This window comes from Sphaerisporangium fuscum (genome assembly GCF_018531465.1).
Taxonomy (GTDB): domain Bacteria; phylum Actinomycetota; class Actinomycetes; order Streptosporangiales; family Streptosporangiaceae; genus Sphaerisporangium; species Sphaerisporangium fuscum.
Genome location: NZ_JAHDTF010000032.1, coordinates 1 through 56,922 on the forward strand (window position 1 = coordinate 1; position 56,922 = coordinate 56,922).

Consider the following 56,922-nt stretch of genomic DNA (forward strand, 5'->3'; position numbering starts at 1 on the left):
CAGCGTTCGTCCTGAGCCAGGATCAAACTCTCCAAACAATGTCTGAAGAAAATCCCGACAGACACCACACACCGTGGTGCCAATCAAAGGAACCATCCCCACACCCCACAGGGCGTGGAAGACGGAGATAATGCATATTCATGCACTGGCTTTTAACACACTGTTGAGTTCTCAAGAAACGGACGCGTACACCATCACCCAGACCAGCAGGCCCAAGCTCCGGGGCTTCCATCTCGTTCGCTTATGTCCTCTACTTTAGCGGATCCGCTTGACCGGGAGCAAATCGCGCCGTTACCGGCACTTGACTTCCAGCCACCCGAACCCACTAGCATTCGGACCGCCCCGTCTCCAGGGCAACCCCGCTAACTTACCTCATGTCAGCGGCCGAGTCAACACTCAACGCGGCAACCCTCAAGAGAGCACGTTTTCAGGGGTACAGAGAGGTTAGCACCTCCCGGGAACCGGTTGATCCCCGGAGCCTTCGCTCGGATCGAGCGAGGCGCGGTGTCCGCCCTGCGAGACAGAACTCTAGCATCGACGGCGCAGTGGCATGACCAACTTGGCGTAGCAACTGGTTATTCCCGCGCCATGGAACCTCAAACCTTCGGCGGCGCGGAAGCGGTGCCGAAGGGCGAGAGCCCGCGACCAGGTACGGTCGCGGGCTCGCCTTCCTCGGTCCCTCAGCTCGCCGGCAGGGCCGCGAGCTGCGCCTCCAGGCGTGCGATGTCGGCATCGGCCTGGGCCGCCCGTGCCCGGACCTTCACCACGACGTCCTCGGGGGCCTTCGACATGAACTGCTGGTTCGCCAGCTTGGCCTCGGCCTGGGCCGCCTCCTTGCGCGCGGCGGCGAGATCCTTCTCCATGCGCCTGCGCTCCGCGGCGACGTCGATGGCCCCCGCAGTGTCGATCTCGACGACGGACGAGCCCACGGCGAGCCTGGCGGTGGCGGAGAAGGACTCTGCGGGCTCGTCGAGCCGCAGCAGAGCCCGGATCGCCGTCTCGTGAGCCGCCATGGAGGCCCCGTCGAGCGTGAGCCTGGCAGCGACCCGCTGGCCGGGCTTCAGCCCCTGGTCGGAGCGGAAACGGCGCACCTCGGTGATGAGGTGTTGCAAGGCGAGGATCTCCTCCTCGGCCGCCCGGTCGACGTACTCCCCCACGGCGGACGGCCAGGCCGCCACCGTGATCGACGGACCTCCCGTGAGCGCCCGCCAGAGCTCTTCGGTCACGAACGGCACCAGCGGGTGCAGCAGCCGCAACAGGGCCTCAAGGACGTGCCCGAGCACGAGTCGGGTGCGCTCGGCCGCCTCACCGCCCGAGGCGATCTGGATCTTGGCCAGCTCGACGTACCAGTCGCAGACCTCGTCCCAGGCGAAGTGGTAGAGCTGATCGGAGATCTTGGCGAACTCGAAGTCGTCGTAGGCGTCGTCGACCGCCGCCAGGACCTCCTGCAACCGGCTCAGGATCCACCGGTCGGCGACCGAGAGCTCGCTCGGCGCCGGCAGCGGCGCCGAGACGTTGGCGCCGTTCATGAGCGCGAACCTGGTGGCGTTCCAGATCTTGTTGCAGAAGTTGCGCGAGCCGGCCGCCCAGTCTTCACTGATCGCCACGTCGGAACCCGGGCTGGCGCCGCGCAGCAGGGTGAAGCGCGTGGCGTCCGCGCCGTACCGGGAGATCCAGTCGAGCGGGTCGACGACGTTGCCGAACGACTTCGACATCTTCTTGCCGTACTGGTCCCGAACCATGCCGTGCAGGGCCACCGTCTGGAACGGCGGGGTGCCGTCCATGGCGTACAACCCGAACATCATCATGCGGGCGACCCAGAAGAACAGGATGTCGTAGCCCGTGACCAGGACCGTCGTCGGGTAGAAGCGCTCCAGCTCCGGCGTGCGCTCGGGCCAGCCGAGGGTGGAGAAGGGCCAGAGGCCTGAGGAGAACCAGGTGTCGAGGACGTCGGAGTCCTGGACGTAGCCGGCGGGCGGCTCCTCGTCGGGTCCGACGCACACCACCTCGCCGTCCGGCCCGTACCAGACGGGGATGCGGTGGCCCCACCACAGCTGGCGCGAGATGCACCAGTCGTGCATGTCGTCGACCCAGTCGAAGTAGCGCTTGGCGAGCTCAGGCGGGTGGATCCGGGTGCGGCCGTCGCGCACGGCGTCGCCGGCGGCCTTGGCCAGCGGCTGGACGTTGACGAACCACTGCAGGGACAGCCGTGGCTCGACGACGGTCTTGCAGCGCGAGCAGTGGCCGACGGCGTGGACGTACGGGCGCTTCTCGGTGACGATGCGTCCCTCGGCGCGCAACGCCGCGACCACGGCGGGCCTGGCCTCGAAGCGGTCGAGCCCCTGGAAGGGGCCGTGGGCGGTGATGACGCCGCGCTCGTCCATGATCGACAGGGACGGCAGCCCGTGGCGCCGGCCGATCTCGAAGTCGTTGGGGTCGTGCGCCGGGGTGACCTTGACCGCTCCGGTGCCGAACGCCGGGTCGACGTGCTCGTCGGCCACGATCGGGATCATCCGCCCGGTGAGCGGCACCTCCACCGACGTGCCGACCAGGTGCGCGTAGCGCTCGTCGGCGGGGTGCACGGCAACCGCCGTGTCGCCCAGCATGGTCTCGGCCCGGGTCGTGGCGACCACGATGGACGCCTCGCCCTCGCCGTAGCGGATCGAGACGAGCTCGCCCTCGTCGTCGGAGTGGTCGACCTCGATGTCGGAGAGCGCCGTGAGGCATCGGGGGCACCAGTTGATGATGCGCTCGGCGCGGTAGATCAGGCCGTCGTCGAAGAGCCGCTTGAAGATCGTCTGGACGGCGCGGGACAGGCCCTCGTCCATGGTGAACCGCTCACGGGACCAGTCGACGCCGTCACCCAGCTTGGCCATCTGGCCGAGGATGCGGCCACCGGACTCTTCCTTCCACTGCCAGACCCGCTGGACGAACGCCTCCCGGCCGAGGTCGTGGCGGGAGAGGCCCTCCTTGGCGAGCTCCCGCTCGACGACGTTCTGGGTGGCGATGCCGGCGTGGTCCATGCCGGGGAGCCACAGTGTCTCCAGGCCGCGCATGCGGGCCCGGCGGGTCAGGGCGTCCTGGATGGAGTGGTCGAGGGCGTGGCCGATGTGGAGCACCCCTGTGACGTTGGGCGGGGGCAGCACGATGCTGTACGGCTCTCGCTGGCTGCCTACGTCAGCCGTGAAGTAGCCCTCCGCCACCCAGCGCTGATAGCTCTGGGGCTCGACGTCGGCGGGTGCGTACTGGGTTGGCAGCTCAGGCGTTGTCACAGTCACCAATTGTAGGGACGCCGCCACCTTGCCCGCGTCCTAACGAGGTCCCGGGCGTAACCGAAATACGACTATCTATCACCGAAAAACACCATTCGGCATGACTATAAGTGCGACCTCGCTACAAATAGTGACCGAACCGGACCCGTAAAACAGCGTACGAGCGGCCGGTTCGGCCGCTCGTACGTGGGTCGGGACGCCGCCGGGTCAGGCGGACTTCTCCCTGGGGGTCCGCTGCTGCTTGACACCGAGCTGGTCGCGCGGCACCAGGGTCGGGTTGACGTGCTCGAGCACGGACTCCCTGGTGATGACGACACGCGCGACATCCTGGCGGGAGGGCACTTCGTACATCACCGAGAGGAGGACCTCCTCCATGATGGCGCGCAGGCCGCGGGCGCCGGTGCCGCGGAGGATGGCCTGGTCGGCGATCGCCTCGAGGGCGTCGTCGGTGAACTCGAGCTCGACGTTGTCGAGCTCGAACAGCCGGCGGTACTGCTTGACCAGGGCGTTCCTCGGCTCGGTGAGGATCTGGATCAGCGCCTCGCGGTCGAGGTTGTGCACGCTCGTGATGACCGGGAGACGGCCGACGAACTCGGGGATCATGCCGAACTTCAGGAGGTCCTCGGGCATGACGTCGCCGAAGATGTCGGAGGCGTCGATGTCGTCCTTGGAGTGGATGATCGCGTTGAAGCCGATGCCCTTCTTGCCGACCCGGGACTCGATGATCTTCTCGAGCCCGGCGAAGGCCCCACCGCAGATGAACAGCACGTTGGTGGTGTCGATCTGGATGAACTCCTGGTGGGGGTGCTTACGCCCGCCCTGCGGGGGGACGGAGGCGGTGGTGCCCTCCAGGATCTTCAGCAGTGCCTGCTGAACGCCCTCGCCCGAGACGTCGCGGGTGATCGAGGGATTCTCGCTCTTGCGGGCTATCTTGTCGACCTCGTCGATGTAGATGATGCCCGTCTCGGCCTTCTTGACGTCGTAGTCGGCGGCCTGGATCAGCTTCAGCAGGATGTTCTCGACGTCCTCGCCGACGTAACCGGCCTCGGTGAGCGCCGTGGCGTCCGCGATGGCGAACGGCACGTTGAGCATCTTCGCGAGAGTCTGCGCGAGCAGGGTCTTGCCCGAACCCGTCGGGCCTAGCAGAAGAATGTTCGACTTCGCCAGCTCCAGACCGTCGTCCCGGCCGCGTTCGCCGGACTGCACCCGCTTGTAGTGGTTGTACACCGCTACCGAGAGGGCTTTCTTCGCCTTGTCCTGGCCGATGACGTAGGCGTCCAGGAACTCGTAGATCTCTCTCGGCTTGGGGAGACTGTCCCACTTGAGCTCGGAGGACTCGGAGAGCTCCTCCTCGATGATCTCGTTGCAGAGATCGATGCACTCATCGCAGATGTAGACGCCTGGTCCGGCGATGAGCTTCTTGACTTGCTTCTGGCTCTTCCCGCAGAACGAGCACTTCAGCAGGTCTCCGCCGTCGCCGATGCGTGCCACCCCAGATACTCCTTTGCGTGGGACCGCCTGCTCCGCGATCCGAATCTTGCGGACTCGGTCCGAAAAGTCATCCCGCTCAGGTTTCGACGTTACCGTCTTCTGGGCCCTCAGTGCGCCCCCTAGCGGTGAGTCGCACCGGAACGTGCCCAATTGGGCACCGTTCCGGTGCGATCCGCGTCCTCAGGAAGCAACCGCTTGAGCGCGCTTCTTCCGTGAGGGGATGATGTCGTCGATCAGGCCGTACGCCTTGGCCTCGTCGGCGTTGAGGATCTTGTCGCGCTCGATGTCGCGACGGACCTCTTCCTGCGACTTGCCGGAGTGCTTGGCGACGATCTCCTCCAGCAGCGAACGCATGCGCAGGATCTCGCGGGCCTGGATCTCGATGTCGCTACCCTGGCCACCGCCCTCGGTGGACGGCTGGTGGATCAGGACCCGGGCGTTCGGCAGCGCGAAGCGCTTGCCCGGAGTGCCGCCGGCCAGCAGCACGGCCGCCGCGGAGGCGGCCTGGCCGAGGCAGACGGTCTGGATCTCCGGACGGACGAACTGCATCGTGTCGTAGATCGCCGTCATCGCGGTGAACGACCCGCCGGGCGAGTTGATGTAGATGCTGATGTCGCGGTCGGGGTCGAGAGACTCGAGCGTCAGCAGCTGCGCCATCACGTCGTTGGCCGACGCGTCGTCGATCTGCACTCCGAGGAAGATGATGCGGTCCTCGAAGAGCTTGTTGTACGGATTCATCTCCTTCACGCCGTACGTGGTGCGTTCGACGAAAGAAGGGATGATGTAACGGCCGTTGATGTCTCCCGGCCGGATCAGGTCACTCACGGATTACCCCTTCAGGAGACGGCGCCCTCGGAGGGCACCTGCCGCGCACTGCGCACGACGTGGTCGATGAAGCCGTAGTCCAGGGCCTCCTCGGCAGTGAACCAGCGGTCCCGGTCGGAGTCCTTCTCGATCTGGTCGAGCGGCTGGCCGGTGTGGTAGGCGATGCGCTCGGCCAAGGTCTTCTTGACGTAGAGCATCTGCTCGGCCTGGATCGCGATGTCCGCGGCGGTACCGCCGATGCCGCCGGAGGGCTGGTGCATCATGATGCGGGCGTGCGGCAGTGCGTAACGCTTGCCCGGCGCGCCGGCGCACAGCAGGAACTGCCCCATCGAGGCGGCGAGGCCCATGGCCACCGTGCAGACGTTGTTCGGCACGTACTCCATCATGTCGTAAATGGCCATGCCAGCCGTTACCGAACCGCCAGGAGAGTTGATGTAAAGCCAGATGTCGCGCTCGCCATCGTCGGCGGCGAGGAGCAGCAGCTCAGCGCAGATCCGGTTGGCGACCTCGTCGTCCACCTGGCTGCCGAGCACCACGATGCGCTCACGCAGCAGACGGTTGTATAGCTGGTCCTCAAGCCGGAACGAGCCGTTCTCACGGCCACGCGACTCCGGCCCGAAGCTGGTGGGCTGGTAAGAGGTCGGCGGGCTGGTCACAGCGTCACCTTCCGATGCTCGTAATCGATGGGCTTTGATTGTGACCTTAACGCGCGGCACAGACCGGTCATGCCCGGTCTTCGTGCTGTTCGCTGACGGCGCAGGTGTGCCGGGGTCAGTTGGCCCCCGAGGCACGCCCGCGCGCCTCCAGGTCGAGTTCGTGGATGAGGCGGCGCTGCGTGGCGGCGCTGATCTTGCCTTTTGAGTAAAGCTCGTCCAACTTCTCACGCTGGGCGCGGGCGAGCTGCTTGCGCAGCCACCGGGTGTCGGACTCGCGAGGTGCCTCGTCCCCGTTGTCATCCAGTATGGCGCGTACTCGGTCCAGCCGTAGCTGGAGCAGTTGCCGGAACACGTCCGCGGTGTGCTCGTCGACCTGTTCGTCGGAGTCGAGCCGGTCGAGCCGTGCGAGGGCCGCCTCCATGGTCGCCTGCCTGGCCTTGGCCTCCTCGACGACCGACTTTCTCGACTCGCCGAAGCCGATACGGCGCAGCAGCGGAGCCAGGGTGGTGGCCTGCCCGATGAGAGTGACGAGGACCACCACCGCGGCGAGGAAGATCAGCAGCGGCCGGTGCGGCACGGACAGGGGGATCGACAGGGCCACCGCGAGGGTGATCGCGCCCCGCATTCCCGCCCATCCCATCACGAGCCGGCCCGGCCTCCCCACGCGGTTGAACGACAGGTGCCGGCCCGGCAGCAACTTGGCCAGCGGGAACACCGCCATCGTCCACACCAGGCGCAGCAGGATGACGACGGCGACCACGATCACCGCCGTCCCGGCGAGGGTGGCGGGCGAGTAGTCCGCCACGCCGGCGATCACCTGGCGGATCTCGAGGCCCAGCAGGACGAAAAGGCTGGACTCCAGCAGGAAGACCAGAACCTCCCAGAACGCGTTGCCGGTGAGCCGCGAGGCCGGCTGGAGCAGGCCGTGGGCGCGTACGCCGAGGTAGAAGCCGGCGGTGATGGTGGCGAGCACTCCGGAGAAGCCGAAATGCTCTGCCGGGAGATACGCGACGAACGGCGTGATCAGCGACACCACGATCTGGGAGCCGCTGTCGGTGATCCGGACGCGCACCCGCGCCACGACCCACCCGAGGGCGAGGCCGTACAGCACGCCGCCCGCCACCACTCGTAGCAGCAGCAACACGCCGTCGGCCGCCGTGACCGGGTGGTCGAACGCGGTCAGGGCCAAGCCGAACAGGGTGAGCGCCACCGCGTCGTTGACCAGGCTCTCGCCCTCGAGGATCGTCACCAGACGGCGTGGAGTGCCCAGACGCTGCATGATGGAGGTCGCGGCGACCGGGTCCGTCGGAGCCACGGCCGCGCCCAGCGCGAGCGCCACCGCCCAGCCGACCTGCGGTACGACCAGGTGGACCGCGACCATCACGGCCAGGGCGGTCACGCAGGTGAGGCCGAACGCCATGACCGAGATCGGGACGGCGTCCTCCTTGGTCTCCCGCGGCGCCGTCAGGAAGGCGGCGTAGTACACCAGCACCGGCAGATAGAGGTTGAGAACCGCCTCCGGCGCCACCACGACCTTCGAGAAGCCCGGCAGCAGGCTGACGGCGACGCCGAGGAGCACGAGGAGGATCGCCTGCGGGACGCCGGACCGCCGCGCGACGATCCGGCCGACCAGCATGGTGACGGCGATGACCACGCCGACAATGAGGTAATCCTCGATCACCGGCACCCCCCGTTTCGCCTGGCTTACAGTCGAGAGTTGCCCGGGACGCGCTAACAATCACCCCAATTTTCGTTAACGTGCCTGCACGTACAGATTCACGGGCAAACGCACCCGTCGTCCCCGTCGTCACGTCTCCCCAACGGACGATGCCCCCGCCGCGGCAAGCGCGACGGGGGCATCGTCAACGTCTCTCGGCGCCGCGGCGGCGGCGCGAGGATCACTCGGCGGACGCGGCGGCGGCCTCGTCGTCGGCGCCAGGAGCGCCCTCGGCGCCCTCCTGGCCCTCGTTCAGCTCGGCGTAGATCGCCTTGAGGTCGACCTCGTTGCCGGCCTCGTCGACCACCTTGACGGCGTCGCCGATGACGGTCTTGGCCTTGTCGCGGACGATCTCGACCATGGCCAGCGTCAGCTGGTCGTTGTCGGCGAGGTGCTGCGCGAGGGTGTTCGGGGCGACACCGAGCTGCATGGCGCGGCGGACCACGAAGTTCGTGAGCTCCTGCTCGCTGACGCCGAGCTCCTCACGCTTGACGATCTTGTCGAGCAGGAAGCCGGTCTTGATCGCCTTGCGGGCGTTCTCCTCGAACTCGGCGAAACGCTCTTCCTCGGTGGTCTGGTAGAGACGGAAGAACGCCTCGCGGCTCAGGCCGCTCTCGGCGACCTGGTGCTCGAGGTTGTGCTTGCGGGCGTCGAGCTCGGCCTTCAGCGCGCTCTCGGGCAGCGGGATGTCGATCTGGTCGAGGAGGGCGTTGAGGGCCGCCTCGCGGGCCTGCACGACCTGGTCGACGAGCTTGTTGCGGTGAGCCTGCTCGCGGATGCTCTGGCGAAGCTCCTCGAGCGTGTCGAACTCGCTGGCGAGGCCCGCGAACTCGTCGTCGAGCTCGGGGAGGACCTTCTCCTTGACGCTCTTGACCTTGATGGTGACGTCGGCCTCCTCGCCGGCGTTCTCACCGCCGACCAGGGTCGTGCTGAAGGTCTTCTCGTCGCCCGCGGCCATGCCGACCAGGGCGTCGTCGAGGCCCTGCAGGACCGAGCCGGCGCCCACCTCGTAGGAGACGTCGGAGGCCTGCTGCTCCTCGATGTTCTTGCCGTCGATGGTGGCGGCGAGGTCCATCACGACGAAGTCGCCGTTGCCGGCGGGACGCTCGACACCCGTCAGGGTGGCGAAACGCTGGCGCAGCGCGTCGATCTGGGTGTCGATGTCCTCGTCGGAGACCTCGGCCGAGGGGACGGTGACCTCGAGGCCCTCGTAGTCGGGAATGTCGAACGCCGGGCGGACGTCCACCTCCGCGGTGAACTCCACCTCCTTGCCATCGTCGATCTTGGTGACCTCGATCTCCGGCTGGCTCACCGGGAAGACGTCGCTCTCGTCGACGGCCTGGCCGTACAGCTTGGGCAGCGCGTCGTTGAGGGTCTCCTCGAGGACCACCGCGCGGCCGAAGCGCTGCTCGATGATGCGGGCGGGAACCTTGCCGGGACGGAACCCGGGGACGCGCACCTGCTGCGCGACCTTCTTGTACGCCGCCTGCATGCTCGTCTCGAGCTCCTCGAACGGCACCTCGACGGTGAGCTTGACCCGGGTCGGGCTGAGCTCCTCGACAGCGGTCTTCACGGGGTGGTCTCCTTGATCAAGCTACTGGTGATCGCGGGCGCGTCATGCCGTACGGCTACCGCGACATGCTCGCGCGCCGCGCCCACATGGGCGGCTCAGGTGCACGGGCCGAGTGGCACAATCTATCTTGGGCGTGCTCAACTGTGGCGGGTGTCCAGCGCCGCATGCCAGTCTAGGGCAGGCGGGCACCTTCGGCGTCATCGACAGGCGTCAGAATCTCTCCGCGATGATCTTTTGCAGCAGGTCGACGGTCGCCTCAGGGGTGGTGCTCACGGCGCACAGCCGCTCCATCACCTCGCTGTAACGGTCCACTTCTTCGCGTTTGTCCAGGTAGAGAGCACTGGCCAGTTGCTCGACGTATACCACGTCCGGGAGCTCGCTGTCGTTGAAGCGGAGGATGCTGAACGCCCCGCCCTCCGCGCTGTGCCCACCGAAACTGAACGGCATGATCTGAATCGTGATGTTGGGCCGGCGCATCAGTTCGAGCAGATGCTCCAGCTGGCCGCGCATCACCTCGGCACCGCCGATGGGACGCCGGAGCGCGGCCTCGTCGATCACCGCCCAGAAGATCGGCCCGTCGTCGCCGTCGAGCACTCGCTGGCGCTCCATGCGCAGGTCGACGCGGCGCGAGATCTCGGCCGCGCCGATGCCGGCCGCGCCCGCGGTGATCACCGCGCGGGCGTACTCCTTGGTCTGCAGCAGGCCGGGGATGAACTGGACCTCGTAGGTGCGGATGCGCGAGGCGGCCTCTTCGAGGCCGACGTAGGCCTGGAACCAGGAGGGCAGCAGGTCGTTGAACCGGTGCCACCAGCCGGGCTCGTTGGCCTTCTCGAGAAGGTTCATCACCGAGGCGCGCGCCTCGACGTCGGAGACGCCGTACAGGCCGAGCAGGTCTTCGACGTCGCGCTCCTTGAAGCCGACCCGCCCGAGCTCCATCCTGCTGATCTTGGATTCGGAGCCGCGGATGTGCTGACCGGCCTCTTCTCGCGAAATGCCCTTCTGCTCGCGCAGGCGGCGCAATTGCGACCCCAGGAGGATGCGGAGGGCCGTCGGACCGGATCCATGCTGGAACGGAGTCATTCGCCCTCCTTCTCTACTCGGGCCAGCCAACACAGTGTCACCACTTCCGGCCCTCGTGACAAGGGTTGAACCGCGCGTCCCTTTCACGGATCGCCGCCGGGTGACTCACCCGGCGTATGCAGAACAGCGCGTGCGCCTGCACGAAGCACTTGCACGTGCATTTGGGTCTTGCACGGAACCGGGATACGTCCCATGATGGCCTAGTGCATATTGGGTTAAACGTGCACTAACTCGCCAAACAGACGATTGGCTGCGGAGACCGACAATGACAGCGGGAGGAATCAGCAGGATGCTGGAGCCCGTATCCGCGGCCCACCGCCTCCAAGCGCCCCGTGAGATGGGATTCCAGCGCCTGTTGCGCGAGACCGGCCGCAGGGACGCCACCACCTGCCCGCTGCGCCCCCAGGCCGATTCGGTGAAAAGGGCCCGTGACGTCACCCGTTCCACACTGAGGGAATGGGGCCTGGCCGAACTCGGCGACGACGCCGCGCTGGTGGTCTCGGAGCTGGTCACCAACGCCGTGCGCTACACGAGGTACTCCGCGCGGCGCTTCGACGACCACCCCATCACCCTGATGCTCCTCCGCCTTGCGCCACATGTGCTGCTGGCGGTCTCGGACCCCAGCGACGAAGCGCCCACGCCGAAGGAACCGGACTTCATTTCCGAACACGGGCGCGGCCTGTACATCGTGGAGACCTACAGCGAGCGCTGGGGCTGGGACGCGCTGGAGGAGGGCGGCAAAGCCGTCTGGGCGTTGTTCGCGACCGGCCGCTGAGCCGTTTTCCCGCAGAACACCGGCTGTCGCACCCTCAGAACAAAGACGCAGGCCCGCCTCCGCTTCCCTATGCACGGAGCCGGACCGTCACTGTCGGGGTGACCGGATTTGAACCGATGATCTCCTGCACCCAAAGCAGGCGCGCTACCAAGCTGCGCTACACCCCGGAACATCAGGGTCGCTCACGCACTCGGAATCTCCGGTACGCTTACGTCCTGACGACCGGAAGAAGTCTAGACCAGACTGCGACCGGCTCGCGCGGACGTAGCTCAATGGTAGAGCCCCAGTCTTCCAAACTGGCTACGCGGGTTCGATTCCCGTCGTCCGCTCTCATGACTAAGGCCCAGGTCAGGGAGATCTCCCGGCCCGGGCCTTAGTTGTTCCGGCCTGCTTCGAGTCCCGGGAACGAATTCGCCCGCCCGTTCGCGGAGGTGCCGGTGGGAACGGAGATCAGGACAGGGTGTCCTTGATCACGATCTGGCCGTCTTCGATCACGAACTTCTGGTTGGTGTTGTTGAAGTCGCACTGCCACAGGTACACCTGGGTGCCGTTGCCGCGGCCGTTGGTGACGTCCAGGCACAGGCGGGTGCCTGAGTTGAGGGTGGACTTCAGGATGATCAGGCCTCGCTGGACGACCCAGAGCTGGTTGGCGTTACCCACGCACTGCCACTGGTAGACCCGGGTGCCGTTGGTGCGGCCGTTGGAGGAGTCGAGACACATCACCTGGCTCTTGCCGATGGTGTCCTGCACCTTGATGAGGCCGTCCTCGATGACGAACTTCTGGTTGGTGTTGTTGCCGTCGCACTGCCACTGGTAGATCAGGGTGCCGTTGCCACGGTTGCTGCTGACGTCCACGCACAGCGGGGCCCCGACCAGGGCGGTGCCGCCGGGAGGCTCGTGGGTTGAGGCGACCGCAGGCAGCGGGGTGACCGCGCCCATGGCGGCGGAGATAACGGCGGCGGTCAGCAGACGGCGAGCAAGCATGGTTGCCTCCCAGAAGAGTTGATCAAGACGGAAGCACCATGTCATACACACAGTCATTGATCAATTACTCTGCGCACGCGACTTCGTGCGCCGTCAGACGTACCGGACCGGGCGGCCGATCCACGTCGAAGGCCAGGTCATCCCCGCGCGGAATGCCTGGCCTTCGTGTGCCGGGGGTCAGATGAGGCCGAGGGCCATCATCGCGTCCGCGACCCTCTTGAAGCCGCCGATGTTGGCGCCGGCCACGTAGTCGCCGGGCATGCCGTACTCGTCCGCGGTCTCCAGGCAGCGGGCATGGATGTCGCTCATGATCTCCTGGAGACGCCGCTCGGAGAACTCGAACGTCCACGAGTCGCGGCTGGCGTTCTGCTGCATCTCCAGGGCGCTGGTGGCCACACCGCCGGCGTTGACGGCCTTGCCGGGGCCGAAGGCGACACCGGCCTCCCGGAACACCCGGACGCCCTCCGGCATGGTGGGCATGTTGGCGCCCTCGCCGACGGCGATGCACCCGCCGCGCACCAGCGCCTCGGCGTCCCGGCCGGTGATCTCGTTCTGCGTCGCCGACGGGAGCGCGACCTCGCAGGGGACCTCCCACACGTTGCCGCCCGGCACGTACGTGGCGACGTCGGTGCCCCGGCGCTCGGCGTAGGCGCTGAGACGGCGCCGTTCGACCTCCTTGATCTGCTTGAGGAGGTCGAGGTCGATGCCCTTCTCGTCCACCACGTAGCCGGAGGAATCGGAGCAGGCGACGACGACACCCCCGAGTTCGCGCACCTTCGCGATGGCGTAGATGGCGACGTTCCCCGAGCCCGAGACGACCACGCGCCTGCCGTCGAAGGAGCTCCCCCGCGCCTTGAGCATCTCCTCGACGAAGAACGCGCAGCCGTACCCGGTGGCCTCCGTGCGGACCTGGGCGCCGCCGTAGCTCAGCCCCTTGCCGGTGATCACCCCGGACTCGTACCGGTTGGTGATGCGCTTGTACTGGCCGAAGAGGTAGCCGATCTCCCGCTGCCCGACGCCGATGTCCCCCGCGGGCACGTCGGTGTACTCGCCGAGGTGCCGGTACAGCTCGGTCATGAAGCTCTGGCAGAAACGCATGACCTCGCGGTCGGAACGTCCCTTCGGGTCGAAGTCCGAGCCGCCCTTGCCGCCGCCGATCGGCAGGCCCGTCAGGCCGTTCTTGAAGATCTGCTCGAACCCCAGGAACTTGACGATGCCGAGATAGACCGACGGGTGGAAGCGCAGACCCCCCTTGTAGGGGCCGAGCACGCTGTTGAACTCGACCCGGAAGCCGCGGTTGATGTGCACCTCGCCCCTGTCGTCCTCCCAGGGCACGCGGAAGATGATTTGCCGCTCAGGCTCGAAGACACGCTCGATGATCTTGTTCTCGACGTACTCCGGATGCTTCGCCAGGACCGGCCCGATGGTCTCCAGCACCTCGCGTGCCGCCTGATGGAACTCCGTCTCGCCCGGATTGCGGCGTAGGACGTCGTCGTAGACCGACGCGAACATCTCATGCACTATCCACCACTCCCCTTATGTCGGATTCATCCATATTTCACTGCAGGTCGAGGCCGTCGTGAAGAACGATCTCAGAGGGCGGGACCGCGGCCGGTGATCTCGGCCGAGCCCGTGTGGCGTCCTACGTCGTGGGCAGACAACAGCCATGGCCGCGCAAGCTGAGGAATTCGATGTCGTCGTGGTGGGTCTCGGGCCCGGCGGTGAGGAGGTCGCCGGGCGGCTGGCGGAGGCCGGCATGGCCGTCGCCGGCGTGGAGGCCAACCTCGTGGGCGGGGAGTGCCCCTACTGGGGCTGCATCCCGTCGAAGATGATGGTCCGGGCCGCCGAGCTGCTGGCGGAGGGCCGCCGCGTGCCGGGGATGGCCGGGGAATCGACCGTGGTCGCCGACTGGTCCCCCGTGGCCGGGCGCATCCGCGAGGAGGCGACCGACCACTGGAACGACAAGGTCGCCGCCGACAGGTTCACCGGCAAGGGCGGCACGCTCGTCCGCGGGCGCGGGAAGATCACCGGGCCCGGCGAGGTCACGGTCGACGGCAAGCGCGTGCTGCGGGCCCGGCGCGGCATCGTCATCGCCACGGGAACACGCCCCGCCGTACCGCCCGTCCCCGGACTCGCCGGCACGCCGTACTGGACCAACCACGAGGCGATCGAGGCCGAGCACGTGCCCGAGTCGCTGATCGTGCTCGGTGGCGGCGCGATCGGCGTCGAACTCGCCCAGGCGTTCGCCCGTTTCGGCGCGAAGGTCACCGTACTGGAGGCCGCGGACCGGCTGGTCCCCCAGGAGGAGCCGGAGGCCGGCGAGCTGCTGGCGAAGGTCTTCGCCGAGGAGGGCATCACCGTCCGCACGGGTGCCGAGGTGACGCGGGTCGACCACCACGGGGCCGCGTTCACCGTGATGACCGAGGACGGCAGCCACCGGGGCGAGAGGCTCCTGGTCGCCACCGGGCGTCGCGTCGACCTCGCGGCCCTCGGGGTGGCGGCGGTGGGCCTGGACGAGACGGCACGCGCGATCACCACCGACGAGCGCATGCGCGCGGCCGACGGCCTGTGGGCGGTGGGCGACGTCACCGGCAAGGGCCTTTTCACCCACATGGCGATGTACCAGGCCAGGATCGCGCTCGCCGACATCCTCGGTGAGGCGGCGCCTCCGGCCGAGTACCACGCGGTTCCGCGGGTGACCTTCACCGACCCCGAGATCGGGGCCGTGGGGATGACCGAACGGCAGGCCCGTGACAAGGGGCGTGCGGTGCGCACGGCGACGACGTCGATCTCGGCCTCGTCGCGCGGCTGGATCCACAGGGCCCAGGGCTTCGTCAAACTGGTCGCCGACGAGCGGGTGCTCCTCGGCGCCACCTGCGCGGGTCCGTACGGCGGCGAGGTGCTCGGCCTGCTCAGCCTGGCCGTGCACGCCAAGGTGCCCCTCGAGCGGCTCACCTCGATGATCTACGCGTTCCCGACGTTCCACCGGGCGATCGAGGACACGCTGGCCGAACTGCGCTGACCCCTCGCGCCCCCCTCACCTCCTGACGAGACCTGCCCGGCGAGTTACCGTCAGGGCGACGACACGGGGAGGGGCGCGATGACGATGGACATCAGGAACGCCTACCGGCGATCGCTCGGCCACTTCGGCGTGCACGTGCACAAGGTGCGAGGCGGCCAGTGGACCCTGCCGACGCCGTGCGCCGACTGGGACGTCCACACCCTGGTCAACCACCTGGTCGGCGAGAGCCTGCTGCTGCCCGAGCTGCTGGCGGGCAGGACGGTCGCCGAGGTCGGCGACGCCTTCGAGGGCGACCTGCTGGGCGAGGACCCCGTGAAGGCGTTCGACGTGGCCTCGGCGGCGGCCGCACGGGCCGTGGAGCCGGACGACGTGCTCACGCGAACCGTCCGTCTCTCGTTCGGGGATGTGCCGGCCGAGGAGTACATCAGCGAGCTCTTCGTCGACACGCTCATCCACACCTGGGACCTGGCCACCGCGATCGGGGGCGACGACCGGCTCGATCCGGAGCTGGTGGAGGTGTGCGCCGAGTTGTTCGCCGAAGCCGAGGAGGGCTACCGGCAGACGGGGGTCATTGGGGAGCGCCCGCCGCTGCCGGAGGACGCCGACGCGCAGACGCGGCTGCTCGCCGCCTGGGGGCGCGACGCCTGACGCCCCCCGGCTCAGCGGGAGGTCGGCCGCTTGCCGTGGTTGGCCTTCTTCTTCTTGCGGGCCCGGCTCTTGCGCGCGCGTCTGGCCATCTCGTCGTCCTTCCCTCGCGGCTCGTGCACCCACACTCCCTCGCCTGCGGGGGCGGTACAAGGCCCAAAGCTCAAAGCGGGGGGCAAGAGATCACTCGCCTGTGAGCAGGAAAATCACCATGTTCAAACACGCAGAGTGGCCAGAGAATGTGGTAATTTGATGAAATCTGGTGAAGAGGAGAGGCAATGCTGGCGCAGCAACGGCAGCAGGCGATTCTCGAGCGCGTCCGCAGGGACGGCGCCGCACGGGTCTCCGACCTCGTGCGCGAGCTCGGGGTCTCTGATATGACGATACGTCGCGACCTGGAGGTCCTGGCCGAACGCGGGCTGATCGAGAAGGTACACGGCGGCGCCACCGCGACCGGCCCCGGATCCACCGAGGAGCCCGGCTTCGCCGCCAAGTCGGTGCGCCAGCAGCCCGAGAAGGAAGCCATCGCGCGCCACGCCGCGTCCCTGGTCCATCCCGGGACGGCCGTGGCGCTGTCGGCCGGCACCACCACCTGGACCCTCGCCCACCACCTTCTCGACATTCCCGGACTCACGGTCATCACCAACTCCCTGCCGGTGGCCGACGTCTTCCACCGGGCCGGCCGCGGCGACCAGACCGTGGTCCTCACCGGAGGGGTACGCACCCCCTCGGACGCGCTGGTCGGGCCCGTCGCGGTCGCGGCCATCCGCGAACTGAACGTCGACACCCTCATGCTGGGCGTGCACGGCATGAACGCCAGGGCCGGGTTCACCACCCCCAACCTGCTGGAGGCGGAGACCAACCGCCAGATGGTCGCGGCGGCGCAGCAACTCGTGGTCATCGCCGACCACACCAAGTGGGGCACCGTGGGCATCAGCACGATCGCGAAACTGGAGGAGGCCCACGTGGTCATCAGCGATGTCGGACTCCCGGAGGAGGCGCGCTCGATCCTGTCCGAACGGACCGGCGCGCTCGTCCTCGCCGACCCGGCCGAGCCGGCACAGGCGGCGGGCCAGTGAAGCGCACGGTGACCCGCCTGGCCGACGGCCGGGAGCTGATCTACTTCGACCGCCACGACGACGCCGACCGCGGCGCCGTCGACACCCGCGAGCTGCCCCCGCGTCCGCACGCCAGCGAGCTGCGGCACGATCCGGTCATGGACGAGTGGGTGGCCGTCGCCGGGCACCGGCAGACCCGTACGTTCCTGCCGCCCGCCGACGAGTGCCCCCTGTGCCCCTCGGCGCCCGGCCGCCAGAGCGAGATCCCCTCGCCCGAGTACGACGTGGTGGTCTTCGAGAACCGCTTCCCGTCCTTCAGCTTCGACCTCGGCCGGTACGAGCAGGCAGGCGGCCTCAGCGAGGTACGGCCGGGCGTGGGCCGCTGCGAGGTGGTGTGCTTCACCTCCGAGCACGACTCGTCGTTCTCGGCCCTGTCCCCCGATCAGGTCGAGCTCGTCCTGACGGCCTGGGCCGACCGCACCGCGAAGCTCGGCGAGCTGCCCGGTGTCGAGCAGGTCTTCTGCTTCGAGAACCGCGGCGCCGAGATCGGCATCACGCTGCACCACCCGCACGGCCAGATCTACGCCTATCCCTACGTCACCCCGCGGACCCGCCAGATGCTGGCCTCGGCCGAGCGGTACCGCGAGCGCACGGGCGGCAGCCTGTTCGCCGACGTGCTGGCCGCCGAGCGCAAGGCCGAGACCCGCGTGGTGGCCTCCAACGACTACTGGACGGCGTTCGTGCCCGCCGCCGCGCGCTGGCCGTACGAGGTGCATCTCTACCTCAACCGGCAGGTGCCCGACCTGTGCTCGCTGGACGCCGAGGAGCGCGCCGCCTTCGCTCCCATCTATACCGATCTGCTCCGGCGGTTCGACGGGCTGTTCGGCAGGCCGATGCCGTACATCGCGGCCTGGCACCAGGCACCGGTCCACACCGGCCGCGACCTGGCCTACCTGCACCTTCAGCTGTTCAGCATCCGCAGGGCGCCGGAGAAGCTGAAGTACCTGGCGGGCTCGGAGTCCGCCATGGGCGCGTTCGTGAACGACGTCCTGCCCGAGGAGGCGGCCCGGCAGCTCAGGGAGCAGGACGGGCGGTAGTCAATCTGCGCGCAAAGTCGCGACAAACCGGTCTTTACTACTACCATCCATCGTCATCGGCCGTAACGGCCGTCCGCCTAATCCCAGGTGCCCCGCCTGGGAGCCGGGGACCCAATGGTTCCTCTGGGGTGAATCCGCGCCCACGTGCGTGGTAGGGCGCCTCCGGCCCGAACCCGTCAGCTAACCCGGTCGGCAGATGGAGAGGAGAGGGCTCTGCCCCCGACTTCGGGTCGTCATGCCTTCGTGACCGCAAGTGTTCTGACCGTGGCCGGGCTCCTGTTCGGCCAGGCGACGGCGGCGGACGCCGCGCCCAAACCCAGCGAGAAGCAGCTCAAAGCCCAGTTGACCTCGCTCAACAAGCAGGTCGACAAACTCATCACCGAGTACAACGCCAAGCGCGTGGCGGTCGCCAAGGCCAGGACCGCCGAGAAGGCCGCCCGCGGGCGCCTCACGACCGCGGACGCGGACCTGAAGCTCTCACAGAGCCAGGTGGGCGACATCGCCCAGCTGAGCTACCAGGCGGGCGGCCTCGGCGTCATGGGGCAGCTCATGGCCCCCGGCTACGGCGGCGCGGCCATGCTCCAGCAGTTGCAGGCCGAGCAGACCGCGAAGATCGCCCGGTACGCGCAGGCGCGCGACGCCCTGAAGAAGGCGGCCGACGACGCGGGCAGGCTCACCGACCAGCTCCGCCGGGACGTCGTCGAGGTGACCGGCCGGCGCAGGGACGCCGAGAAGCTGATCGGGCAGATCAAGGACAAGCTGGACCAGCTCGTGCCCACCGCGCCGGGCAAGCTGGCGAACGGCTCGTGGGCTCCCGAGCTGCCGGCCGGGGCCGACAACATCACCCCGCGGATGCGGCTGATGCGCGCCGAGGTGAAGCAGCACTTCCCGCTGCGCTTCCCCGTCGGCTGCTACCGCCCGGAGAACAGCGGCGAGCATCCCCTCGGCCGCGCCTGCGACTTCATGCTCAGCTCGGGGGGCTCGATGCCCTCGGCCGGGCAGGTGGCGCTCGGCGAACAGCTCGCCGCCTGGGCGATCAAGAACGGCCGCAAGCTGGGCGTGAAGTACGTGATCTACCGGCAGCGGATCTACAACCTGGGCTTCCCCGGCTGGCGCGGCATGGAGGACCGGGGCGGCATCACGGCCAACCACTTCGACCACGTGCACATCTCGATGTACTGACCTGGCTCCGCGCCGGGCTCCACCGTCCGCCTGAGCTCCTGGACGGCCTCTGCCGGCACCTCGCTGACACGCCGTCCGTTCTCGTGCGCCGTCACCCTTGTCGCCTTCGCGGAAGCCCCCCGGCCCCGGGGGTCAGCCCGACAGGCGGATGGGGTTCACGATGTCGGCGTAGATCAGCAGGCTGCTCATCACCAGGAGCACCACCGCCATCGCGTACGTCAGCGGGAGCGCCTTGGCGATGTCGACGTGGCCGGGCATCGGCCGGCGCCGCACCCGGGCGTACCCGCGCTTGAGGCCCTCCCAGAGCGCGCCCGCGATCTGTCCGCCGTCGAGGGGCAGCAGCGGGATGAGGTTGAACAGGCCGATCGCGAGGTTGACGCCCGCGAGCAACTGGATCAGCCCGGCCACCTTGGTGGCCATCGGGGCCGAGGACGCGGCGATCTCGCCGCCGATGCGGCCCGCGCCGACGACGCTGATGGGACTGTTCAGGTCGCGTTCCTTGCCGCCGAAGGCGGCCTGCCAGACCCCCACCAGCTTTTGGGGGAATCTCGCGATCGCCGCGGCGCTGCGCTGGGTGACGTCCCACATCACGCCCGCGACGTAGCCGGGCCCCTGTCGCTCGAGCACCATGACCGGGCTCACACCGAGGAAGCCGACCCCCTTGTCGATCTTGGTGGGGTCGTCGAGGGACTGACGGTCCTGGGCGATGAGGTTGGCGTTCAGCGTCATGGGCCGGCCGTCGCGCTCGATGCCGATGGTGACCGGGCCGGCGCCGTGGGAGCGGATGTACCGGGTGGCGTCCTCCCAGGAGCCCACCGGCCTGCCGTCGAAGGAGACGATCTTGTCCTTCGCCTGGAAGCCGGCCGTGGCCGCGGGGGTGAGCGGGTGCTTGGCGTCGCACTGCTGCCCCTTGGCCTGCTCGGCGACCGTCACCACGCACTTGGAGACCGACGCGACGACCGGCTTGGCGACCTCGACGCCGAAGCCCATCAGCACCACGGCGAACAGCAGGAAGGCCAGCACGAAGTTCATCGCGGGGCCGCCGACGAAGATGATCACCCGTTGCCACCAGGGCTTGCGGTACAGGACGCGGTCCTCGTCGCCGGGCCGGACCTCCTCCAGGGAGGCCTGCCTGGCGCTCTCGATGAGCCCCTGCCACGGCCCGGTGGACATGGTGCGCAGCCGGTTGGGGGCGTCGCCGGACCTGGGCGGCAGCGGGCCGATCATGCGGATGTAACCGCCGAGCGGGATCCACTTCACGCCGTACTCGGTCTCACCCCGGCGACGCGACCACAACGTGGGGCCGAAGCCCACCATGTACTGCGTGACCTTGACACCGAAGAGCTTGGCGGGCACCAGGTGGCCGAGCTCGTGCAGGCCGATGGAGATCATCATTCCGAGGAAGAAGATGAGAAACCCGGCCACGACGAGCCAGCTCATATGTGCTACCCCCACCTGCGGAGAAGAGGACGGGCGTTTACATTGCCCCCTCCGAGCGTAACCGAACCTGGCGAGGACTCCGGCCGTGTCGCCGAATCGGCCGGCAACGACCAACCTACGACTTCACTTGCGCGTCATGGATCTAATCGGGAAACTGCATTGACGGTTAGCAATCATGCAGACACCGTGGGATATGAGCGGGCAATGCGCCATTTGCCCGAGCTGTTACAAGGTCATAAGGGAGCACCTTGATACGCATCCTGGTCGCCGAGCATCTCCCGCTGGTACGCAGAGGCCTTGTGGCATCGCTGAACGCCGAGAAGGATCTCATGGTGGTCGCCGACGTCGCCTCGGGCGAGTACATCGTGCCGGCGACCCTGGAGCTCGAGCCGGATGTGGCCGTGGTCGACGTCGACCTGCCCGACGTCGACGGCCTCACCGCCGCCGCGCGCCTGCACGAGAAGGCTCCCCGATGCAGGGTGCTGCTGCTGTCGGCCCAGCCGAACCCCGGCCAGCTCAGGAGGGCCTTCGCCGCCCACGCCCTCGGGTTCCTCAGCATCGACGTGGCGCCCGAGCACGTCGCCGACGGCATCCGCCGGGTCGCCGCCGGCCGCAAGGCCGTCGACTCCGACCTGGCCATCGCGGCGCTGACCTCGGCGGACAACCCGCTCACGCCTCGCGAGATCGACGTGCTGCGCGTCGCCGCGCAGGGGGCGGGCTCCAAGGAGATCGCCGCGAAGTTATACCTGTCCGTCGGAACGGTCCGAAACCACCTGTCGCGCATCATCTACAAGACCGGCGCGCGCAACCGGCTGGAGGCGGTGCGCATCGCCGTGGAGGCGGGCTGGCTGTGAGCGGGCCGGTCAGGGACGCCAGATGAGGATCAGCGCGCAGTCGTCGTTGTGGCCGGCGGACATGGAGTTGACCAGTGGCCTGGCTCCGGTGAGGAAGCCCGTCGGCACCAGCCGCTCCGCCTCCCCGAGGAGCCGGTCGAGGCCGGAGTCGATGTCGCGGCCCGGCTGCTCGATGAGCCCGTCGGTGTAGAGCATCAGGGCGTCGCCCTTGCGGAGGACGCCGCTGTCGGGCTCGCAGTGCAGGTCGGGGACGACGCCCAGCACGACGCCCTTGGCGGCCGACACCTGCCAGGTGCCCGTGCCCGCGTCGAACTTCACCACCGGAGGGTGCCCGGCCGAGGTGATCTCGTAGGCCCCGGTGGACAGGTCGAGCCGCAGGTGGACGGCCGTGACGAACCCCTCCCCCTCGGGCTGCCGGTGGAGGTAGGCGTTGCAGGCGGGCAGGAAGGACTCCACGGACCCGAGCAGGCCGCCGAAGGTGCCCGACAGCATCAGCGCGCGGGTGCCGGCGTCGACCCCCTTGCCGGACACGTCGACCAGCGCGACCTCGAGGATGTCGTCGCGGCGGATCGAGACGAGGAAGTCGCCGCCGAACGACGAGCCGCCCGCCTGCTTGAGCACGACCTTGGAGCCCCACTCCTTGGCCGGCAGGGGCGGCAGCTCGCCCTGGCGCTTGAGGCGGTCGCGGAGCTCCAGGAGCATGGCGTCGCCGCGCAGGCCCTGGACGCCGAGCTTGCCGCGGGTGCGCGCCATCAGGAACGCGAGCACCGTGGTGAAGCCGATGGTCACCAGCAGGCCGGGCCCGACCGAGCGCACGCCGAGGACGACCGCGATGTACAGCAGGGCCGCCGCGACCGCGCCGACCAGGACCGCCAGGCTGCGCATGCGCAGCTGGAGCCCTCCGACCAGGGTGACCAGGATGAACAGGCTCGGCGAGAACCAGTCGGTGGAGACCCTGGCGGCGAGGCCGCCGAGCAGCAGGGTGAGGACGCTCAGGGTGATCAGAAGGTTCCGGTCGCGCGCCAAGGGGCCCCTGCGCAGGAATCGCACGATCGGCACCAGGAAGGGGATGCGCACCAGGATCGCGCGGAGCCGCGGGGGGATCAGCGGCGCCGGACGGGAACTCATGATGGACCTGACTCTATCTGCCCATCTGCACTTTAGGCAGCCGACTTGACCAACACCTTGATCATTAAACGGGGGATATTAGGTGGCCGATCCGGTTTGCCCGGTCCTAGCGTTAATCGAATGAACGACGAACCAAGCTTGCGGCTGAACACGGTCATCCGGCCCATAAAGGAGTCGGAGTGGCCCGAGCGGATCGAGATGCACGAGGAGGCCTTCGCCCAGGACCTCCGGCCGTCACAGGTCGCCAGGTACACGGCGCTGACCGAGTTCGACCGCACCCTCGGCGCCTTCGACGGTGACCGGCTGGTGGGCGTCACGCAGGGGCTGAGCTTCACGATGACGGTCCCGGGCGGGCCGCGGCCCGTCTGCGGCGTGACGGGGGTCGGCGTGCTCCCCTCTCACCGGCGCCGGGGCATCCTGTCCTCTCTGATGCGCCGCCAGCTGGCCGACCTCCACGAGAGCGGCGAGGCGGTGGCCGCGCTGTACGCCTCCGAGGGCGCCATCTACGGCCGCTTCGGCTACGGCAGGGCCGTCGACAACTTCTTCTTCCGTATCCCGAAGCGCGGGGCGCGTCTGGCCCCCCACGCGCCGTCCGACCCCTCGCTCCGGCTGCGCGTGACCAGGCCGGCGGCGGCGCGGGCCGACCTCGAGAAGGTCTTCGACGCGGTGCTGCCGACCCGGCCCGGCCTGTACGCCCGCGGCCCGGAGATCTGGGCCGGGGTGCTGGCCGACGAGGAGGACGGGCGGAGCGGTGCCACCTCGCTGCGCTGCGTGGTGGCGGAGGACGACGCGGGCCCGCGCGGGTACGCCCTCTTCCGCCTCAGGCCCGGCTTCACCGACCATGACCTGCCCGACGGCGAGGTACGGCTGATCGACCTGTTCGGCCTGGACCCGGCGGCGTACGCCCTGCTGTGGCGGCACCTGCTCGAGCGTGACCTGTGCTCGCTGGTGTTCGCCGGCAACCGCCCGGTCGACGACCCGATCATGCACCTGCTCGCCGAGCCGCGGCTGCTCAACGCGGGCTGGCTCGACGAGATGTGGGTGCGGGTGGTCGACGTGGAGCGGGCGCTGCCCGAACGGGCGTACTCCGCCCCGGTGGACGTCGTGATCGAGGTCGAGGACGACGTGTGCCCGTGGAACGCCGGACGCTGGCGGCTGTCGGCGGACGCCGAGGGCGCGACCTGCGTGCGCACGGACGCCCCCGCCGACCTGGCGCTCCCGGTCAGCGTGCTCGGCGCGGCCTACCTCGGCGGACGGCCGCTCGGAAGCTATGTGTCGGCGGGTGTCGTCCGCGAGACGCGGCCCGGCGCGGTGCGCGCGCTCTCGGCCGCCATGTCCTGGGAGACCACGCCCTGGGGTGGACTGGTCTTCTGACGGAGGCCGCCCGGAGCCTAGGATCTGGGCATGGCCCTGCAGAGCTTGCAGATCACTGCGATCACGGCGATGCGGGCGCGGGACGTCTCGCGCCCGACCGCCGAACACCAGGAGGCGGCCGACCGCCGGCCCCTGCGCGACGAGGCCGCCCGTAAGGCGGAGCCGCCGCGCAGGGCCGAGCCCGCGCGTAAGGCGGAACCCCGGCGCAAGGCCGAGCCCCGGCGCCGTAAGAGCTAGCCCGCCCCTACGGCAGGGGCGGGATCTCGCCGGTGGTCTCGTAGGCGGTGAGCTGGGAGATGCGCCGGGCGTGCCGCTCCTCGGCGGAGAACTCGGTGCCGAGGAAGACCTCGACGAAGCGCGTGGCCTCCTCGACCGGGTGCATGCGCGCGCCGATGCTGATGACGTTGGCGTCGTTGTGCAGGCGGGCGAGCGAGGCGGTCTGCTCGCTCCAGGCCAGGGCGGCGCGGACGCCGCGCACCTTGTTGGCCGCGATCTGCTCGCCGTTGCCCGAGCCGCCGATGACCACTCCGAAGCTCCCGGGGTCCTGGGCGACGGCCTCGGCGGCCCGCAGCACGAAGGCCGGGTAGTCGTCCTCGGCGTCGTAGACGAAGGGACCGTGGTCGACCGCCTCGTGGCCGTGGTCTTTCAGCCAGGAGACGAGGTGGTTCTTCAGTTCGTAGCCCGCGTGGTCGGCGGCGATGTAGACGCGCACCGGGCCATTCTCGCAGCCTCCCGCACCGAGGGTCCATTCGGGCGCGCCACGCGGGCCGTGGGGCGGAGGGAAGCGCGCCGACGCCGGTGGTGAAGGGTCACGAGTGGGGCGCGTTCCGTTACAGTAATAGGCGCATCGGCACCTGACCCCTTACTGGAGAGCTCCATGCGTGAGATCCGCGTGATCGGTGACCCCGTCCTGCGCACCCCCACCGAGCCGATCAGCGAGTTCGACAGGGATCTTCGGCGGCTCATCGACGAGATGATGGAGTCGATGTACGCCGCCGACGGCGTCGGCCTCGCCGCGCCCCAGATCGGCGTGTCCAAGAAGCTGTTCGTGTACGACGTCAACGGGCGCAAGGGGCACGTCGTCAACCCCGAGCTCACGATCGACGACCCCGAGGAGGTCCTCGACGAGGAGGGGTGCCTGTCGGTGCCGGGCCGCGACACCGGCAAGCCGCTGTACGCCCCGACACCGCGCGCGGCGGGGGTGAGCGTGCGGGGGTTCGACCGGCTCGGCCGTCCCGTGCGGCTGAAGGCCCGTGGCCTGCTCGCCCGCTGCTTCCAGCATGAGTACGACCACCTGGAAGGCACGCTCTACATCGACCGCCTGTCCAAGGAGGCCGCCCGCAAGATCCTCCTGCAGGCGCCCTGAGCCCTCGTCAGGCCACCCGGCGCGCCCTAGGCAGCAGGTGGCGGGCCTTGACCAGAGGCCGGACGGCCAGGGCGAGGCCCACCAGCAGCATCAGCGCCACGAACACCCACTCGTTGGAGCCGCCCGGGCCGTACACATGGCCCCGGCGGCCGGTGTCGAACGCCGGGGAGGTGGCGCCGGCCGTGAACGTGTCGCGCTCGCTGCCGTAGAAGGCGATGCCGCGGCGTACGAGCCTGGAGTCACCCGACCGGAAGGTGCCGAGCCAGGAGCACTGCTCGTGGCCGGGGTGCTGCACGCACTCCAGCCGCTCGGCCGTGAAGGTGCCCTGGACGCCGTCGCCGCGCAGGGCGGCCAGCGCGGGCCCGGTGTTCGGCGCGGCCAGCAGGATCAGGAGCAGCCCACCGACGGCCAGGGCGATGTCGAACATCCCGACCCGGCGGACCCGCACGCCTGCCTCTTCCAACGACGTCTCCCGGCTAGAACTGCAGCGACTTGATCTCCAGGTATTCGTCGAGCCCGAACTCTCCGAGTTCACGGCCGATCCCCGACTGCTTGTACCCCCCGAAGGGCGCCGAGGGGTTGAACCGGCCGCCGTTGATCGTCACCTGTCCGGTGCGCAGCCTGCGCGCCACCGTCACGGCCTCCTCCTCGGTGGCGGCCCACACCGCGCCCGCCAGGCCGTACGGCGTGCCGTTGGCGATGTCGACGGCCTCGTCGGCCGAGGTGTAGGGCACGATCGACAGCACGGGGCCGAAAATCTCCTCCTGCTCGATGGCCATACCCGGCGCCACGCCGGCGAAGACGGTGGGCTCGACGTAGAAGCCGCGCTCCAACGGACGGTCGCCGCCGCCCGCGACCAGCCGCGCGCCCTCCTCCTGCCCGCGGTTGATGTAACGGACGACGCGGTCGCGCTGGAGGGCCGACACCAGCGGGCCCAGGCGCGTGGCCGGGTCAAAGGGGTCGCCGATGGTGTAGGTGGAGGCGGCCTCGACCGACAGCTTGACCGCCTCGTCGTACTGGTCGCGGTGGACGAGCATGCGGGTCCAGGCGGAGCAGGTCTGGCCGGAGTTGAGGAACGCGTTGGCCACGCCGGCCTTCACGGCGGCCCGGAGGTCGGCGCTGGGGAGGATGACGTTCGCGGACTTGCCGCCGAGCTCCAGGGCGACGCGTTTGACGGTCTCGGCGGCGAGGGCGGCGACCCGCCTGCCGGCGCGGGTGGAACCGGTGAAGGAGACCATGTCGACGTCGGGGTGACCGGCGATGGCCTCGCCGACGACGGGGCCGTGCCCGCTCACCATGTTGAAGACCCCCGGGGGCAGGCCCACCTCGTGGAAGATCTCCGCCAGCGCGTAGGCCGCGAGCGGGGCGACCTCACTCGGCTTGAGCACGACGGTGCACCCCGCGGCGAGCGCCGGCCCCACCTTGCACAGGACCTGGTGGAGGGGATAGTTCCACGGCGTGATGGCCCCGACGACGCCGGCGGGCTCGCGCAGTATGAGGGAGTTGCCGAGGCGGTGCCCGGCCTCGGCCCGCTCCTCGGCGAGCCGGGCGTACTCCGCCAGCACTCCGGCGGGCATCAGGGTCTGCACCTTCAGCGCCACGGAGTACGGCGCGCCCATGTCGACGGCGATGGTGCGGGCCACGTCCTCGGCACGGGACTCGAGCAGCTCGGCCGCGGCGGCGAGGAACCTGCCGCGCTCGGCCGGGGCCGTGGCCGACCAGGCCGGGAAGGCCGCGCGTGCCGCGGAGACGGCCCGGTCGACGTCCCCGGCCGAACCGGCGGGCACGCGGTCGACGACCTCCTCGGTCGCGGGGTTGACGACGTCGACGCCGTCACCGGAGGAGGACGGGACCCAGGCTCCATGCACGTAGAGCTGTCGCATGACCTTCAATCCTCGGGGCGCGGCTCGGGGGGCGGCGAGGATCGCGGGCCCCGGGCGGCGGTGTCCGCCGCCCGGGGGTCGCGGGTCCGATGGATGTGGTGCCGCGCGGTCGCCGGCATCCTGTCGCCTTATCGACTGACAGTACGGTCAAATGAGCGGTACGGCTTGAGTTGACCATGGTGACCGGGTGTGCCGCAACCTTCGCCGTTAGTCGAAGATCGGTTCGCGGGTGCGGGAGCGCTTCAGTTCGAAGAAACCGTCGGTTCCGGCCACCAGCAGGACGCCGTCCCACAGCTTCCCGGCGTCCTCGCCCTTGGGGGCGGGCGAGATGACCGGGCCGAAGAAGGCCACGCCGCCGACCGAGATCACCGGCGTGCCGACCTCCTGGCCGACCAGGTCGATCCCGTTGCTGTGCGAGGCCCGGATGGCGGCGTCGTACTCGGTGGACTCGGTGGCGGCCACCAGGGCGGGGTCGAGCCCGGCGGCCTCCAGGGCCTCGGAGAGCACTTCGCGGATGGCCGCGACCCCGTCGAACTCCTGCTCGGAGCCCGTGGGCTTCAGCCGCCTCTGGTTGTGGATGCGGAGGCCGACGTGGGTGTAGAGGTCGCCGAGGACGTCCTCGCCGTACTTTTCGGCGGCCGCCTGCAGCACGCGGACCGGCAGCATGGCGTTCTTGAGGCCCTCGCGGTATTCCGCGGGGATGTCCTTGTCCTCGTTGAGGACGAAGAGGCTCATGATGTGCCAGCGCGGCTCGATGGGCCGTACGGCCCGCACCTCCAGGAGCCATCGGGACGTCATCCAGGCCCAGGGGCAGAGGGGGTCGAACCAGAAGTCCACCGGGGTTCGTTCAGTCATGGCCAGCTTCCTCTTCGTGCTTGTGGTGGTACGCAGCCACAACCTGCCCGGCGGCGGGTTCTATTCCCCGGTCGACCGGTAGGAATTACCGCGGTCGTTCTCAGCCCGGGACGGCGCCGGCAACCCGGAGCGGAACCGATATACGAACTTTTTGCTCTATATATGGCCGTTTTACCGACCTAACCGCTTTGCCGCGCTCAGCGAGCCGATCGGGGCCCCAACAGCGGGACAACTCCTTCCCGGCCGGGGATACCGCGCTTCCGGTGCGGCATTACGGCGCCCGACGTGGCAGGATTCATGCATCCCTCTCGCGATGGGGCGGGGGAGAGTTCGTGATGAGGAGCGGATGTGGCAGGCAACCTGACCCGTGACGAAGCCCGGGAGCGGGCGCGACTGCTGAAGGTCGAGTCCTACTCGGTCGAACTCGACCTCACCGAGGGTGAGGAGCGGTTCGAGAGCATCACCACGGTCCGCTTCTCCTGCACCGACCCCGGCGCCACCACCTTCATCGACCTGGCCGAGGCCAAGGTCCGCAAGGCCGTCCTCAACGGCGAGCAGATCGACGTCACCGCCTACGACCTCGAGAAGGGCCGCCTGCCCCTCCCCGCGCTCGCGGCGAGCAACCAGCTGCAGATCGACGCCGACTGCACCTACATGCGCAGCGGCGAGGGCCTGCACCGCTTCGTCGACCCGGTCGACCAGAAGGTCTACCTGCACTCGCAGTTCGAGACGGCCGACGCGCACCGCATGTACGCCTGCTTCGACCAGCCCGACCTCAAGGCCTCCTTCGAGCTCAGCGTGCTGGCGCCTGCCGACTGGCAGGTCGTCTCCAACGCCGCCCCCGACACCGTCGAGGATCTCGACGCGCACGAGGGCCGCCACGGCACCCTCCAGCAGGCCAAGCGCTGGCACTTCCCGCCCACGCCGGTCATGTCGACCTACATCACCGCCCTGGTCGCCGGGCCGTACTCCGTGGTGCGCGACGAGCACGACGGCATCCCGCTCGGTGTCTACTGCCGGGCCTCCCTCGCCGAGCACCTCGACGCCGGCAACATCTTCGAGGTCACCAAGCAGGGCTTCGACTTCTTCCACCGCGTCTTCGGCCTGCGCTACCCCTTCGGCAAGTACGACCAGCTCTTCGTCCCGGAGTTCAACGCGGGCGCGATGGAGAACGCCGGCGCGGTCACCTTCCTCGAGGACTACGTCTTCCGCTCGCGGGTCACCGACGCGGTGGTGGAGCGCCGCGCCGAGACGATCCTGCACGAGATGGCCCACATGTGGTTCGGTGACCTGGTCACCATGCGCTGGTGGGACGACCTGTGGCTGAACGAGTCGTTCGCCACCTACATGTCGATCCTCTGCCAGGCCGAGGCCACCCGCTGGGGCCAGGGCGCCTGGACCACCTTCGCCAACGTCGAGAAGGCCTGGGCCTACCGCCAGGACCAGCTGCCCTCCACCCACCCGATCGCGGCCGACATCCCCGACATGCAGGCCGTCGAGGTCAACTTCGACGGCATCACCTACGCCAAGGGCGCCTCGGTGCTCAAGCAGCTGGTGGCCTACGTCGGGCTCGACAACTTCCTGGCCGGCGTCCGCGACTACTTCGGCGAGCACGCCTGGGGCAACACCGAGCTGAAGGACCTGCTGACGGCGCTCGAGCGCACCTCCGGCCGCGACCTGTCGTCCTGGTCGAAGGAGTGGCTGGAGACCTCCTGGGTCAACACCCTGCGCCCGTCCTTCACCGTCGACCCGGAGGGGCGCTTCCTCTCCTTCGACGTGCTGCAGGAGGCCCCCGCCGACTACCCGACCCTGCGCTCCCACCGCGTCGCCATCGGCCTGTACTCCCGCTCGGGCGAGGAGCTCGTGCGGGTCAAGCGCGTCGAGCTCGACGTCGTGGGCACCCGCACGCCCGTCCAGGAGCTGATCGGCGAGCAGCAGCCCGACCTGGTGCTGATCAACGACGACGACCTCACCTACGCCAAGATCCGCCTCGACGAGCGGTCGCTGCGCACCCTGGTCGACGGCGGCATCGTCCGCTTCAGCGAGTCGCTGCCGCGCGCCCTGTGCTGGTCGGCCGCCTGGGACATGACCCGCGACGCCGAGATGGCCACCCGCGACTACGTCAGGCTCGTCACCTCCGGCGTCCACTCCATCGGCGACATCACCGTCGTGCAGACCGTGCTCCGCCAGGCCCGCCAGGCCGTCCAGCAGTACGCCGACCCGGCTTGGCGCGAGACCGGTTTCGCCGAGCTGTCGGCCGCGCTGCGCCGGCTGATCGACTCCGCCGAGCCGGGCTCCGACCACCAGCTGGCCTACGTCAACGCCTTCACCGCCGGCGCCACCTCCGCCGACGACCTCGCGTTCGTCAAGGCCATCCTCGACGGCACCTCCGTCCCCGAGGGCCTCACCGTCGACGCCGACCTGCGCTGGACTCTCACCCACGCGCTGGTCTCGGGCGGCATCCTGACCGCCGAGGACATCGCGGCCGAGCTCCGGCGCGACCCGACGGCCACCGGCGAGCGGTCGGCGGCCATGTGCACCGCGGCGATCCCGACGGCCGAGAGCAAGGCCGAGGCGTGGGAGGCGATCCTCGGCGGCTCGCTCAGCGGCGCCGTGATGCGCTCCACGATCACGGGATTCATGGACCCCCACCACGTCGAGCTGCTCGAGCCGTACGGCGAGCGGTTCTTCGAGGAGGTGGGCCGCGTCTGGAAGACCTGGTCGTCCGACAGCGCGCAGCGCTTCGCGATCGGGTGCTACCCCGCTCTGCCGATCGACGCGACCACGGTGGCCCGCACGCAGGACTACATCTCCGCCAACGAGCCGCCGCACGCCCTGCGCCGTCTGCTGCTGGAGGGCGCCGACGGCATCAGCCGCGCCCTGCGGGCCCGAGCCAAGGACGCCTCGGCCGCCTGATCCTCAGCCCCGCCACCCCGGCCCGCGGCCCTATCGAGGGGCCGGGCCGTCCTGCCCCGAGGTCACCCTCCTTGAGGCCCGGCCCGTCCGATGTCCAAGTCCGGTTGGACATCGGGCGGGCCGGTCGGCTTCCGGAGCACGGGCCGGTCCCACGGACGTGAGAGGGTGTCGGAGTGCACTCGCCCCTCGAACTCCTGACCGAACTCGCGCGGCGGCACGCCTTCGGCGACCTCGGAGCCCTGGCCCCCATGGTCATCCCCGATGCGATGCCGATCCCGGCGCTGTGCGAGTTCGGCGAACGCCTGCTCACCCTCGACGCCGAGGACTTCGCCACCGAGGTCGACGCCAAAACCGTGCCGGCCGACCTCAGACGCCGGGCGCGCGAGTGCCACATGCCCCAGACGCCGCGGGAGCAGCCACGGGGCGCGCTCGCCTCGCTCCGCCCCGCCTACGGCCTGCTCCTGGAGGTCATCCGGGTGCGCTGGGAGCGGCGCGAGCTCAGTTCGGTCATGTCGGCCGTGCACATCGCCGGCGAGTACCTTCCGCTGCTGGCGTTCGAGCCCGTGCTCGGGCACTCGGGCGACCCGGCACGCTGGCCGGAGGGGTTGCGCGCCGAGGGCAGCCGCTTCGGGGCCATCGGCGACCGTGAGTGCGATCACACCAAGTCCGAGAAGTCCGCCGCCGAGCGCACGCTCCGGGTGGCGCAGGAGCCGCCGGAGGGCTGGCGGGCGTACTTCGACCGCCAGCACAGCCAGCTCGCCGGGGCCTTGGCGACCTGCGTCGCCAAGTGCCGCAACCCCTGCACGGCGATGGAGTGGGTGGCCGCCGAGGAGCGCGAGCGCCTGGCCCTGCGGTGCAGGACCGCGCTCGCGTTCGCCGACACCCCGCTGGTGCGGCTGCGCCACGCCGCGCCCGTCGGCCACGGCTTCGGCGTCCCCTCGCCGGAGGAGGTGCTCGACGCCTGGGCGCGCAGCCGGTCGTACCTCGACAAGAACGACGTCGGCCACCAGGCGACCCTCGACGACGGCTTCCCGCTGCCGGGTCTGCCGAGCCTGTTCACGGCGATCGCCGGCACGCCGATCAGTCCCGCGACGCTCCTCGCCGACGTGGCCGCCCATCTGGTCTCGCTGATCGGCGCGCGGGAGATGCGCGGCGCGGGCGTCTGAACCTCTCCCGCGGCCCTACCAGACCGAGGGGCGGCGGTCGCCCCAGAAGCCGCCGACCGCAGCCTCCACCTGGGCGGACAGCGAGATGAGCGTCGCCTCGTCGCCGAACCGCCCGGCCAGCATGACGCCCACCGGCAGGCCCGCGTCGGTCCAGTGCAGGGGGAGGTTGACGGCGGGCTGGCCGCTGACGTTGTAGGTGGCGGCGAACGGCGCGAACCGCTCCATACGGTGGAAGGTCTCCTCGGGGTCCTCGACGTCCTCGAACCAGCCGACGGGCACGGGCGGCCGGGTGACGGTAGGGGAGAGGACGGCGTCGTACTCGTTCATGACGAGGAACCCGAAGCGCGTCGCCGTCTGGAGCGCGGCCTGGGCCTGGAGGAACACCGGGGCGGGCGTGGCGAAGCCGCGCTCGCGGAGCCACCTGGTCAGCGGGCGGAGCTTGGGCTCCATGGACGGGTCGACGGGGTGCATGCACGCGAAGCAGAACCACAGCTTCTCGAACTCCGCCACGATCGAGGAGTCGAACGGCGCGGGCATGTCGACGACCTCGTGACCGAGCGAGGCCAGCAGCTCGGAGGCCTTTTCGTAGGCGGCCAGAACGTCCGGGTGCACCTCGGCGCCGGGCACGACCGGCGTCGCGTTCCTGCCGATGCGCAGGCGGCCCGGCTCGCGGGTGGCGGCCTCGGTGAAGCCGACGGGGGACGGCGGGGCGACGTACAGGTCACCCGGCTGGTTGTGCGCCATCACCTCGAGCAGGGCGGCGGCGTCGGCGACCGTGCGGGCGATCGGGCCGTTGGTCGACAGGCCGGCCAGGTCGGGGACGATCGGCGCGAAGGAGATGCGCCCCCGGGTGGGCTTGATGCCGTAGAGCCCGCAGACGGAGGCGGGGATGCGGATGGAACCCGCCCCGTCGCTGCCGTGCGCGGCCGGGGCGAGCCCCGCCGCGACGGCCGCCGCCGCTCCCCCGCTCGAACCGCCCGCCGAACGGGTGAGGTCCCACGGGGTGCGCGTGGGGGGCGACACGTAGGTCTCGGTGTAGCAGGGCAGGCCGAACTCGGGCGTGGCGGTCTTGCCCAGCATGATCGTGCCGGCCTCGCGCAGCCGCTCCACCACGCTGTCGTCCACGGGCGCCACGAAACCCTCGTAGGTGGAGGAGCCGAACTGGATCGGGACGTCCTTGACGAGGTTGAGGTCCTTGATCGGGATGGGCACACCGGCCAGTGGGGGAAGTTCCGCGCCCCGCGTGACCAGCGCTTCCACGGCCCGCGCCTCTTCCAGGGCGCGTTCGGGGGTCACCGTTACGAAGGCTCCGACCTCGGGGTCGAGCCGCTGGATCCGTTCGAGGTAGTGCTCGGTTATCTCCACCGGGGACAGCTCTCGGTTACGGACCGCCGCGGCCTGCTCCAGAGCTGTAAGATCGTGTATGTGCGCCACGCTTTCGCACAGTAGGGCCTGCGAGCACGAGTTATCTAGAGAGAAAAGTGTTTGATACCCGGCTTTTCGCCCTGCAATGCGAGAACACATGGCCACAAAAATGTGAACTAGCCAACACTAGGCACGCCCTTGGGCGTCAACTACCGTGAGTTACGTGGATTCCGGTCTAGAACCAGACGACGGTCACAATACGTCACCCATTTGGGTGAGTGATCGCCCTTCGGAGCCGAAATCTCGGCCCTCAGCTCCTGAGGCGACTTATGCGCCTGTCGAGCGCGCCTCACTGCTCGGCATGCTCCAGCAGCCCAAATACCGGCATCTGCGGCTGCGCGCGCTGATCGCCGTCGGTGCGGGTCTCATCGTGGGCATCCCGATGTGGAGCTGGCGGCTCGGCCTGGTCGCGGCGATCATCGCCGCCATCGCCGACACGGTGTACCGCGCGCGCACCGCCTCCTCGGTCGCACCCTGGCGCCGTGTCTCGGCGGCCGAGCGGCACACCGAGGCCCAGTTGAAGAAGCTGGAGCGCAGCGGCTACCGCACTCTTCACGCGCGGGCCATCCCCGACAGCGAGGCGCAGATCGACCACCTCGTCGTCGGCCCGACGGGTGTCTACGCCGTCGACTCGGAGAAATGGGACAAACGACTGCCCGTGCGCGTCCAGTCCCACCGAAAGCTGTTCCACGGGCCGTTCAACCAGAAGCCGCGCCTCGACGAGGCGCGCTGGGAGGCCTCCCGTGCGAGCGAGTTGATCACGGAGGCCCTCGGGCGCGAGATCACCGTCGTGCCGTCCCTGGCGATCTACGGCCCGGCCATCCCGTGGAAGATCCTCAACATCCGCGAGGTCGACGTCTTCGACGGGAGCCGCGTGCGCAGGTGGATCACCAACCGCGAGCGCTCCCTGACGAACGAGGAGATCGAGGAGATCTACGTCGCGGCGGAGGCCGTCCTGCCGCCCCGCTATCCCGAGAGCTGACCGTCCAAGAGGTCCTTCGGGGTTCCCGTCATCGTTCCACCACTGCCCCCGGGAATCCCGAAGGATCTTCGCCTGCTCGCCTCGCCCGGCGCGCGAGGGGGCGCGGCGCCCCTCACGGGTCCAATCTCTGGACCGCTGGTCTCGACAGGTGGTCGATGGTCGTACCATTTGAGGATTCAGCAGTCCTCGGATGGGAGAACGGTCATGCCGGCCCTCAGGTCTCGTACGGTCACTCATGGCAGGAACATGGTCGGGGCCCGCGCCCTCCTCCGCGCCACGGGCGTAGCCGGCGGCGACTTCGGCAAGCCGATCATCGCGATTGCCAACAGCTTCACCCAGTTCGTCCCCGGCCACGTCCACCTGCGCGAGGTTGCCGAGGTGGTCGCGGGCGCCGTCCGCGAGGCGGGGGCGATCCCCCGCGAGTTCAACACGATCGCGGTGGACGACGGCATCGCCATGGGTCACGGCGGCATGCTCTACTCCCTGCCCTCGCGGGAGCTGATCGCCGACGCGGTCGAGTACATGGTGAACGCCCACTGCGCCGACGCCCTGGTCTGCGTCTCCAACTGCGACAAGATCACCCCGGGCATGCTGCTGGCCGCGTTCCGGCTGAACATCCCGGTGGTCTTCGTCTCCGGCGGCCCGATGGAGGCCGGGAAGACCCCCGGCCGCAAGCTCGACCTGATCGACCCGATGGTCGCCGCGGCCGACGAGAGCGTCTCGGACGCCGAGCTGCTCGAGATGGAGGAGAACGCCTGCCCGACCTGCGGCTCCTGCAGCGGCATGTTCACCGCCAACTCCATGAACTGCCTGGCCGAGGCCATCGGTCTCGCGCTGCCGGGCAACGGCACCACGCTCGCCACCCACAAGGCCCGCAAGGCGCTGTTCGAGCAGGCCGGCCGCCAGGTCGTCGAGCTCACCAAGCGCTACTACGACCAGGACGACGAGTCGGTTCTGCCGCGCAACATCGCCACCCGCGACGCCTTCGAGAACGCCATGGCGCTCGACGTCGCCATGGGCGGCTCGACGAACACGATCCTCCACCTGCTCGCCGCGGCGCGCGAGGCGGGCGTCGACTTCGGCCTGAAGGAGATCAACGAGCTCTCCCTGCGCGTGCCGTGCCTGTGCAAGGTCGCGCCCGCCACCTCCAAGTACCACGTCGAGGACGTCCACCGGGCGGGCGGCATCCCGGCGATCCTCGGCGAGCTCGACCGCGCGGGGCTGCTCAACCGCGAAACCCACAGCATCCACGCGGCCTCCCTCACCGAGTACATCAACACCTGGGACCCCAAGTCTCCGCAGGTGAGCGAGGAGGCCCTGGAGCTCTGGCACGCCGCGCCCGGCAACGCCCGCACGATCAAGCCCTACTCTCAGGAAGCCCGGTGGGAGTCCCTCGACCTCGACCGCGCCGAGGGCTGCATCCGCGACCTGGAGCACGCCTACACCCGCGACGGCGGTCTCGCCGTGCTGTACGGCAATCTCGCGCCGGAGGGCTGCATCGTCAAGACCGCCGGCGTCGACGAGTCGATCTGGAAGTTCAGCGGCCCGGCCGTGGTGTTCGAGTCGCAGGAGGACGCCGTCGACGGCATCCTCGGCGGCAAGGTCACCGAGGGCGACGTCGTGGTGATCCGCTACGAAGGGCCCAAGGGCGGCCCGGGGATGCAGGAGATGCTCTACCCGACGAGCTTCCTGAAGGGCAAGGGCCTCGGCAAGGCGTGCGCGCTGGTCACCGATGGCCGCTTCTCCGGGGGCACGTCCGGTCTGTCCATCGGCCACGCCTCCCCGGAGGCGGCCGAGGGCGGCATCATCGCCCTGGTCGAGGACGGCGACCTCATCGAGATCGACATCCCGGGCCGGAGCATCGAGCTGAAGGTCTCCGAGGCCGATCTCGCCGCGCGCCGCGAGCGGCTGCTGGCCGACCTCGGCCGCTACCGCCCGCGCGACCGCAACCGGCCGGTGAGCGCCGCCCTGCAGGCCTACGCCGCGCTCACCACCTCGGCCTCCACCGGCGCCTCGCGCGACCTGTCCCAGCTCTCCCACTGACGGTCCCGCCGGGTGGTACGGCTCCCCGCGAGCCGTGCCACCCGGCCGGGAGGACACGCCCGCCTTACCTCAGGGTCGGGAAGAGTCACCCTCCGGCAGGGCCTTCCCAGACCTGGTGTTCGAAAAATGTCGGTGGCGAACAGTACTGTGGATGTATGGCCAACGTCACCACGCCGCTCCTGACGACCGCCGAAATCGCAGCTCTCGCCCTGTCTCTCGCCCATCTCGGAGACGGCCCCCAGGCGATCACCGCGCGCCGGGGCCTGCGCCACGTGTTCGAAAACCTCGACCTCGACGACGACGTCGTGGCCTCCACCCTCGACACCCTGACCAGACCGCTTCCCCCCGAGGTCGCCCGGCGAGCCCGCACGATCGCCGGCGCGGTCACCGGCCGCCAGGTGGTGCGCCTGCACTACCGCGACGCCGGAGGCCACGTCAGCTCGCGCGACGTCGAGCCGGTCACCTGCCTGGTCCACCGCGATCACTGGTATCTCGTCGGCTGGTGCCGCACCAAGGTCGGCATCAGGGCGTTCCGGTTCGACCGCATCGTCGCCGTCGAGCCGACCCTGGCCGCCGCCCACCCCCACCGTCCAGAGCGCTACCTGCCCTTCCAGCGGAGGAAGGCCGCCTGACACCTCAGTGCCCGCCGGCCCGGCCGGGCCGGCGGGCACGAGCGTGTGTTCGGGCCGGTCAGCCGCAGCAGCCGCCTCCGCAGCAGCCCCCGCCACCGCCGCTCGGGCGGGGCGCGGAGGCGCCGCCGGTGACGGCGACGGTGGACAGCAGCTTCACCGTGTCGTCGTGGCCCTCCGGGCAGACGGCGGCGTCGCTCGCGGCCGACATGGGCCGGGAGATCTCGAAGGTCGATCCGCAGGCGCGGCAGCGATAGTCGTAGCGAGGCATGCCATCAGGGTACGGCCTGCGGCGCCGGCGATCAGCGCCCAAGCCGCCCCTGCCTTGCGACCTCAGGCCGCCGTCTCCGTGAGGTAGGGCGCCCACTGGGGGTCGCCGTCGAACTGGGCGCCGATGAGGCGCCAGTGGGCTCCTCGCGGCACGACCGGCGCGACGCGCAGCGACCAGCCGAGCTCCTCCAGCAGGCGATCGGCCTTGCGGTGATTGCACTGCATGCAGGAGGCGACGCAGTTCTCCCAGGTGTGCAGCCCGCCGCGTGAGCGGGGCTGCACGTGGTCGATGGTCTCCGCCCGCTGCCCGCAGTAGGCGCAGCGATAGTCGTCCCTGCGCATCAGCGCGGCCCGCGTCAACGGGATGCGCGAACGGTAGGGGATACGGACGTACCGCCGGAGCCGGATGACCGACGGTACGTCGACGGTGCGTGAGGCCGAGCGCAGCACGGCGCCCCGGCCGTCACGATGAACGACATCCGCCTTCTCCCTGATCACGAGCACCACGGCCCGATGCAGGTTGAGGGTGGTGAGTGGCTCGAATGTGGCGTTCAGCAGCAGGACCTGGCGCATCAGCGGCCCTCTCCCGCCGTGCACGTCACCTCAGGGGATGCGCCGCGGCGCATCCCGGCTTGCGGCCCGTCGTCTTGGGCCCCGGATGCTTCCGTCACGTGGACCTCCGCCGGGCGGCCCAGCGGATGGGTTCCACGGCACCGCCCTTCAGCAAGTGTGGCCTTTCGGTCGACTCTCCCGCCACCCCAATTAACGGTCGTGTCTCCCAGACCCCGCCTCCCGGTTTATGTCCGGTTCACCCCGTTAAGCAAACCTGTTGGGCAAAGATCGGTTCTCGTCCGAGAAGATCCACCTGTTCCGTCACCGTCCCGGGGATTGCCGAAACCGCGCCTCACGAGCGGTAAGAGAGGTGCCATAAGCTCGGCTACATGACGCGAGTGCCGTACCCGAACGCCCACCGGGACGACGTGGTCGACGACTACCACGGAACGCCGGTACCCGACCCGTACCGCTGGCTCGAAGACGCCGACCACCCCTCCACCAAGGAGTGGCTCGAGGCGCAGAGTGAGCTGTTCACCAAGGCCATGGCCGCGTCACCGAGGCGGGAGAGCTTCCGCGACCGCATCGCCGAGCTGGTGAAGGCCGGTACGGTCGGCGCCCCGGCCTGGCGCGGGGACCGGCGCTTCTTCATGCGCCGCACGCCCGACCAGGAGCACGCCGTCCTGTACACCGTCGGTCCCGACGGGGCCGAGCAGGTCCTGCTCGACCCCATGGCGATCGACTCCTCGGGCCTGACCACGGTCGACTCCTGGCAGCCCGACAAGGAAGGCCGGCTGCTGGCCTACCAGATCTCCGTGGGCGGCGACGAGGAGTCCCAGCTCCACGTGATCGACGTCGTCACCGGCGAGCGGCTCGACGGGCCGATCGACCGCTGCCGCTACTCCCCCATCGCCTGGCTCCCGGGCGGCGAGGCGTTCTACTACGTCCGCAGGCTCGCTCCCGGCGAGGTGCCCGAGGGCGAGGAGCAGTACCACCGCCGGGTCTACCTGCACCGGGTCGGCACGCCGGCCGAGCAGGACGTGATGATCTTCGGCGAAGGGCTGGAGAAGACCAACTACTACGGCGTCTCGGTCTCCCGGGACGGCCGGTGGCTGTCGATCTCCGCCTCCCGCGGCACCGCCCCGCGCAACGAGCTGTGGATGGCCGACCTGTCGGCCTCCCCCGCGGAGGCCCCGGCGCTGCTTAACGTGCAGGAGGGCGTCGACGCGCAGACGGCCCTGCTGTTCGGCCGTGACGGCCGCCTGTACGTCTTCACCGACCGCGACGCCCCGCGCGCCCGCATCTGTGTGACCTCGCCCGACAGGCCCGGTCACGACGACTGGCGCGACCTGATCCCCGAGGACCCCGAGGCGGTGCTGTCCGACTTCGCGATCCTCGACGACCTCGAGCGCCCGGTGATGCTCGTCGCCTGGACGCGCCACGCCATCAGCGAGATCACCGTGCACGACCTCGTGACGGGCGAGAAGATCGGCGAGGTGCCCACCCCCGGGCTGGGCACGATCGGCGGCATCACCGAGCGGCCCGAGGGCGGCCACGAGGCCTGGTTCGGCTACACCGACCACACCACCCCGACCAGCGTCCTGCGCTACGACGCCCGCACGGGCGAGACCAGCCTGTGGGCGGCCTCGCCGGGCGCGGTCGAGGTCCCCGAGGTGCGCACCGAGCAGGTGGTCTACCGCTCCAAGGACGGCACCGACGTCCACATGATCGTGATCTCCCGGCCCGGCGAGGGGCCCCGGCCGACCATCCTGTACGGCTACGGCGGCTTCGGGGTGTCGCTGACGCCCGGATTCTCCGGCGCGATCCTGTCGTGGGTGGAGGCGGGCGGTGTGTACGCCGTCGCCCAGCTGCGCGGCGGCGGCGAGCAGGGCGAGGAGTGGCACCGCGCGGGCATGCTCGGTAACAAGCAGAACGTCTTCGACGACCTGCACGCCGCCGCCGAGCACCTGATCGCCACGGGCGTCACCACGCCCGAGCGGCTCGCGATCTCCGGAGGGTCGAACGGCGGCCTGCTGGTCGGCGCCGCGCTGACCCAGCGGCCCGATCTGTACGCGGCGGTCGCCTGCTCGGCCCCGCTGCTCGACATGGTGCGCTACGAGCAGTTCGGCCTGGGCGCCACCTGGAACGTCGAGTACGGCTCGGCGGCCGTCCCCGAGGAGTTCGCCTGGCTGTGGGGTTACTCTCCTTACCACCACGTGCGTGAGGGGGTCCGCTACCCGGCCACGCTGTTCATGGTGTTCGGCTCCGACACCCGGGTGCACCCGCTGCACGCCTGGAAGATGTGCGCGGCGCTCCAGCGGGCCCAGACGGCCGACGACAGGCCCATCCTGCTGCGCAACGAGAGCGAGGTGGGCCACGGGGCGCGCGCGGTGAGCAGATCGGTCGAGCTGATGGCCGACCAGATGGCGTTCCTGGCCCAGCACACCGGCCTGTGAGGCCGCGGGTCTCCTAGCGGGGAAAGACGATCGTCTTGTGGCCGTCGAGCAGCACCCGCTGCTCGGCGTGCCACCGGACGGCCCGCGCCAGCGCCAGGCACTCGACGTCGCGGCCCATCGCGGCCAGGTCGTCGGGCGAGTGGGTGTGGTTCACCCGGACGACCTCCTGCTCGATGATCGGCCCTTCGTCGAGGTCGGGCGTGACGTAGTGGGCGGTCGCGCCGATCAGCTTCACGCCCCGGGAGTACGCCTGGTGGTACGGCTTGGCGCCCTTGAACGACGGCAGGAACGAGTGGTGGATGTTGATCACCTTGCCGGCGAGCTTGCCGCACAGATCCTCCGAGAGCACCTGCATGTAGCGCGCGAGCACCACCAGATCGGCGCGGTAGTGCTCCACGAGCGTGAGGATCTCGGTCTCCTGACGCGGCTTGGACTCCGGCGTCACCGGCAGGTGGTGGTAGTCGATGCCGTACGACTGGGTGAGGGGCCGCAGGTCGGGATGGTTGGACACCACGGCGACGATCTCGATGTCGAGCAGCCCGGAGCGCACGCGGTACAGCAGGTCGTTCAGGCAGTGACCGAGCTTGCTGACCATGACCAGCACCCGGGGCCGGACGGCGAGGTCGCGCAGCCGGAACTCCATCGACAGCTCGGGGGCGAGGGCGGTGAACGCCTGGCGCAGCTCGTCCTCGGGCAGTGACGAGGTGAACTGGACGCGCAGGAAGAACCGCTTGGCCACCCGGTCGCCGAACTGCTGGCTCTCGGTGATGTCGCATCCCCGGGCGGCGAGCATGCCGGAGACGGCCGCCACCACGCCCGGCCTGTTCGGACAGGACAGGGTCACCACGTATTCGGAGCTCACCGGCCACTCACCTCTTCGCTCGGCGCCTGTGGCAGATTACCGCCCCCGGCGGGCACGCCGGGCCGTACTTCCGCGGGCCGAGACGGATGATCTCGGCCTGGTGGGCCGTGGAGAGGGCGATGCCCGCGCGGGTGACGGTGAGCAGGTTCGTTACGGTCGCCCGACGGTACCGAGGCGTAATCCGACATCCGGTGTTGCCTCTGGTTGACCTGGTGATTCGTAGCCTCTATCACGTGAAATGGGTCGACAGCAGGGGATATGTGGTCGAGGCGCTCGTCATCGGCAACCAGCCTTGGCTGCGGGTGCACAGGGGCCATGAGTACGTGGCGTACTACGCCGACGTCACCGAGATGTCCGAATACGTGGACCTGGCCGATCTGATGGTGGCGGACTGAGACCGCGCACCTGCCGGGGAGGTTCTGGGGGCAAGAACTACAGTGGCACCCGGTGAATGGGGAAAGGAGCTGCGGGTGCTGAAGTGGGACACGCTGTCGCCGGGAGAGAAGCGGGCCGCCGTCGCGCTGGCCGCGATGCTCCCGGGCTACATCAACGCGGTCTTCGTGGCCGAGCACCTGGCGGAGGCCATCGCCTGGCAGCGCGGCCAGATCGGCGACGAGGAGCTTCTCGAGCGCACCGGCTGGACGTTCAACGCCGGCCCGGAGCAGTACGCCGACATGGCGATGCGGTCGGCCAGGGCGGCGGGGGTCGACCCGGTGGAGTGGCTGGACGCGATGAAGGGCGCCTACGAGGAGCAGCGGGCCATCGCCGCCGAGCTCGAGGAACAGAGCAGGCAGCACGCGGCCGGCCACCCCGACGAGTTCTGGGAGATCATCAACGCCAACACCTGGTCCTCGGAGGAGTCGCCGGGGGACTCCCCGGAGCCACCCCCGGGAGCCGCGGAGCGGCCCGAGTGATGATCAGCGATCGGCCTGCCGCCCGGGTGGTCTGTGTGGACGGCGAGGGCCGCGTCCTGCTCATGCGCTGGCACGACCCCGTGAGCGGCAGGGTCTTCTGGGAGCCCCCGGGCGGTGGCATGGACCCCGGCGAGACCCCGCTCGCGGCCGCGCGGCGGGAGCTGTTCGAGGAGACCGGTCTGCCCGGCGACGCGGTGGCCGACATCTGGGTGCCGGTGGAGCGCGACTACCACTGGCTGGGCGTCCACTACGTCAAGGTGGAGCCGTTCTACCTCGCCCGCTTCACCGGCACCCCGGACGTACGCCCGTCGACGCTCACCGCCGAGGAGCTCGACACCTACCTCGGCCACGGCTGGTTCACCCCGGCCGAGCTGGGAGGCCTGCCCGACCCGGTCGAGCCTCCCGCCATGGCCGAGGTGATCGCCCTGCTCTTCGACGCTCCCTGACGCTCACCCGGCCTCGTGGCGGGCCTTGACGATGTCGGGGTCCTCCGGGTCGAGGGCGTAGGCGCGGTCGAGGTCGTCCATGGCCTCCGCCGGCCTTCCGAGGGACTTCAGGGCGAGCGCCCGGTTGAAGTACAGCGCCGCGTCCTCCCCCAGTTCGATGGCACGGGTCAGGTCGGCCACCGCGCCCTCGAGGTCGCCCGCCTCGTACCGCAGGCTCGCCCGGCTGGCCCAGGCGGAGACGAGACCCGGCGCCCCGGCGATCGCGACGTCGAAGGCCGCCGCGGCCTCCACGAGCCGTCCCGCCGTCATCTCCAGCTGCCCGAGCACGCACGACAGGTGCGGATTGCCGGGCGCCAGGGCCAGCCCCGCCTCTACGTCGGCGCGTGCGTGCTCGTCGAGGCCGAACTGCACCAGCAGCCCGGCCCGGTTGATGTAGGCGTCGAGGTAGCCGGGGTCGAGCTCCAGCACATGGTCGAGGTCGGCCTTGGCCCCTTCGAGATCGCCGGTGGAAAGCAGAAGCTGCGCCCGGTTGTAGTACCCCTCCGGGAGGGGCGGGCTCAGCCGGATGGCGGTCTCGTAGTCGGCCAGCGCCGCCTCCGTCCGTCCCATCTGGTAGAGCAGGTTGCCGCGGTCGAGGTAGTAGTCGGAGTAGAGCGGGTCCATGGCGATGGCCGCGTCGAACTCGGCGAGCGCGTCCCCGGGGGACCCGAGCATCCCGAGAAGCTGGGCACGGTTGGCGCGCAGGATCATCCGGTGCACCAGGTGCCGTCCCGGCGGGAGGTCGGCCTCCGCCAGCGCGATCGCCGAGTCGACGAGCGCGAGCGCCCGGTCGATGTGGCCGCCGCGCATCTCGATCAGGGCTTTGCCGTTGAGGTCGAAGCCCAGCTTGAACGCCCGGACGGCGCGGTCGGGCAGCAGTTCGCTGATGGCGATGGCCTCGTTGATCCATCCCTGGGCCCGGCCGAGGTCGCGGCGGGCGGGGTCGGGATGCCGCGCGTCGAGCATCGCCCTGCCGTACGCCGAGGCCGAGTGCACCTCGGCGTCGGTGCTGGTGCGGCGGGCGCGCTCGTACAGCTCCCGGGCCTCGTCCCTGCGCCCGGCCCCGGCGAGGGCCGTCGCGGTGCCCTGGATGAAGTTCCACCAGCGCCCGGAACCGGGTTCGGCCAGTTTCAGGCCCCGCAGGCCGAGATCGGCCGCCGCCTCCAGGAATCCCTCCCCCATGCAGTGGTCGAGCGCGCTCCACAGCGCCTCGACCCCCGCACCGGTGGGGTCGCTACCGCGCTCCCGGTGGAAGGGGATGGCCCCGAGCGCCCAGGAGGGCTCTCCCGTCGCGGCCAGCTCGTCGGCCCGCTGGTCGTGCAGGCGGGCGCGCTCGGCCGGGGGCAGCGCCTGATAGGCGCGTATCGTCTCGGGATCGTCGGCGATGCCATCGGAGGCGACATAACGGGCCGGAGAAATCGACTGTTCCTCCATGGCCGATAATTCGGCCTTTATGATTCGTCCCCCGAATGAATCAGGTGGCGCTTTACTGGAACAGGCGACAATTGTCAAACTCGCGGGGTCGAATCGACGGAGGAGGGTGAGCAGAAGTTCACGATCCGTCTCGTCCGCCTCGTCCGCGTTGTCCACGACGATGACCCTGGGCGCGACGCCGCAGTCCCGGACGAATTCGGTGATTCCATTGGCGAGCCGCAGCGTGCGCCGAGGGGCGGGCACGAGGATGCGCTCCTCCTCCGACAGGCGCGTGTAGAGCGGCTCGCGCCGGGCGGGCACCCGATCACGAAGATCGGGTGCCGCTGCTCGGATCTCGACGTCGTGTCGTTCGACGACCGCAGCGGAGCGCTCCAAAGCGGCCGGAACCAGGGCACGCAGGAGCGATCCGCCGAAGGTGTACGGCCCCCGGAGACGACGGTGGGCGTCGTGGACGGGGGCCGGCCACACGGACGGACCGAGCCCCGCCAGCACGTCAAGGCGGTCCCTCGACCGCCCTCCATGGACCCAGAGGTGGGCAGGGAGGGTGGTCACCCCTTGTGGATCGCACTGGCCGTGCCGGTGAGGTGCACCATGCCAGGCTTGCGGACAACGATCTTCTTCATCGGGTGTGCCCTCCTCAGGTCTTCGAGCTACAAAGACCCTATTATTCGGACAAATCCCTAATCCGCAAGCATTGAAGTTAGGACTTTCATGTTATAGGCGAATTACTTCTAACGATGAGTTGGGGTGACGACTCGGGCACCAAGGGCTTCTCACCGTAAACCACGACAAGACCGCCCCTGTCCTCACGGCGGAGTTCTCGCCAGCCGAACTTGCGGTAGAGCTCCAGCGCGGCGCCCTGCCGCAGCGTCGTGTCGCCGCGAAGCGCGCGGTAGCCGAGCTTCCTCGCCGATTCCTCCAGGGCCACGAGGACCTGGGCGCCGAAGCCGCGCCGCTGGAAGTCCGGGTGGACCCGCAGCCGGCACACCTCCGCCGTCTCCTCGTCGAGACGCCGCAGGCCTCCCATGGCGACGATGCCCGCCCCCTCCACCTCACCGACGAGGAAGTCGCCCCTGTCGGCCAGGTAGACCTGGTTGATGCGCGGCATGTCGTCGTCGTAGTAGACGCCGTCCCCTTCGAAGATGCCGACCTGCGCGAGACATGTGCGGTGGAGCTCCCAGACGGCTTCCCGATCCGACCAGCGATACCGCCTGAGCACAAGCGTCATGCACTGGCCTCCGGCCCCGGAGCGGCGGAGGGGGCCGGCGAGGCGAGGCGCGCCTCGAACTCCCGCAGCCCGGGGATGTCGCCGCACTTCAGGCGGATCGCCCCGACGAGCTCGTTGGCGCGGCGCAAGATGATGTCGGTGCGGAAGCCTTCGCCGACCCGCGTCACCGCCTCTGCGCCCATCCGCAACGCCTCGTCGCCGTCGCCTTCGAGCAGTCTGCAGTGGGCCTGGTCGAACCTGATCAGCGTCTGGTCGAGCAGGTCTCCCTCGTACTTCTCCAGGGCCTGCTCGAGGATGAGGTCGGCCTCGATGGTCTGGCCGAGGCGGGCCAGCGCGTCGCCCTGGTGGAAGTAGAGCTGGCGTTCGGTGTAGCCGAAGACCGTGTCCTCCTGCTGGGAGGGGGTCATCTGGGCGAAGGCCGCCCGAGCGCGGGCCAGCGCCCGCTTGGCCTGGTCGACGACGTCCTTCTTGCCGGCCGAGTTGGCGAGCATCGAAAGGGCCCGGGCCTCCACGACCGGTGCCATGGCCTTGGCCGCGCATGGTGTCTGCCCCGCGAGGTCGCGGCTCTTCTTGGCGAGGTTGAGGGCCTCCCGCGGATCGCCGAGGAACAGGGGCACCAGCGCCTCACGGGCCGTGACCCAGGCCCGCAGCGCGCGGTCGCCGGTCTCGTCGGCGGCGGCACGGGAGGTGCGGAAGAACGACCGGGCGAGCCGCTGGTCGCCGAGGTCGATCATGATGATGCCGGCCAGGCCGGAGAGCCGGGCGGCCAGGCCGCACAGCCGTTCCTGCAGGTCCATGGGCTGGTGACGCTCCATCGCCTGGCGGACCGTGCTGAACTCCAACAGCACGTCGCACAGCTGCCGCAGCGGCGGAGTGTTCATGTACTGCCGTCCGAAGGAGGCGGCGGCCTCCTCCCAGTGGTCCAGCATGGCCGGCGAAACGGTGCTCGACACGAGGGTCTCGTCCATACGCCGGCGGATGTTCTCGGCGGCCCCGAGCACCGACTCGTTGAGCAGCTCGCTCGTCGGCGCCGCGGCAGCGGTGCCCGCGATGAGCCCAAGCAGCGTCCTACGTAACACGTTCTCGTCCTCCTCACCCCCGACCGCGGAGAGGTCGCCGAGCGGTTTCTTCCACGTCTCGCGCGACTCGGGGGAATCTTCGGGTGTGACCTCCTGGAGGCCGCCGCGTACGACACCCGGCATGCGATGGCCGTGACCACAGATGCACGGGCCGTCGTATCCGAGGGCGGCCGGCTCTACCCGGTAGACGCTGCACAGGTAATGGAGATACTCGGGACCGGGTCGCTTCAGCCCGCTCTCGTAAGCGCTCAGGAGCGTTTCCCCGATGCCGGGCACGGCCTTGCCGTCGCGATCGAACAAGGCGCGCACCTGTTCGATTACGTCGGCGAGGGCGATACCGTGGGCGAGACGGTGAGATTTGATTCGAGTTGTCCCGAATTGCGGACCACACTCTTCGTAAATCTCTTCGGCGATGCGTGCGGCACTCTGCCCGACCGCCAGTCCGCGCGCCCGGGTTCGCCGCGCTAACTCCGTTTCCTTGTGCTGTCTGCCGGACATACCGGCCCCTCCCTTGTGTCCAGCCGCTCTTCCTGGCCACATATCCCGACCGGTTCCACCTGCGCTGACGCAGCATCACTCCCGGGTTACGCTGCGTCTGCTGAGAATGATGGCCCAGATATGACCAGCCTTGTAAGGACGAATCAAGCCGCTGGCATAGGATCGTCCTCCGCCGGGGACGTTCTTTCAACCCACTTGAAATATCCCCTCACCCAAGCGGCCCCAAGCCTTCGTTGACCACATCGGCCATGGTGAGTCAGATTTGGCCAACCAGCCCCGATTCACTCGGCGAGAGCCGCCCGAATCGGATTCAAGGAGGGCTCGAAGTGGACGACGGCTTCCAACATCTGGAACGACTGGCCGACGAGCTTGACGCCCGGGGCCTGCTCGCCCGGGTGGTGCACACACAGTCAGGACGGGCGTTCGTACGTGTGATCAACCCGAACGCCACCAGCCTCGCCGAGAACGTCACCTGCCGGCCGCAGGCGACCCCCGCCTACTACTGGTGGTCGTGGGGAGAGCGCATGCACGAGGTGGACGATCCGGCTGGGGCGGCGACCAAGGTCGCCCGCGTGCTGGCCGCGGTGAGCGAGTAACACGCGAGCCGGACGCGGTGCAGCGCAGTCACCGCGTCCGCCGTGTCACCGCGGCTCTCCGGAGCCGGCGGGGTGCCCGGTGCGGAGCGCTCGGGCCTCGTGCACACGAGGCGCGGGCGCTGGGCGTCCCGCCGGTTCCGCATCCTTGACGAACGGCCCGCGGGCCGTTCCCGGGCGCGCCGGCCCTACGCGCGGCGCGCACTCACACAGGCAGCCACCGGCCAGGACCCCTCCCGGCCCGGTGGTGATCGGGGAACTCCCCGATCGGAAACGGAGTGGGACACGCTTCCGGGTGTGTGTCCCACCCGGGCCGCCCGTCACCGGGGTGCCCGGGTCCGCCCTCCGCGGCCCCGGATCCGGGCACTCCCGTCTTCCCCGGCGTCACGTGACGGCGGCCGGGCCGGTCGGCGGACTCGATTCGGTGAAGTACCGTCTCGTCTAGGTCAAGCACCGATAATTGTCTCCGCCGACCGACCCGCTCCGAAGGAGATCAACCCGCGTGTTCCTGCCGGCCCTCGATCCCTCGCCCACGCCCACTCCGGAGCCCAGCATCCTTGACCTCACGAAGGCCACGGATACGCTTCTGGGCATGTGCGGCGGGGGTGGTGGAAAAGACGATGTGGTCTGTACCACGCTGTTGAACGTGCTTCCCGCCAGCTGGGCCTCGCCTCTCGCATGGCTGATCAGCCTGGTCCTCATCGTGGCGATCGCGCTCGTCGTACGGGCGGTCCTGCACCGGGTGATCGACCGTGTCATCCGGCGCGCCGCCGAGGGCGTGATGCCCGAGCGGCTCCGCATGAAGATGGCCACGCCGATGGACGGCACGGCGGCCGTCCTCTCCGAGCGGCGGCGCCAGCGCGCCGAGACCCTCGGCTCGGTGCTCAGCAGCCTCGTGTCGGTGATCGTGTTCGGCACCGCTGCGCTGATGATCCTCGGCCGCTTCGGCATGGACCTCGCCCCCGTCCTCACCAGCGTCGGCATCCTCGGCGTCGCCGTCGGTTTCGGCGCGCAGGAGCTGGTCAAGGACTTCATCGCCGGCATGTTCATGCTGCTGGAAGACCAGTACGGCGTGGGCGACGTGATCGACACCGGTGCCGCGACCGGCACCGTGGAGGCGGTCACCCTGCGCATCACCCGGCTGCGCGACGTCGACGGCCGCGTCTGGTACGTCCGCAACGGCACGATCAACCGCGTCGGGAACGAGTCGCAGGGCTGGTCACGCGCCCTGGTCGACATCCCTGTGGCCTACGACGCCGACATCGCCGGCATCCGCGACCTGCTGCAGAAGGTCGCCGAGGACCTCTGGGACGACTCCGGGTACCGCGACGTGGCCATCGTCGAGGAGCCCCAGGTGTACGGGCTGGAGCAGATCTCCGACAAGGCGATGATCTTCAGGATCACCGTCAAGACGGTGCCCGCCCACCAGGCCGAGATCGCCCGGGAACTCCGCATGCGGGTCAAGTCGGCGCTCGACCGCGAGGGCATTCCCCTCGCCGGGGTCTGAGTAGGCTGGAGACCGTGTCCGCTACTCCTTCGGAATCCCAATCGTTCTACGACGCCGTGGGCGGCACGGAGGCGTTCCAGCGCCTCGTGCACCGGTTCTACCAAGGCGTCGCCGAAGACCCCCTGCTGCGCCCGCTCTACCCCGAGGAAGACTTCACAGGCGCCGAGGAGCGGCTGCGCATGTTCCTCGTGCAGTACTGGGGCGGCCCCAACACCTACAGCCAGCAGCGCGGGCATCCCCGGCTGCGGATGCGGCACGTCCCGTTCGTGATCGGCGAGGCCGAGCGTGACGCCTGGCTCAAGCACATGCGTGACGCGGTCGACTCGCTGGAACTCCCCGAGGAGCTTGACACCAAGCTCTGGAACTACCTCGTCTACGCCGCGCACAGCCTCGTGAACGCATAACTCCCCGCATCGGGGGGCAGCCAAGGAAGCGTGAACACTTCCCCTTGGTGGCGTGACGCCGTCGTTTACGAGATCTACGTTCGAAGCTTCGCCGACGCGTCCGGGGACGGCGTCGGCGACCTCCAAGGGATCCGTTCGCGCCTGCCCTACCTCGCGGAGCTCGGCGTGGACGCGATCTGGCTGACCCCGTTCCAGCCCTCGCCGATGGCCGACGGCGGGTACGACGTGGCCGACTACCGCGGCGTCGACCCGCTGTTCGGCACGCTGGCCGACTTCGACGCCCTGGTGTCGGACGCCCACGCGCACGGCTTGCGGATCATGGTCGACATCGTGCCGAACCACAGCTCCTCGGCTCATCCCTGGTTCCGGGCCGCCCTCGCCTCCCCACCCGGCAGCCCCGAACGCGACCGCTACATCTTCAGGGACGGCGACGCGCCCCCCAACAACTGGACGTCGGTGTTCAGCGGGCCGGCGTGGACGCGGCTGCCGGACGGCCAGTGGTATCTGCACCTCTTCGCGCCCGAGCAGCCCGACTTCAACTGGCGCAACCCGGCGGTCCACGAGGAGTTCCTCGACATCCTGCGGTTCTGGCTCGACCGGGGCGTGGACGGCTTCCGCATCGACGTGGCCATGGGCCTCTACAAGGACGCGGACCTGACCGACGTCCCTCCCGCCGGTGAAGGATTCCAGTCCCGCTCCCCCATCTGGAGCCAGCCCGAGGTGCACGAGGTGTACCGCGAATGGCGCAAGGTGCTCGACTCCTACCCGGGCGAGCGCGCCGCCGTGGGCGAGGTGTGGACCGACACCGCCGAGGACCTCGCCCTGTACGTCCGGCCCGACGAACTGCACCAGAGCTTCAACTTCGCCTGGCTGGAGGCCCCCTGGTCGGCCACCGCCTTCCGCAAGGTCATCGACGACACCCTCTCCGCGGTCACCGCGCCCACCTGGGTGCTCTCCAACCACGACGTGGTGCGCCACGTCACCCGCTACGGCGAGGGCTCGCTGAACCCGCACGCCGGGCTCGCGCGCGGCTGCGCCGCGTTCCTGACCATGCTCGCCCTGCCCGGGTCCGCTTATCTCTACCAAGGGGAGGAACTGGGCCTATCGGAGGTGAAGGACCTTCCACCCGAGGCACGCCAGGATCCGATCTTCGCGCGGTCGAAGGGCGAACTTCTCGGAAGGGACGGCTGCCGGGTGCCGCTCCCCTGGTCGGGCGACGTGCAGCCGTACGGGTTCGCCCCGGAGGGCACGCGGCCGTGGCTGCCCCAGCCGGCCGAATGGGCGGCGATCACGGCTGAACGCCAGGCGGGCGATCCCGCCTCCACGCTGTCGTTCTACCGGCGGGCGCTGGCGCTTCGCCGGTCGCTGCGGGACTCTTTGCCGGGGTCGATCAGCTGGCTGAAGGCTCCCGGCGACGCCCTCGCCTTCTCGCGGGGCGACCTCATCTGTGTCGTCAACTGCGGAGAGCAGCCCGTGCCGCTGCCTCCGCACGGCGGAGTCCTCATCTCCAGCGGCCACGTGGACGAGGCCTCGCTGGCCCCTGACACGGCCGTGTGGCTGCGGGCGAGGTGACCGGTACCTCATACGGCGAGAGCCGGCGTACGGGCCGTGAGGCGCTCGTACGCCGGCTCTGCCGACAGCGTCGGGGAACCCGTCCCCTCGCTCAGTCGCGGGTGAGCTTGCGGTAGGTCACCCGGTGCGGACGGGCCGCGTCGGGCCCCAGCCGGTCGATCTTGTTCTTCTCGTAGTCGGCGAAGTTGCCCTCGAACCAGAACCAGTTGGAGCCACCCTCCCAGGCGAGGATGTGCGTCGCGATGCGGTCGAGGAACCACCGGTCGTGAGAGGTGATCACCGCGCAGCCCGGGAAGTCGAGCAGGGCGTTCTCGAGGCTGGACAGCGTCTCGGTGTCGAGGTCGTTGGTGGGCTCGTCGAGCAGCAGGACGTTGCCGCCCTGCTTGAGCGTGAGCGCGAGGTTGAGACGGTTGCGCTCGCCACCGGACAGGATGCCCGAGGGCTTCTGCTGGTCGGGACCCTTGAAACCGAACGCCGCGATGTACGCGCGCGAGGGCATCTCGACGTGGCCCACCTTGATGTGGTCGAGCCCGTCGGAGACGACCTCCCAGACGTTCTTCTTCGGGTCGATGTTGCTACGGCCCTGGTCGACGTAGGAGATCTTGACGGTCTCGCCGATCGTGATGTCGCCGGTGTCGGGCGTCTCGTCCTTCATGATCATGCGGAACAGCGTGGTCTTACCCACACCGTTCGGGCCGATCACACCGACGATGCCGTTGCGGGGCAGGTCGAAGGAGAGATCTTCCATCAGCAGCCGGTCGCCGAAGCCCTTGGTGAGGCCGGTCGTCCGGATGACCGTGGTGCCGAGGCGCGGGCCCGGCGGGATCTGGATCTCTTCGAAGTCGAGCTTGCGGTACTTGTCGGCCTCGGCCGCCATCTCCTCGTACCGCTGGAGACGGGCCCGGCTCTTGGTCTGGCGGGCCCTGGCGTTGGAACGGACCCACTCGAGCTCGTCTTCCAGGCGCTTCTTGCGCTTGGCGTCCTTCTGCCCCTCGACCTTCAGGCGGGCGGCCTTCATCTCGAGGTAGGTGGAGTAGTTGCCCTCGTAGGGGTAGCAGCGTCCGCGGTCGAGCTCCAGGATCCACGTCGCCACGTTGTCGAGGAAGTAGCGGTCGTGGGTGACGGCGAGCACGGTGCCGGGGTACTTCTCGAGGTGCTGCTCCAGCCACTGGACGCTCTCGGCGTCGAGGTGGTTGGTGGGCTCGTCGAGCAGCAGCAGGTCGGGCTGCTCCAGCAGGAGCTTGCACAGCGCGACGCGGCGGCGCTCGCCACCGGAGAGCTTGGTGACGTCGGCGTCCGGCGGCGGGCAGCGGAGGGCGTCCATCGCCTGCTCCAGCTGGCTGTCGACGTCCCACCCGTTGCGGTGGTCGAGAGCGTCCTGCAGCTTGCCCATCTCTTCGAGGAGCTCGTCGCTGTAGTCGGTGGCCATCAGCTCGGCGATCTCTTCGAACCGGGCGCGCATGGCCAGGGTCTCGGCGACGCCCTCCTGGACGTTGCCGAGCACGGTCTTGGTCTCGTTGAGCGGGGGCTCCTGCTGCAGCATGCCGACCGTGAAGCCGGGCATCAGCCGCGCCTCACCGTTGGACGGCTGCTCCAGGCCGGCCATCATCCTCAGAAGGGTGGACTTGCCGGTGCCGTTCGGGCCCAGCACACCAATCTTGGCTCCGGGCAGGAAATGCAGCGTGACGTCGTCAAGGATCACCTTGTCGCCGTGCGCCTTCCGCACGCGCTGCATCGTATAGATGTACTCGGGCATGCTCCTAAGACTAGGGGATCCCACCCTCGGAGTTGTCCGCCTGAGCGGGAGGAGAGGGCGCCGGAGCGACCGGCAGGCAGATGCGGTCGCGGCCGAGCTCCTTCGCGCGGTAGAGAGCCAGGTCGGCGGCGGCGAGCAACTCGATCAGATCGTCGCCGTGGATGCTCATGATGGCCACCCCGGCGGAGATCGTCACGCTGATCATCGCGTCGTCGACGGGGATGGCCATCCTGCCCACCCGGGACCGCAGCCGCTCGGCGACCCGGCGGGCCTCGGTGACGTCGGCCCGCGGCAGGAGCACCACGAACTCCTCACCCCCGAAGCGGCCCACGACGTCGTAGTCGCGCAACTGGCTGCGGAGCGCGGTCGCGACGCCGGCGAGGACCTGGTCGCCGACGAGGTGGCCGTAGGTGTCGTTGACCCGTTTGAAATGGTCGATGTCGACGATCAGCAGCGCCAGGGTCTCACCCGTGCGGCGCGCCCTGACGATCTCGGTGTCGGCCTCGCGCTGCCATGCGGACGCGTTGAGCAGGCCGGTCTTGGCGTCGGTGCGGGCCGCGGCCTTGAGCTGGGCGTGGAGCAGGCTGCGTTGCAGGAGCACCACCGGAGGGAGCGTGAGCAGCAGGAGCGCGGGGCTCAGGCCGCAGGCGATGGCCACGAGCACCCCGAGGCACAGCTCCACGACGTCGAGCAGGGCGCGCTCGCGGTCCCACAGGACGTCGCGCCACCGGGTGTCGCGGTCGGCGACGTGCAGCGCGACCGCGATCAAGGCGGTGTTGATGACCGTGAACAGGGCGGCGCAGCCCACCGCCAGCGCCATCGGGCCACTCGACCCGAGCGAGGACGCCGCCGGGTCGGGCACGAAGGCATGGAAGATCAACGACGCCACCCCGGCGGCCAGCCCGATCGCCGCCGCGCTGAAGACCCGGCGGTAGAGCACTGTGGGCCTCACCCTGATCTGCAGCAGGAACTGCAGGGGCAACGGCGCCAGCAGGGCGTACACCGGCGGGAGGAGCAGCGCGACCGGGAGCCACCAGGCGGACAACAGGTCACGCGAGACACCCGCCGGCATGCCGAGACGACGGGTGGCCTCGATGCAGACCGCGCCACAGGCCATGAGGGCCAGGAACGTCAGCAACTCCGGCCAGAGGAACCGGGTGGACGCCCCCAGGTAGACGACGGCGCTGAGGGCCAGCCCGACGGTGCCGCAAAGGTAGACGACCAAGGCGGTGGGCTGTGCCAGCAGCGGCCATCGGTCGGCCAGCGCCGGCATGCCGCCACGTGCTTCGACCGAGATCTGACCGGGTGTCGTCATGACATCCCCCAAAGCTCACGTCCATCCGGACCCGGGTCGGCACCTGAATCCAAGACTCACGATGTGTAACACAATAGTCGCAGAGTGTGCGTCGCGCGATGGGAACCGCTACGTTGAGCACTCCGGCCATCTCGGTACGTCCGCCGGCCGTAACAAACCCGACAAGTCCGCTCACCTCCGAGCGGCCCCTCTGGGAAAGGAGCAGCCATGAGGCGAGGCATCATCTGGACCTGATTCTGAAGTCTCCTGGATCCGGTCCAGAGCATCACGTCCCACCGCGACTCGATCCCGAGCAGCAGTGCCCCCCTCATGACACCCCCTCGAATCCGGAGGGCCACGCCCCAGCCCGAATCCGGAGGACCTCGCCTCACCCCCAATCCGGAGGACCTCGCCTCACCCCCGAATCCGGAGAGCCCCGCCTCACCCCCGCCACACCTCCCACCCCGGCTACCCCCACTCGACCAGATCCGCCTCGACCGACTACCCCGACCCGGACCAGACCCACTGGGGCCAGATCCACCTCGACCGACTCCCGCTCCCCTGAACCGCGGCGCCTAAGAGCCCTCACAAGGCGGCAGAGCCGGACCCCACCCCTCTCAAGATCCCTGAACCCCACAGGCCTCAACCGCGCGCCTGGACGTCGAGATCCGTGAGCCCACGCCCGACAGAGCACCACCCGACCGGCCGTGAAGACCTCTGCCCCGGCAGCCCCACCCAGACCTGACGCAAGACCCTGCACCTCGCGGACCGGCGCCGGGACCGAGATCGACGATGTGGTCGACGATCGCGATCGTCTCCGGCTTGTGCTCCACGACCAGCCCAGAGCCAAGGCAAGACCCTGCATCCTGCGGGCCTGCAACCAAGACCCCATGCAGATCACGGCACCTCACGGCCTATGTACCAAGACCCCATGCAAATGCCGGGACCTCACGAGCCCATGAACGCAAATGCCGGGACCTCACGAGCCCATGAACCAAGACTCGATGCAGAGCAGCGCCCGGTTGGCTGTGAAGACTCCTGCACCTCACCGATTCAGCCCGGACCCGGCGAAGACTCCCCGATCGACTCTGAAGAGCGTGGACCTCACCGGTTCACCGCCAGGTCCCGACGAAGGAACCCCCACGGCCGGCTTTGAAGACTCCTCACCATGCCCGGGGTGGAGGCCCGGCGAGATGGTGGAGGCGTCAGGCGGCGAGTTGTTCGCGGATATCGGCGGTCACGTCCTCCTCCGCGCCGGTCGAACCTCTCAGCGAACCGGTCAGATCCTCTGCCGAGCCGACAGGGATTCCCGACAAACCGGCGCGATTCTCCACCGCGCCCACCGAATCCCCCGGCGTACCGGCGACGTTCTCCACCGCACCCATCGAATCCCCCGGCGTACCGGCGGAATCGTCCACCGCGTCCATCGAATCTCCTGTCGAACCGGTGCGGGACTCCGCCGCGGCCACGTGATCTGCCGGCCTACCGGCGTGGGACTCCGCCGTGTCTACCGGATCTCCTGGCGTACGGGCGTGGGTCTCCGGCGAGGCGGCCGAGCGCTTCAGGGAAGCGGCACGGTGTTGCGCCGGTCGAGCCGTGCCTTCTTTGGGATGGGCCGGGTGCCCTACGTCGGCCGGGTCCGTAGTGGGGTTGGTCGGGTGCTCCGCTGGGGTGGCCGTACCCGATCGGCGGGGAGCGGCAGGACGTTTGCTCGCCGAGCGCGGGTGATCTCTCTTCTCGCTCGCCGGAAGGGGAACAGGGGCGGAGCCCGGCCGCGTCGCAGGGGGCGCGGCGATCGTCAGCGGTCTCGCTTGTCGGATCTCGGACTCGCTGCCGCCGGGCGCCGTGGCGGCGACTGGAACGCTGGCGGCAGACATCGTGGCGGCGGCTGGAACGCCCTCGCTGCCCACAGGCGTCACGGCAGGGGCTGAAACGCCCTCGGTGGCGGCAGACATCGCGGCGGGGGCTGGAACGCCCTCGCTGGCGGCAGACATCGTGACGGGGGCTGGAACGCCCTTGCTGCCCACAGACGTCACGGCAGGGGCTGAAACGCCCTCGCTGGCGGCAGACATCGCGGCGGGGGCTGGAACGCCCTCGCTGGCGGCAGACGTCGTGGCGGCGGCTGGGGCGCCGACGCCGCCGGCGTACGCGGGGGAAACGGGTCGTGAGGGCTCGCCGGGCGAGGTGCCGGAGGAGTGGTCGCGCTGCCGGACCGGGCCGCCGAGCTCCCAGTCGCGTGTGCTGGAGGCGAGTTGATCCCGGGCGCGGTCGTCGAAGGCGGGCGCGGAGGGCCCCCGTTGCGTCTGGAAGCTGCTGACGCCGCGCCGGAGGTCGTGGCCGACGGATACGGCCTCGACCTCGGCGATGAAGCGCCGCTCGCCCTCGCGCTCGTAGGAGCGGATGCGCAGCTTGCCGTGGACGACCACCGGTTGACCGATCTTGACCGACTGGGCGACGTTGTCGGCGAGGGCGCGGTGGCACCGGACGGCGTAGTAGCTGGTCTCGCCGTCGTGCCAGGACTGGGACGACCTGTCGAAAAGGCGAGGGGTCGCGGCGAGGCGAAGTGAGGTCACACGCGTG

49 protein-coding genes, 2 tRNA genes, 1 pseudogene and 1 riboswitch (1 of these 53 only partly in view) are annotated in these 56,922 nt (G+C 69.4%); of the genes and pseudogenes, 24 read left to right on the forward strand and 28 right to left on the reverse strand.

Annotated elements, in window-relative coordinates:
- Positions 1 to 680 precede the first annotated feature (680 nt).
- The 7 genes from KIK05_RS35005 to KIK05_RS35035 form a co-directional block, all read right to left on the reverse strand.
- On the reverse strand, positions 681 to 3,281 hold the full coding sequence (locus KIK05_RS35005) for a valine--tRNA ligase (RefSeq protein ID WP_214415136.1): 2,601 nt from the start codon (positions 3,279 to 3,281) through the stop codon (positions 681 to 683).
- A 198-nt stretch (positions 3,282 to 3,479) separates the two neighbouring features.
- Positions 3,480 to 4,763 carry an ATP-dependent Clp protease ATP-binding subunit ClpX gene (gene clpX, locus KIK05_RS35010; protein ID WP_214415137.1) on the reverse strand — a complete coding sequence of 428 codons (1,284 nt, stop codon included), beginning with the start codon at positions 4,761 to 4,763 and terminating at the stop codon, positions 3,480 to 3,482.
- A 180-nt stretch (positions 4,764 to 4,943) separates the two neighbouring features.
- A complete protein-coding gene (locus KIK05_RS35015) occupies positions 4,944 to 5,588 on the reverse strand; it encodes an ATP-dependent Clp protease proteolytic subunit (protein ID WP_214415138.1) in 645 nt (214 codons plus the stop codon).
- Between the two features lie 11 nt (positions 5,589 to 5,599).
- Positions 5,600 to 6,244 carry a ClpP family protease gene (locus tag KIK05_RS35020; RefSeq protein ID WP_214415139.1) on the reverse strand — a complete coding sequence of 215 codons (645 nt, stop codon included), beginning with the start codon at positions 6,242 to 6,244 and terminating at the stop codon, positions 5,600 to 5,602.
- 115 nt (positions 6,245 to 6,359) lie between these two features.
- Positions 6,360 to 7,925, reverse strand: a complete 1,566-nt coding sequence (locus tag KIK05_RS35025) for a Na+/H+ antiporter (RefSeq protein WP_214415140.1) — start codon at positions 7,923 to 7,925, stop codon at positions 6,360 to 6,362.
- A gap of 217 nt (positions 7,926 to 8,142) precedes the next feature.
- Entirely contained in the window at positions 8,143 to 9,534 is a 1,392-nt protein-coding gene (gene tig, locus KIK05_RS35030) for a trigger factor (RefSeq protein ID WP_214415141.1), read from the reverse strand.
- A 210-nt stretch (positions 9,535 to 9,744) separates the two neighbouring features.
- Entirely contained in the window at positions 9,745 to 10,614 is an 870-nt protein-coding gene (locus KIK05_RS35035) for a Sco1979 family transcriptional regulator (RefSeq protein WP_214415142.1), read from the reverse strand.
- 289 nt (positions 10,615 to 10,903) lie between these two features.
- Between KIK05_RS35035 and KIK05_RS35040 the strand changes: the two genes are divergently transcribed.
- The gene (locus KIK05_RS35040) at positions 10,904 to 11,389 is read left to right on the forward strand and encodes an ATP-binding protein (RefSeq protein ID WP_214415143.1); all 486 of its coding nucleotides are present in this window, start codon (positions 10,904 to 10,906) and stop codon (positions 11,387 to 11,389) included.
- Positions 11,390 to 11,482: 93 nt separating this feature from the next.
- Here the strand turns inward: KIK05_RS35040 and KIK05_RS35045 are convergent.
- Positions 11,483 to 11,556, reverse strand: a tRNA-Pro gene (locus KIK05_RS35045).
- A gap of 91 nt (positions 11,557 to 11,647) precedes the next feature.
- Between KIK05_RS35045 and KIK05_RS35050 the strand changes: the two genes are divergently transcribed.
- Positions 11,648 to 11,718 (forward strand) — tRNA-Gly (locus KIK05_RS35050).
- A 121-nt stretch (positions 11,719 to 11,839) separates the two neighbouring features.
- On the opposite strand, the gene KIK05_RS35055 is transcribed toward KIK05_RS35050, so the two are convergent.
- Both KIK05_RS35055 and gdhA read right to left on the reverse strand, forming a co-directional pair.
- Positions 11,840 to 12,373 (reverse strand): RICIN domain-containing protein, encoded by a 534-nt coding sequence (locus KIK05_RS35055; protein WP_214415144.1) that lies wholly within the window; start codon positions 12,371 to 12,373, stop codon positions 11,840 to 11,842.
- A gap of 177 nt (positions 12,374 to 12,550) precedes the next feature.
- Positions 12,551 to 13,885, reverse strand: a complete 1,335-nt coding sequence (gdhA, locus tag KIK05_RS35060; protein ID WP_214415145.1) for an NADP-specific glutamate dehydrogenase — start codon at positions 13,883 to 13,885, stop codon at positions 12,551 to 12,553.
- 154 nt (positions 13,886 to 14,039) lie between these two features.
- Here gdhA and KIK05_RS35065 point away from each other — a divergent pair, with 154 nt between their 5' ends.
- On the forward strand, positions 14,040 to 15,395 hold the full coding sequence (locus KIK05_RS35065) for a dihydrolipoyl dehydrogenase family protein (RefSeq protein ID WP_214415146.1): 1,356 nt from the start codon (positions 14,040 to 14,042) through the stop codon (positions 15,393 to 15,395).
- 78 nt (positions 15,396 to 15,473) lie between these two features.
- Positions 15,474 to 16,043, forward strand: coding sequence for a TIGR03086 family metal-binding protein (locus KIK05_RS35070; RefSeq protein ID WP_214415147.1), 570 nt, complete (start codon positions 15,474 to 15,476; stop codon positions 16,041 to 16,043).
- 11 nt (positions 16,044 to 16,054) lie between these two features.
- Here the strand turns inward: KIK05_RS35070 and KIK05_RS49550 are convergent, their stop codons facing one another.
- On the reverse strand, positions 16,055 to 16,132 hold the full coding sequence (locus KIK05_RS49550) for a 50S ribosomal protein bL37 (protein ID WP_372455638.1): 78 nt from the start codon (positions 16,130 to 16,132) through the stop codon (positions 16,055 to 16,057).
- 186 nt (positions 16,133 to 16,318) lie between these two features.
- Here KIK05_RS49550 and KIK05_RS35075 point away from each other — a divergent pair, with 186 nt between their 5' ends.
- The 3 genes from KIK05_RS35075 to KIK05_RS35085 all read left to right on the forward strand — a co-directional run bounded on the left by KIK05_RS35075 (position 16,319) and on the right by KIK05_RS35085 (position 19,377).
- A complete protein-coding gene (locus tag KIK05_RS35075; RefSeq protein WP_214415148.1) occupies positions 16,319 to 17,119 on the forward strand; it encodes a DeoR/GlpR family DNA-binding transcription regulator in 801 nt (266 codons plus the stop codon).
- The gene (galT, locus tag KIK05_RS35080; RefSeq protein WP_214415149.1) at positions 17,116 to 18,195 is read left to right on the forward strand and encodes a galactose-1-phosphate uridylyltransferase; all 1,080 of its coding nucleotides are present in this window, start codon (positions 17,116 to 17,118) and stop codon (positions 18,193 to 18,195) included. The genes KIK05_RS35075 and galT overlap by 4 nt, the downstream gene beginning before the upstream one ends.
- Before the next feature lie 64 nt (positions 18,196 to 18,259).
- Positions 18,260 to 18,404: riboswitch (cyclic di-AMP (ydaO/yuaA leader) on the forward strand.
- A 34-nt stretch (positions 18,405 to 18,438) separates the two neighbouring features.
- On the forward strand, positions 18,439 to 19,377 hold the full coding sequence (locus tag KIK05_RS35085) for a coiled-coil domain-containing protein (protein WP_308250231.1): 939 nt from the start codon (positions 18,439 to 18,441) through the stop codon (positions 19,375 to 19,377).
- A gap of 132 nt (positions 19,378 to 19,509) precedes the next feature.
- Here the strand turns inward: KIK05_RS35085 and KIK05_RS35090 are convergent, their stop codons facing one another.
- A complete protein-coding gene (locus KIK05_RS35090) occupies positions 19,510 to 20,817 on the reverse strand; it encodes a M50 family metallopeptidase (protein WP_214415150.1) in 1,308 nt (435 codons plus the stop codon).
- Between the two features lie 248 nt (positions 20,818 to 21,065).
- On the opposite strand from KIK05_RS35090, the gene KIK05_RS35095 reads away from it, so the two are divergent.
- Positions 21,066 to 21,671, forward strand: coding sequence for a response regulator transcription factor (locus KIK05_RS35095; protein ID WP_214415151.1), 606 nt, complete (start codon positions 21,066 to 21,068; stop codon positions 21,669 to 21,671).
- A gap of 9 nt (positions 21,672 to 21,680) precedes the next feature.
- Here the strand turns inward: KIK05_RS35095 and KIK05_RS35100 are convergent, their stop codons facing one another.
- Complete coding sequence (locus KIK05_RS35100; protein WP_214415152.1) at positions 21,681 to 22,799, reverse strand: PP2C family protein-serine/threonine phosphatase; 1,119 nt, start codon at positions 22,797 to 22,799, stop codon at positions 21,681 to 21,683.
- 120 nt (positions 22,800 to 22,919) lie between these two features.
- Between KIK05_RS35100 and KIK05_RS35105 the strand changes: the two genes are divergently transcribed.
- The gene (locus tag KIK05_RS35105) at positions 22,920 to 24,173 is read left to right on the forward strand and encodes a GNAT family N-acetyltransferase (RefSeq protein WP_250563976.1); all 1,254 of its coding nucleotides are present in this window, start codon (positions 22,920 to 22,922) and stop codon (positions 24,171 to 24,173) included.
- Between the two features lie 30 nt (positions 24,174 to 24,203).
- Complete coding sequence (locus KIK05_RS35110) at positions 24,204 to 24,410, forward strand: hypothetical protein (RefSeq protein ID WP_214415153.1); 207 nt, start codon at positions 24,204 to 24,206, stop codon at positions 24,408 to 24,410.
- Positions 24,411 to 24,417: 7 nt separating this feature from the next.
- Here KIK05_RS35110 and KIK05_RS35115 read toward each other — a convergent pair whose 3' ends face one another.
- On the reverse strand, positions 24,418 to 24,885 hold the full coding sequence (locus KIK05_RS35115) for a ribose-5-phosphate isomerase (protein WP_214415154.1): 468 nt from the start codon (positions 24,883 to 24,885) through the stop codon (positions 24,418 to 24,420).
- A 165-nt stretch (positions 24,886 to 25,050) separates the two neighbouring features.
- On the opposite strand from KIK05_RS35115, the gene def reads away from it, so the two are divergent.
- Positions 25,051 to 25,539, forward strand: coding sequence for a peptide deformylase (def, locus tag KIK05_RS35120; protein WP_214415155.1), 489 nt, complete (start codon positions 25,051 to 25,053; stop codon positions 25,537 to 25,539).
- A 7-nt stretch (positions 25,540 to 25,546) separates the two neighbouring features.
- On the opposite strand, the gene KIK05_RS35125 is transcribed toward def, so the two are convergent.
- The 3 genes from KIK05_RS35125 to KIK05_RS35135 form a co-directional block, all read right to left on the reverse strand.
- Positions 25,547 to 26,002: a hypothetical protein gene (locus KIK05_RS35125; protein WP_214415156.1), complete on the reverse strand. Its 456-nt coding sequence runs from the start codon at positions 26,000 to 26,002 to the stop codon at positions 25,547 to 25,549.
- A 13-nt stretch (positions 26,003 to 26,015) separates the two neighbouring features.
- Positions 26,016 to 27,422, reverse strand: a complete 1,407-nt coding sequence (locus tag KIK05_RS35130) for an aldehyde dehydrogenase family protein (RefSeq protein ID WP_214415157.1) — start codon at positions 27,420 to 27,422, stop codon at positions 26,016 to 26,018.
- Positions 27,423 to 27,629: 207 nt separating this feature from the next.
- Positions 27,630 to 28,277: a mycothiol-dependent nitroreductase Rv2466c family protein gene (locus KIK05_RS35135; protein WP_214415158.1), complete on the reverse strand. Its 648-nt coding sequence runs from the start codon at positions 28,275 to 28,277 to the stop codon at positions 27,630 to 27,632.
- A 348-nt stretch (positions 28,278 to 28,625) separates the two neighbouring features.
- Here KIK05_RS35135 and pepN point away from each other — a divergent pair, with 348 nt between their 5' ends.
- Positions 28,626 to 31,193 (forward strand): aminopeptidase N, encoded by a 2,568-nt coding sequence (gene pepN / locus KIK05_RS35140; RefSeq protein WP_214415159.1) that lies wholly within the window; start codon positions 28,626 to 28,628, stop codon positions 31,191 to 31,193.
- A 173-nt stretch (positions 31,194 to 31,366) separates the two neighbouring features.
- Positions 31,367 to 32,359, forward strand: coding sequence for a hypothetical protein (locus KIK05_RS35145; protein ID WP_214415160.1), 993 nt, complete (start codon positions 31,367 to 31,369; stop codon positions 32,357 to 32,359).
- 15 nt (positions 32,360 to 32,374) lie between these two features.
- Here the strand turns inward: KIK05_RS35145 and KIK05_RS35150 are convergent, their stop codons facing one another.
- Positions 32,375 to 33,793, reverse strand: a complete 1,419-nt coding sequence (locus KIK05_RS35150) for an amidase (protein WP_214415161.1) — start codon at positions 33,791 to 33,793, stop codon at positions 32,375 to 32,377.
- Positions 33,794 to 34,085: 292 nt separating this feature from the next.
- Between KIK05_RS35150 and KIK05_RS35155 the strand changes: the two genes are divergently transcribed.
- From KIK05_RS35155 to KIK05_RS35165, 3 genes are all read left to right on the forward strand, one after another.
- Complete coding sequence (locus KIK05_RS35155) at positions 34,086 to 34,766, forward strand: nuclease-related domain-containing protein (protein WP_250563977.1); 681 nt, start codon at positions 34,086 to 34,088, stop codon at positions 34,764 to 34,766.
- Positions 34,767 to 34,970: 204 nt separating this feature from the next.
- Positions 34,971 to 36,809 carry a dihydroxy-acid dehydratase gene (ilvD, locus tag KIK05_RS35160; RefSeq protein WP_214415163.1) on the forward strand — a complete coding sequence of 613 codons (1,839 nt, stop codon included), beginning with the start codon at positions 34,971 to 34,973 and terminating at the stop codon, positions 36,807 to 36,809.
- 155 nt (positions 36,810 to 36,964) lie between these two features.
- Positions 36,965 to 37,441: a helix-turn-helix transcriptional regulator gene (locus tag KIK05_RS35165; RefSeq protein WP_214415164.1), complete on the forward strand. Its 477-nt coding sequence runs from the start codon at positions 36,965 to 36,967 to the stop codon at positions 37,439 to 37,441.
- Between the two features lie 58 nt (positions 37,442 to 37,499).
- Here KIK05_RS35165 and KIK05_RS35170 read toward each other — a convergent pair whose 3' ends face one another.
- Positions 37,500 to 37,709 carry an FmdB family zinc ribbon protein gene (locus KIK05_RS35170; protein WP_214415165.1) on the reverse strand — a complete coding sequence of 70 codons (210 nt, stop codon included), beginning with the start codon at positions 37,707 to 37,709 and terminating at the stop codon, positions 37,500 to 37,502.
- Between the two features lie 62 nt (positions 37,710 to 37,771).
- The gene (locus tag KIK05_RS35175; protein WP_214415245.1) at positions 37,772 to 38,281 is read right to left on the reverse strand and encodes an HNH endonuclease; all 510 of its coding nucleotides are present in this window, start codon (positions 38,279 to 38,281) and stop codon (positions 37,772 to 37,774) included.
- A 368-nt stretch (positions 38,282 to 38,649) separates the two neighbouring features.
- Here KIK05_RS35175 and KIK05_RS35180 point away from each other — a divergent pair, with 368 nt between their 5' ends.
- Entirely contained in the window at positions 38,650 to 40,716 is a 2,067-nt protein-coding gene (locus KIK05_RS35180) for a prolyl oligopeptidase family serine peptidase (protein ID WP_214415166.1), read from the forward strand.
- A 13-nt stretch (positions 40,717 to 40,729) separates the two neighbouring features.
- Here KIK05_RS35180 and purU read toward each other — a convergent pair whose 3' ends face one another.
- Complete coding sequence (gene purU / locus KIK05_RS35185) at positions 40,730 to 41,578, reverse strand: formyltetrahydrofolate deformylase (RefSeq protein WP_214415167.1); 849 nt, start codon at positions 41,576 to 41,578, stop codon at positions 40,730 to 40,732.
- Positions 41,579 to 41,811: 233 nt separating this feature from the next.
- Between purU and KIK05_RS35190 the strand changes: the two genes are divergently transcribed.
- From KIK05_RS35190 to KIK05_RS35200, 3 genes are all read left to right on the forward strand, one after another.
- Entirely contained in the window at positions 41,812 to 41,973 is a 162-nt protein-coding gene (locus KIK05_RS35190; protein ID WP_214415168.1) for a hypothetical protein, read from the forward strand.
- 75 nt (positions 41,974 to 42,048) lie between these two features.
- A complete protein-coding gene (locus KIK05_RS35195) occupies positions 42,049 to 42,492 on the forward strand; it encodes a hypothetical protein (RefSeq protein ID WP_214415169.1) in 444 nt (147 codons plus the stop codon).
- Positions 42,492 to 42,938 carry an NUDIX hydrolase gene (locus KIK05_RS35200; protein ID WP_214415170.1) on the forward strand — a complete coding sequence of 149 codons (447 nt, stop codon included), beginning with the start codon at positions 42,492 to 42,494 and terminating at the stop codon, positions 42,936 to 42,938. Before KIK05_RS35195 ends, KIK05_RS35200 begins: the two co-directional genes overlap by 1 nt.
- A 3-nt stretch (positions 42,939 to 42,941) precedes the next feature.
- Here KIK05_RS35200 and KIK05_RS35205 read toward each other — a convergent pair whose 3' ends face one another.
- The 3 genes from KIK05_RS35205 to KIK05_RS35215 all read right to left on the reverse strand — a co-directional run bounded on the left by KIK05_RS35205 (position 42,942) and on the right by KIK05_RS35215 (position 47,027).
- Positions 42,942 to 44,411 (reverse strand): tetratricopeptide repeat protein, encoded by a 1,470-nt coding sequence (locus tag KIK05_RS35205; RefSeq protein ID WP_250563978.1) that lies wholly within the window; start codon positions 44,409 to 44,411, stop codon positions 42,942 to 42,944.
- A 709-nt stretch (positions 44,412 to 45,120) separates the two neighbouring features.
- Entirely contained in the window at positions 45,121 to 45,639 is a 519-nt protein-coding gene (locus KIK05_RS35210) for a GNAT family N-acetyltransferase (RefSeq protein ID WP_214415172.1), read from the reverse strand.
- Positions 45,636 to 47,027, reverse strand: a complete 1,392-nt coding sequence (locus tag KIK05_RS35215; protein WP_308250232.1) for an NsdA family TPR-like regulatory protein — start codon at positions 47,025 to 47,027, stop codon at positions 45,636 to 45,638. Before KIK05_RS35215 ends, KIK05_RS35210 begins: the two co-directional genes overlap by 4 nt.
- A gap of 515 nt (positions 47,028 to 47,542) precedes the next feature.
- On the opposite strand from KIK05_RS35215, the gene KIK05_RS35220 reads away from it, so the two are divergent.
- From KIK05_RS35220 to KIK05_RS35235, 4 genes are all read left to right on the forward strand, one after another.
- The gene (locus KIK05_RS35220; RefSeq protein ID WP_214415174.1) at positions 47,543 to 47,812 is read left to right on the forward strand and encodes a hypothetical protein; all 270 of its coding nucleotides are present in this window, start codon (positions 47,543 to 47,545) and stop codon (positions 47,810 to 47,812) included.
- A 643-nt stretch (positions 47,813 to 48,455) separates the two neighbouring features.
- A complete protein-coding gene (locus KIK05_RS35225) occupies positions 48,456 to 49,316 on the forward strand; it encodes a mechanosensitive ion channel family protein (protein WP_308250233.1) in 861 nt (286 codons plus the stop codon).
- Between the two features lie 14 nt (positions 49,317 to 49,330).
- Positions 49,331 to 49,720 carry a globin gene (locus KIK05_RS35230; protein ID WP_214415175.1) on the forward strand — a complete coding sequence of 130 codons (390 nt, stop codon included), beginning with the start codon at positions 49,331 to 49,333 and terminating at the stop codon, positions 49,718 to 49,720.
- Positions 49,721 to 49,750: 30 nt separating this feature from the next.
- A complete protein-coding gene (locus tag KIK05_RS35235) occupies positions 49,751 to 51,292 on the forward strand; it encodes a glycoside hydrolase family 13 protein (RefSeq protein WP_214415176.1) in 1,542 nt (513 codons plus the stop codon).
- Between the two features lie 91 nt (positions 51,293 to 51,383).
- On the opposite strand, the gene ettA is transcribed toward KIK05_RS35235, so the two are convergent.
- The 4 genes and pseudogenes from ettA to KIK05_RS49555 form a co-directional block, all read right to left on the reverse strand.
- Positions 51,384 to 53,048: an energy-dependent translational throttle protein EttA gene (ettA, locus tag KIK05_RS35240; RefSeq protein WP_214415177.1), complete on the reverse strand. Its 1,665-nt coding sequence runs from the start codon at positions 53,046 to 53,048 to the stop codon at positions 51,384 to 51,386.
- Positions 53,049 to 53,058: 10 nt separating this feature from the next.
- A complete protein-coding gene (locus KIK05_RS35245; RefSeq protein WP_250563980.1) occupies positions 53,059 to 54,363 on the reverse strand; it encodes a GGDEF domain-containing protein in 1,305 nt (434 codons plus the stop codon).
- A gap of 1,184 nt (positions 54,364 to 55,547) precedes the next feature.
- Complete coding sequence (locus KIK05_RS47470) at positions 55,548 to 55,769, reverse strand: hypothetical protein (RefSeq protein WP_250563981.1); 222 nt, start codon at positions 55,767 to 55,769, stop codon at positions 55,548 to 55,550.
- A gap of 972 nt (positions 55,770 to 56,741) precedes the next feature.
- Positions 56,742 to 56,922: pseudogene (locus KIK05_RS49555) on the reverse strand (single-stranded DNA-binding protein) (its annotated part continues 71 nt past the right edge of the window); the annotation flags it as partial.

What these genes read in the sequence shown, in the direction of transcription:
- KIK05_RS35135 (WP_214415158.1), bottom strand. Translation starts at nt 28,277, where the DNA reads ATGACTGAACGAACCCCGGTGGACTTCTGGTTCGACCCCCTCTGCCCC.
- KIK05_RS35130 (WP_214415157.1), bottom strand. Translation starts at nt 27,422, where the DNA reads ATGCGACAGCTCTACGTGCATGGAGCCTGGGTCCCGTCCTCCTCCGGT.
- KIK05_RS35035 (WP_214415142.1), bottom strand. Translation starts at nt 10,614, where the DNA reads ATGACTCCGTTCCAGCATGGATCCGGTCCGACGGCCCTCCGCATCCTC.
- KIK05_RS35210 (WP_214415172.1), bottom strand. Translation starts at nt 45,639, where the DNA reads ATGACGCTTGTGCTCAGGCGGTATCGCTGGTCGGATCGGGAAGCCGTC.
- ilvD (WP_214415163.1), top strand. Translation starts at nt 34,971, where the DNA reads ATGCCGGCCCTCAGGTCTCGTACGGTCACTCATGGCAGGAACATGGTC.
- KIK05_RS35040 (WP_214415143.1), top strand. Translation starts at nt 10,904, where the DNA reads ATGCTGGAGCCCGTATCCGCGGCCCACCGCCTCCAAGCGCCCCGTGAG.
- KIK05_RS35175 (WP_214415245.1), bottom strand. Translation starts at nt 38,281, where the DNA reads ATGCGCCAGGTCCTGCTGCTGAACGCCACATTCGAGCCACTCACCACC.
- KIK05_RS35155 (WP_250563977.1), top strand. Translation starts at nt 34,086, where the DNA reads ATGCTCCAGCAGCCCAAATACCGGCATCTGCGGCTGCGCGCGCTGATC.
- KIK05_RS35180 (WP_214415166.1), top strand. Translation starts at nt 38,650, where the DNA reads ATGACGCGAGTGCCGTACCCGAACGCCCACCGGGACGACGTGGTCGAC.
- KIK05_RS35165 (WP_214415164.1), top strand. Translation starts at nt 36,965, where the DNA reads ATGGCCAACGTCACCACGCCGCTCCTGACGACCGCCGAAATCGCAGCT.
- KIK05_RS49550 (WP_372455638.1), bottom strand. Translation starts at nt 16,132, where the DNA reads ATGGCCAGACGCGCGCGCAAGAGCCGGGCCCGCAAGAAGAAGAAGGCC.
- KIK05_RS35200 (WP_214415170.1), top strand. Translation starts at nt 42,492, where the DNA reads ATGATCAGCGATCGGCCTGCCGCCCGGGTGGTCTGTGTGGACGGCGAG.
- KIK05_RS35205 (WP_250563978.1), bottom strand. Translation starts at nt 44,411, where the DNA reads ATGGAGGAACAGTCGATTTCTCCGGCCCGTTATGTCGCCTCCGATGGC.
- KIK05_RS35070 (WP_214415147.1), top strand. Translation starts at nt 15,474, where the DNA reads ATGACGATGGACATCAGGAACGCCTACCGGCGATCGCTCGGCCACTTC.
- gdhA (WP_214415145.1), bottom strand. Translation starts at nt 13,885, where the DNA reads ATGTTCGCGTCGGTCTACGACGACGTCCTACGCCGCAATCCGGGCGAG.
- ettA (WP_214415177.1), bottom strand. Translation starts at nt 53,048, where the DNA reads ATGCCCGAGTACATCTATACGATGCAGCGCGTGCGGAAGGCGCACGGC.
- KIK05_RS35075 (WP_214415148.1), top strand. Translation starts at nt 16,319, where the DNA reads ATGCTGGCGCAGCAACGGCAGCAGGCGATTCTCGAGCGCGTCCGCAGG.
- KIK05_RS35090 (WP_214415150.1), bottom strand. Translation starts at nt 20,817, where the DNA reads ATGAGCTGGCTCGTCGTGGCCGGGTTTCTCATCTTCTTCCTCGGAATG.
- def (WP_214415155.1), top strand. Translation starts at nt 25,051, where the DNA reads ATGCGTGAGATCCGCGTGATCGGTGACCCCGTCCTGCGCACCCCCACC.
- KIK05_RS35110 (WP_214415153.1), top strand. Translation starts at nt 24,204, where the DNA reads ATGGCCCTGCAGAGCTTGCAGATCACTGCGATCACGGCGATGCGGGCG.
- KIK05_RS35245 (WP_250563980.1), bottom strand. Translation starts at nt 54,363, where the DNA reads ATGACGACACCCGGTCAGATCTCGGTCGAAGCACGTGGCGGCATGCCG.
- KIK05_RS35100 (WP_214415152.1), bottom strand. Translation starts at nt 22,799, where the DNA reads ATGAGTTCCCGTCCGGCGCCGCTGATCCCCCCGCGGCTCCGCGCGATC.
- KIK05_RS35055 (WP_214415144.1), bottom strand. Translation starts at nt 12,373, where the DNA reads ATGCTTGCTCGCCGTCTGCTGACCGCCGCCGTTATCTCCGCCGCCATG.
- KIK05_RS47470 (WP_250563981.1), bottom strand. Translation starts at nt 55,769, where the DNA reads ATGGACGCGGTGGACGATTCCGCCGGTACGCCGGGGGATTCGATGGGT.
- KIK05_RS35065 (WP_214415146.1), top strand. Translation starts at nt 14,040, where the DNA reads ATGGCCGCGCAAGCTGAGGAATTCGATGTCGTCGTGGTGGGTCTCGGG.
- KIK05_RS35170 (WP_214415165.1), bottom strand. Translation starts at nt 37,709, where the DNA reads ATGCCTCGCTACGACTATCGCTGCCGCGCCTGCGGATCGACCTTCGAG.
- KIK05_RS35105 (WP_250563976.1), top strand. Translation starts at nt 22,920, where the DNA reads ATGAACGACGAACCAAGCTTGCGGCTGAACACGGTCATCCGGCCCATA.